The organism is Mesorhizobium sp. M7A.F.Ca.MR.148.00.0.0, assembly GCF_003997735.1.
Classification (GTDB): domain Bacteria; phylum Pseudomonadota; class Alphaproteobacteria; order Rhizobiales; family Rhizobiaceae; genus Mesorhizobium.
Genome location: NZ_RZTB01000001.1, coordinates 110,039 through 167,032, shown reverse-complemented (window position 1 = coordinate 167,032; position 56,994 = coordinate 110,039). Strand labels below are relative to the sequence as shown.

Annotated in this window: 52 protein-coding genes and 1 riboswitch (2 of these 53 only partly in view); of the genes, 24 read left to right on the top strand and 28 right to left on the bottom strand. The window is 62.7% G+C overall.

The genetic code is table 11. The features are described from left to right. From rnr to EOB49_RS00860, 8 genes are all read left to right on the top strand, one after another. Nucleotides 1–997 carry the end of a ribonuclease R gene (gene rnr / locus EOB49_RS00895; protein ID WP_127379869.1) on the top strand. 1,322 nt of this gene lie to the left of the window's left edge, so 997 of the gene's 2,319 nt are visible here — the last part of the coding sequence; its start codon lies off the left edge, out of view; it ends in the stop codon at nt 995–997. An 11-nt stretch (nt 998–1,008) separates the two neighbouring features. After that, the gene (locus EOB49_RS00890) at nt 1,009–1,443 is read left to right on the top strand and encodes a DUF983 domain-containing protein (protein ID WP_206526076.1); all 435 of its coding nucleotides are present in this window, start codon (nt 1,009–1,011) and stop codon (nt 1,441–1,443) included. A gap of 86 nt (nt 1,444–1,529) precedes the next feature. Continuing rightward, nucleotides 1,530–2,270 carry an NUDIX domain-containing protein gene (locus EOB49_RS00885; RefSeq protein ID WP_127379867.1) on the top strand — a complete coding sequence of 247 codons (741 nt, stop codon included), beginning with the start codon at nt 1,530–1,532 and terminating at the stop codon, nt 2,268–2,270. Between the two features lie 89 nt (nt 2,271–2,359). Further along, complete coding sequence (locus EOB49_RS00880; protein ID WP_023810543.1) at nt 2,360–3,538, top strand: MFS transporter; 1,179 nt, start codon at nt 2,360–2,362, stop codon at nt 3,536–3,538. A gap of 110 nt (nt 3,539–3,648) precedes the next feature. After that, nucleotides 3,649–4,107 (top strand): hypothetical protein, encoded by a 459-nt coding sequence (locus EOB49_RS00875; RefSeq protein ID WP_127379866.1) that lies wholly within the window; start codon nt 3,649–3,651, stop codon nt 4,105–4,107. A gap of 153 nt (nt 4,108–4,260) precedes the next feature. Beyond that, nucleotides 4,261–4,428: a 50S ribosomal protein L33 gene (gene rpmG / locus EOB49_RS00870; RefSeq protein WP_006201775.1), complete on the top strand. Its 168-nt coding sequence runs from the start codon at nt 4,261–4,263 to the stop codon at nt 4,426–4,428. Between the two features lie 170 nt (nt 4,429–4,598). Beyond that, a complete protein-coding gene (locus tag EOB49_RS00865; protein WP_127379865.1) occupies nt 4,599–4,856 on the top strand; it encodes a hypothetical protein in 258 nt (85 codons plus the stop codon). Nucleotides 4,857–5,012: 156 nt separating this feature from the next. Continuing rightward, the gene (locus EOB49_RS00860) at nt 5,013–5,222 is read left to right on the top strand and encodes a hypothetical protein (RefSeq protein ID WP_127271560.1); all 210 of its coding nucleotides are present in this window, start codon (nt 5,013–5,015) and stop codon (nt 5,220–5,222) included. Nucleotides 5,223–5,534: 312 nt separating this feature from the next. Here the strand turns inward: EOB49_RS00860 and ugpC are convergent, their stop codons facing one another. From ugpC to EOB49_RS00810, 9 genes are all read right to left on the bottom strand, one after another. Then, nucleotides 5,535–6,596, bottom strand: coding sequence for a sn-glycerol-3-phosphate ABC transporter ATP-binding protein UgpC (gene ugpC / locus EOB49_RS00855; protein ID WP_127320355.1), 1,062 nt, complete (start codon nt 6,594–6,596; stop codon nt 5,535–5,537). A 4-nt stretch (nt 6,597–6,600) separates the two neighbouring features. Continuing rightward, on the bottom strand, nt 6,601–7,449 hold the full coding sequence (locus EOB49_RS00850; protein ID WP_127320353.1) for a carbohydrate ABC transporter permease: 849 nt from the start codon (nt 7,447–7,449) through the stop codon (nt 6,601–6,603). Next, the gene (locus EOB49_RS00845) at nt 7,449–8,372 is read right to left on the bottom strand and encodes a sugar ABC transporter permease (RefSeq protein WP_127320351.1); all 924 of its coding nucleotides are present in this window, start codon (nt 8,370–8,372) and stop codon (nt 7,449–7,451) included. Before EOB49_RS00845 ends, EOB49_RS00850 begins: the two co-directional genes overlap by 1 nt. 183 nt (nt 8,373–8,555) lie before the next feature. Then, nucleotides 8,556–9,833, bottom strand: a complete 1,278-nt coding sequence (locus EOB49_RS00840) for a sugar ABC transporter substrate-binding protein (protein ID WP_127270754.1) — start codon at nt 9,831–9,833, stop codon at nt 8,556–8,558. 29 nt (nt 9,834–9,862) lie between these two features. Beyond that, the gene (locus EOB49_RS00835; protein WP_127320349.1) at nt 9,863–11,050 is read right to left on the bottom strand and encodes a PLP-dependent transferase; all 1,188 of its coding nucleotides are present in this window, start codon (nt 11,048–11,050) and stop codon (nt 9,863–9,865) included. Next, on the bottom strand, nt 11,047–11,781 hold the full coding sequence (locus tag EOB49_RS00830) for a FadR/GntR family transcriptional regulator (RefSeq protein WP_127320347.1): 735 nt from the start codon (nt 11,779–11,781) through the stop codon (nt 11,047–11,049). Before EOB49_RS00830 ends, EOB49_RS00835 begins: the two co-directional genes overlap by 4 nt. Before the next feature lie 139 nt (nt 11,782–11,920). Then, nucleotides 11,921–13,393 (bottom strand): FAD-dependent monooxygenase, encoded by a 1,473-nt coding sequence (locus EOB49_RS00825; RefSeq protein ID WP_127379864.1) that lies wholly within the window; start codon nt 13,391–13,393, stop codon nt 11,921–11,923. A 522-nt stretch (nt 13,394–13,915) separates the two neighbouring features. Then, nucleotides 13,916–15,289 carry a PleD family two-component system response regulator gene (locus tag EOB49_RS00815; RefSeq protein ID WP_127379863.1) on the bottom strand — a complete coding sequence of 458 codons (1,374 nt, stop codon included), beginning with the start codon at nt 15,287–15,289 and terminating at the stop codon, nt 13,916–13,918. Nucleotides 15,290–15,322: 33 nt separating this feature from the next. Then, a complete protein-coding gene (locus EOB49_RS00810) occupies nt 15,323–15,694 on the bottom strand; it encodes a response regulator (protein WP_013531932.1) in 372 nt (123 codons plus the stop codon). Between the two features lie 246 nt (nt 15,695–15,940). Here EOB49_RS00810 and EOB49_RS00805 point away from each other — a divergent pair, with 246 nt between their 5' ends. Both EOB49_RS00805 and EOB49_RS00800 read left to right on the top strand, forming a co-directional pair. Beyond that, on the top strand, nt 15,941–16,240 hold the full coding sequence (locus EOB49_RS00805) for a DUF3572 domain-containing protein (protein WP_024503583.1): 300 nt from the start codon (nt 15,941–15,943) through the stop codon (nt 16,238–16,240). Further along, nucleotides 16,237–16,890, top strand: coding sequence for a hypothetical protein (locus tag EOB49_RS00800; RefSeq protein WP_127379862.1), 654 nt, complete (start codon nt 16,237–16,239; stop codon nt 16,888–16,890). The genes EOB49_RS00805 and EOB49_RS00800 overlap by 4 nt, the downstream gene beginning before the upstream one ends. Nucleotides 16,891–16,906: 16 nt before the next feature. Here the strand turns inward: EOB49_RS00800 and EOB49_RS00795 are convergent, their stop codons facing one another. Beyond that, nucleotides 16,907–18,430, bottom strand: a complete 1,524-nt coding sequence (locus EOB49_RS00795) for a hypothetical protein (protein ID WP_127379861.1) — start codon at nt 18,428–18,430, stop codon at nt 16,907–16,909. A 171-nt stretch (nt 18,431–18,601) separates the two neighbouring features. Beyond that, nucleotides 18,602–19,177, bottom strand: a complete 576-nt coding sequence (locus tag EOB49_RS00790; protein WP_127379860.1) for a GNAT family N-acetyltransferase — start codon at nt 19,175–19,177, stop codon at nt 18,602–18,604. Between the two features lie 65 nt (nt 19,178–19,242). Between EOB49_RS00790 and EOB49_RS00785 the strand changes: the two genes are divergently transcribed. Further along, nucleotides 19,243–20,571, top strand: coding sequence for a DNA polymerase IV (locus EOB49_RS00785; RefSeq protein ID WP_127379859.1), 1,329 nt, complete (start codon nt 19,243–19,245; stop codon nt 20,569–20,571). Here EOB49_RS00785 and EOB49_RS00780 read toward each other — a convergent pair. After that, on the bottom strand, nt 20,568–21,074 hold the full coding sequence (locus tag EOB49_RS00780; RefSeq protein WP_127379858.1) for a hypothetical protein: 507 nt from the start codon (nt 21,072–21,074) through the stop codon (nt 20,568–20,570). The two genes, EOB49_RS00785 and EOB49_RS00780, sit on opposite strands and share 4 nt — an antisense overlap. 197 nt (nt 21,075–21,271) lie before the next feature. Between EOB49_RS00780 and EOB49_RS00775 the strand changes: the two genes are divergently transcribed. Further along, nucleotides 21,272–22,153, top strand: coding sequence for a DMT family transporter (locus tag EOB49_RS00775; protein WP_127269138.1), 882 nt, complete (start codon nt 21,272–21,274; stop codon nt 22,151–22,153). 11 nt (nt 22,154–22,164) lie between these two features. On the opposite strand, the gene EOB49_RS00770 is transcribed toward EOB49_RS00775, so the two are convergent. From EOB49_RS00770 to EOB49_RS00760, 3 genes are all read right to left on the bottom strand, one after another. Then, nucleotides 22,165–22,968, bottom strand: coding sequence for a potassium channel family protein (locus tag EOB49_RS00770; protein ID WP_127270750.1), 804 nt, complete (start codon nt 22,966–22,968; stop codon nt 22,165–22,167). A 67-nt stretch (nt 22,969–23,035) separates the two neighbouring features. Next, nucleotides 23,036–26,563 (bottom strand): DNA polymerase III subunit alpha, encoded by a 3,528-nt coding sequence (gene dnaE, locus EOB49_RS00765; RefSeq protein ID WP_127379857.1) that lies wholly within the window; start codon nt 26,561–26,563, stop codon nt 23,036–23,038. Between the two features lie 108 nt (nt 26,564–26,671). Continuing rightward, nucleotides 26,672–28,684, bottom strand: coding sequence for an acetyl/propionyl/methylcrotonyl-CoA carboxylase subunit alpha (locus EOB49_RS00760; RefSeq protein WP_127379856.1), 2,013 nt, complete (start codon nt 28,682–28,684; stop codon nt 26,672–26,674). A gap of 197 nt (nt 28,685–28,881) precedes the next feature. Between EOB49_RS00760 and EOB49_RS00755 the strand changes: the two genes are divergently transcribed. The 5 genes from EOB49_RS00755 to EOB49_RS00735 all read left to right on the top strand — a co-directional run bounded on the left by EOB49_RS00755 (nt 28,882) and on the right by EOB49_RS00735 (nt 33,028). After that, nucleotides 28,882–30,009 carry an S-(hydroxymethyl)glutathione dehydrogenase/class III alcohol dehydrogenase gene (locus EOB49_RS00755; RefSeq protein ID WP_127270241.1) on the top strand — a complete coding sequence of 376 codons (1,128 nt, stop codon included), beginning with the start codon at nt 28,882–28,884 and terminating at the stop codon, nt 30,007–30,009. A gap of 70 nt (nt 30,010–30,079) precedes the next feature. Beyond that, the gene (locus tag EOB49_RS00750) at nt 30,080–30,550 is read left to right on the top strand and encodes a YaiI/YqxD family protein (protein ID WP_127322761.1); all 471 of its coding nucleotides are present in this window, start codon (nt 30,080–30,082) and stop codon (nt 30,548–30,550) included. 31 nt (nt 30,551–30,581) lie between these two features. Beyond that, a complete protein-coding gene (locus EOB49_RS00745) occupies nt 30,582–31,259 on the top strand; it encodes a DUF1345 domain-containing protein (RefSeq protein WP_023810520.1) in 678 nt (225 codons plus the stop codon). A gap of 97 nt (nt 31,260–31,356) precedes the next feature. Continuing rightward, a complete protein-coding gene (locus EOB49_RS00740; protein ID WP_127379855.1) occupies nt 31,357–32,235 on the top strand; it encodes a cytochrome b/b6 domain-containing protein in 879 nt (292 codons plus the stop codon). Nucleotide 32,236: 1 nt separating this feature from the next. Beyond that, nucleotides 32,237–33,028 (top strand): molybdopterin-binding protein, encoded by a 792-nt coding sequence (locus tag EOB49_RS00735; protein WP_127379854.1) that lies wholly within the window; start codon nt 32,237–32,239, stop codon nt 33,026–33,028. A gap of 40 nt (nt 33,029–33,068) precedes the next feature. Here the strand turns inward: EOB49_RS00735 and EOB49_RS00730 are convergent, their stop codons facing one another. Further along, complete coding sequence (locus EOB49_RS00730) at nt 33,069–33,857, bottom strand: aspartate/glutamate racemase family protein (protein ID WP_127379853.1); 789 nt, start codon at nt 33,855–33,857, stop codon at nt 33,069–33,071. 221 nt (nt 33,858–34,078) lie between these two features. On the opposite strand from EOB49_RS00730, the gene EOB49_RS00725 reads away from it, so the two are divergent. Beyond that, the gene (locus tag EOB49_RS00725; RefSeq protein WP_127379852.1) at nt 34,079–35,359 is read left to right on the top strand and encodes a D-amino acid dehydrogenase; all 1,281 of its coding nucleotides are present in this window, start codon (nt 34,079–34,081) and stop codon (nt 35,357–35,359) included. A gap of 52 nt (nt 35,360–35,411) precedes the next feature. Next, nucleotides 35,412–36,095, top strand: coding sequence for a GntR family transcriptional regulator (locus tag EOB49_RS00720; RefSeq protein WP_245472382.1), 684 nt, complete (start codon nt 35,412–35,414; stop codon nt 36,093–36,095). 56 nt (nt 36,096–36,151) lie between these two features. On the opposite strand, the gene EOB49_RS00715 is transcribed toward EOB49_RS00720, so the two are convergent. After that, a complete protein-coding gene (locus EOB49_RS00715) occupies nt 36,152–37,153 on the bottom strand; it encodes a hypothetical protein (RefSeq protein ID WP_127379850.1) in 1,002 nt (333 codons plus the stop codon). A gap of 243 nt (nt 37,154–37,396) precedes the next feature. Further along, nucleotides 37,397–37,483: riboswitch (glycine riboswitch) on the top strand. Between the two features lie 149 nt (nt 37,484–37,632). On the opposite strand from EOB49_RS00715, the gene gcvT reads away from it, so the two are divergent. From gcvT to gcvP, 3 genes are read left to right on the top strand one after another with little or no spacing between them, the layout of a single operon-like run. Then, on the top strand, nt 37,633–38,733 hold the full coding sequence (gene gcvT / locus EOB49_RS00710; RefSeq protein WP_127379849.1) for a glycine cleavage system aminomethyltransferase GcvT: 1,101 nt from the start codon (nt 37,633–37,635) through the stop codon (nt 38,731–38,733). Between the two features lie 5 nt (nt 38,734–38,738). Continuing rightward, entirely contained in the window at nt 38,739–39,107 is a 369-nt protein-coding gene (gcvH, locus tag EOB49_RS00705; protein WP_127379848.1) for a glycine cleavage system protein GcvH, read from the top strand. A gap of 17 nt (nt 39,108–39,124) precedes the next feature. Beyond that, nucleotides 39,125–41,935: an aminomethyl-transferring glycine dehydrogenase gene (gene gcvP, locus EOB49_RS00700; protein WP_127379847.1), complete on the top strand. Its 2,811-nt coding sequence runs from the start codon at nt 39,125–39,127 to the stop codon at nt 41,933–41,935. Here gcvP and EOB49_RS00695 read toward each other — a convergent pair whose 3' ends face one another. The 10 genes from EOB49_RS00695 to cpaB all read right to left on the bottom strand — a co-directional run bounded on the left by EOB49_RS00695 (nt 41,936) and on the right by cpaB (nt 52,174). Continuing rightward, a complete protein-coding gene (locus EOB49_RS00695; protein WP_127267795.1) occupies nt 41,936–43,111 on the bottom strand; it encodes a GGDEF domain-containing protein in 1,176 nt (391 codons plus the stop codon). Nucleotides 43,112–43,271: 160 nt separating this feature from the next. Then, nucleotides 43,272–43,742, bottom strand: a complete 471-nt coding sequence (locus EOB49_RS00690) for a hypothetical protein (RefSeq protein WP_127320645.1) — start codon at nt 43,740–43,742, stop codon at nt 43,272–43,274. 183 nt (nt 43,743–43,925) lie between these two features. Further along, complete coding sequence (locus EOB49_RS00685) at nt 43,926–44,747, bottom strand: hypothetical protein (RefSeq protein ID WP_127379846.1); 822 nt, start codon at nt 44,745–44,747, stop codon at nt 43,926–43,928. 134 nt (nt 44,748–44,881) lie between these two features. Next, nucleotides 44,882–45,844: a type II secretion system F family protein gene (locus EOB49_RS00680; protein ID WP_127379845.1), complete on the bottom strand. Its 963-nt coding sequence runs from the start codon at nt 45,842–45,844 to the stop codon at nt 44,882–44,884. A gap of 1 nt (nt 45,845) precedes the next feature. Continuing rightward, nucleotides 45,846–46,811, bottom strand: coding sequence for a type II secretion system F family protein (locus tag EOB49_RS00675; protein WP_127322802.1), 966 nt, complete (start codon nt 46,809–46,811; stop codon nt 45,846–45,848). Between the two features lie 4 nt (nt 46,812–46,815). After that, nucleotides 46,816–48,237 carry a CpaF family protein gene (locus EOB49_RS00670; RefSeq protein ID WP_127327446.1) on the bottom strand — a complete coding sequence of 474 codons (1,422 nt, stop codon included), beginning with the start codon at nt 48,235–48,237 and terminating at the stop codon, nt 46,816–46,818. Continuing rightward, nucleotides 48,234–49,448, bottom strand: a complete 1,215-nt coding sequence (locus EOB49_RS00665) for a CpaE family protein (protein ID WP_127379844.1) — start codon at nt 49,446–49,448, stop codon at nt 48,234–48,236. The genes EOB49_RS00670 and EOB49_RS00665 overlap by 4 nt, the downstream gene beginning before the upstream one ends. A 49-nt stretch (nt 49,449–49,497) precedes the next feature. Then, a complete protein-coding gene (locus EOB49_RS00660) occupies nt 49,498–49,767 on the bottom strand; it encodes a hypothetical protein (protein WP_127379843.1) in 270 nt (89 codons plus the stop codon). 4 nt (nt 49,768–49,771) lie between these two features. Continuing rightward, nucleotides 49,772–51,217, bottom strand: coding sequence for a type II and III secretion system protein family protein (locus EOB49_RS00655; protein WP_127327448.1), 1,446 nt, complete (start codon nt 51,215–51,217; stop codon nt 49,772–49,774). Between the two features lie 30 nt (nt 51,218–51,247). Continuing rightward, nucleotides 51,248–52,174 (bottom strand): Flp pilus assembly protein CpaB, encoded by a 927-nt coding sequence (cpaB, locus tag EOB49_RS00650; protein WP_245472379.1) that lies wholly within the window; start codon nt 52,172–52,174, stop codon nt 51,248–51,250. A 237-nt stretch (nt 52,175–52,411) separates the two neighbouring features. On the opposite strand from cpaB, the gene parE reads away from it, so the two are divergent. Continuing rightward, a complete protein-coding gene (gene parE, locus EOB49_RS00645) occupies nt 52,412–54,466 on the top strand; it encodes a DNA topoisomerase IV subunit B (RefSeq protein ID WP_127270722.1) in 2,055 nt (684 codons plus the stop codon). 44 nt (nt 54,467–54,510) lie between these two features. After that, complete coding sequence (locus EOB49_RS00640) at nt 54,511–56,577, top strand: FUSC family protein (protein WP_127379842.1); 2,067 nt, start codon at nt 54,511–54,513, stop codon at nt 56,575–56,577. On the opposite strand, the gene EOB49_RS00635 is transcribed toward EOB49_RS00640, so the two are convergent. Continuing rightward, nucleotides 56,574–56,994: the 3' portion of a DUF2336 domain-containing protein gene (locus EOB49_RS00635; RefSeq protein ID WP_127379841.1), read on the bottom strand. Its footprint extends 704 nt past the window's final position; 421 of the gene's 1,125 nt are visible here — the last part of the coding sequence; its start codon lies off the right edge, out of view; it ends in the stop codon at nt 56,574–56,576. The genes EOB49_RS00640 and EOB49_RS00635 overlap by 4 nt on opposite strands.

Here is a 56,994-nt window from a genome sequence, read left to right as displayed (position 1 = left end):
CCGCGACGGCCGCCAGCCGCTCGAACTCGACCTGCCCGAGCGCAAGATCGTGCTCAAGCCGGACGGCACCGTCGATTGCGTCATCGTGCCGGACCGGCTCGATGCCCACAAGCTCATCGAAGAATTCATGATCCAGGCCAATGTCGCAGCGGCCGAAACGCTCGAGGCGAAGAAACAGGAATTGGTCTATCGCGTCCATGACGCGCCATCACTGGCCAAACAGGAATCGCTGCGCGAGTTCCTGCAGACATTGGGCCTGTCACTCGCGCGCGGCGCGCAGATGCAGCCAAGCCAGTTCAACGGCATTTTGGAGCGCGTGCGCGGCGCCGACAATGAAGGCCTGGTCAACGAAGTGGTTCTGCGCTCGCAGAGCCAAGCCGAATACTCGCCAAAGAACATCGGCCATTTCGGTCTCAACCTCCGCCGCTACGCGCATTTCACCTCGCCGATCCGCCGCTATGCCGATTTAATCGTGCATCGCGGACTTATTGCCGCACTCGGATTGGGTCCCGGCGGGCTGACGCAGGACGAAGCGGTACGGCTCGAAGATGTCGCCGTGCTGATCTCCGGCACGGAACGCCGCGCAATGGCGGCCGAGCGGGACACGGTCGACCGTCTGATCGCCGCCTACCTTGCCGAACGCGTCGACGACCGGTTCGATGCCCGCATCTCCGGCGTCACCAAGTCAGGACTATTTGTCCAATTGCCGCAGTACGGCGCGGATGGTTTCATCCCGGTGTCAACTCTGGGCGGCGATTACTATATATACGATGAAACGGCCCGCTCCCTGTTCGGAGAACGCTCGGGCAAAGGTTATCAGCTCGCGGACCGTGTCGAGGTCCGACTCATCGAGGTGGCGCCGATGGCCGGGGCGATGCGCTTCGAGATGTTGACCGACCCAAAGCCTCTGCCGGGCTCCAAGCGGTCGTTTCACAAGGCCAAGGGCCGCGCCCGCGCGTCGCAATCGCGACCGGGTTCGCGCGGCAGGAGACGATGATGACAACAGCCATGGAAGAACAGGTTTTCGGCGGAGAACATCACTCGGGCCGGACCGCGCGCCCGCTGTGGACGGCGATGAAGCGCGGCCTGCTCGGCCGCTGCCCGCATTGCGGCGAAGGCAAGCTGTTTCGCGCTTTCACCAAGACCGTCGACACATGCAGTGTCTGCGGCGAGGAATTGCATCACCACCGGGCCGACGACCTGCCCGCCTATCTGGTCATCGTCATCGTCGGCCATGTCGTGCTGGGCGCCTTCATGGGCGTTGAGGCCACGTCGACGCTGTCCACATGGCAGCACATCGCCATCTGGGTTCCGCTGACCATCCTTTTGTCGGTTGCGTTGCTGCAGCCGATCAAGGGTGCCGTCATCGGACTGCAATGGGCCTTCTATATGCACGGCTTCGGCGGCGAGCACGACCTGATCGAGCCGCATCCCGGAGCCTAGGCCGCAGCCAAGAATGCTGCCTGGCGCAACATATCGACTGTGAAAGGCCACTTTCGCTTGCCAGAAGTTTCCGCTAGGTCCTGCGCATGGACGGTATGACCAAGGCGGAAGTCGACAGGATCGAGCGGAGCATGATCGCTCGTAGCGACCGACCAATTCGCCCGCGCGACGCGGCAACCCTCATCCTGCTCGACCGCAAGGACGATAACGTGCTGGTTCTGATGGGTCGCCGTCATGCAGGCCACGCCTTCATGCCGGGCAAGTTCGTCTTTCCCGGCGGCCGCACCGATCCGGCCGATAGCCGCATACCGGTCGTCGCCGCATTGCACCCGGAGCAGGAAGCCAGGCTGATCGCCGGACCGGGCCGCACAAGCGCCGGACGAGCCCGCGCCATCGCCCTGTCCGCCATCCGCGAAACCTATGAGGAAGCCGGGCTGCTGATCGGCCGCAAGGGTGCTTTCGCAACCCCCAGGCCCGATTGGCAAGGCTTTGCCGAACACGGCGTGCAACCCTCTCTCGACATGCTGCGCTTCGTTGCGCGCGCCATCACGCCGCCCAACCGGGTGCGCCGCTTCGACACCCGCTTTTTCAGCGCCTGGCGTGACGACGTCGCCGTCGAACTGCCCGGTGGCGGTCCCACCAACGAGCTCGAAGAGCTGGTCTGGCTGCCGCTCGCCAAGGCCAGGGAAGCCGACATACCCGACATCACCCGAATGATCCTGGACGAGCTGGAAAAGCGCCTCGCCCATGATCCACTGTTGCGTCCAGGCGGACCCGTGCCCTTCTACCGGCTTGTCCGCAGCCGCTTCACCCGCGAACTTCTCTAGAGCAATTCCAGGAAAAGTGTGACGCGGTTTTCCCGGGAAAAGCGCTCAGCACTTTCCTTAGATCAAACAGGCAGAGTATTCAGCATCCCATGACGGTCGATACCCAACCACAGGGCGACGAACGCGTACACTGGCTGCCGATGGTGGCGGCGATCTCGTCGATCAGCGTCGTCGGCATCGCCATCGGCCTCGGCATGCCGCTGCTCAGCGTCATCCTTGAAACGCGCGGCCATTCGGCTTCGATGATCGGCCTCAACACCGCCGTTGCCGGCCTCGCCTCGATCGCCGGTGCGCCGCTGGCTACTCCGCTCGCCATGCGGTTCGGCGTTGCCTGGACCATGATCGCCATGATCGCCGCCGGCGCGCTGGCCTTTGTCGGCTTTCATTTCGCACCCGATTTCTGGATGTGGTTTCCACTGCGCATCGTGCTGCACATCGCGCTGACGGTGCTGTTCATCCTGTCCGAATTCTGGATCAGCACCTCGGCGCCGCCGCACCGACGCGGCCTTGTGCTGGGCATTTACGCCACTGTCCTGTCGCTCGGCTTTGCCGCCGGACCGTGGCTGTTCGCCCATCTCGGCAGTTCCGGCTTCAGGCCGTTCGGCGTCATCATCGCCTTGGTGACGCTGGCGGCGATACCCGTGCTGGCAGCACGCAACGAGAGCCCCTCGATCGCCTCGGATGGCGAAACGAGCAATTTCCTGCGCTACATCTGGCTGGTGCCGTCGGCGACCGCAGCCGTGCTGGTGTTCGGCGCGGTGGAAACCGGCGGCTTTGCGCTGTTCCCGATCTATGGCAGCCGCATCGGCTATTCCGAGGCCGATGCGGCCCTTCTGCTGACCATGATCGGCCTCGGCAATGTGTTGTTGCAGATCCCGATCGGCATGATCAGCGACCGCGTCAGCGATCGCCGCTACCTGCTGATTGCCTGCGCCACGGTCGGTCTTATCGGCACCGTCTTCATGCCCTTCTTCGCCCAGAATTGGCATTTGATGGCCGCGCTTCTGTTCGTCTGGGGCGGCGTCGTCGCTGCCATGTACACGATCGGCCTTGCCCATCTCGGCTCGCAGCTTTCCGGCCATGAACTGGCGTCGGCCAACGCCGCCTTCGTGCTGTGCTACGGTGTCGGCATGGTGCTCGGCCCGCAGGCGATCGGCATCGGCATGGATGCGTTCGGCCCGTCCGGCTTCGGCTGGTCGCTCGGCCTGTTCTTCGCCGCCTATATCGCTTTGGTCGCCGTCAGGTTGGTTCGCAAGATCCTGCTGTAGCGCAACTGCCGCCAGCCCTGCATTTGGCGCGCACGGTGGCAGGCTGCTGACAGAACCGTGTCAGGAGCACAGGGCTAAAAGAGTGTCCCAAAACACTTGAGGACACTTCCATGATCGACAGCGGCTTTGAAACCACATCGCTACGAATGACACTGCTTCTGCTCGTGACCTTCCAGGCTCCGGCCGCCGACGTCGACCGCATCATGGATGCTGTGGTGGCGATTGCGCCGCTGGCCATGGGCAAATATGACCGCAATGCCTATCAGTCGGCGCACGGCATCGAACGCTACAGGCCGCTTGACGGTGCGGCCGCCGGTGCCGAAACCGAATTGCGGCGGCGGCCCGGCACGGTCGAGGTTTCCTTCGAACTGCCGGACGATCAGGTGCTGGCCGCCCGCGTCGTCGAGGCGATTTTCCAGGCCCATTCCTACCAGGAACCGGTGATCCGCATTCAACCGATTCTCGCCAGCCGTTCCAAGGGACTGGACGACCGCGCCAATCCGAATCGCTGGTGGAACACGACCGGAGACTGGAAGAAGGTTGCGTCACCGGCGACAGCAACCGCATGATTTCCGTTCACCAGCAGGCTCAGGCGGGTCGCACTAGGCTTGCCGGGCTTGACTTTCCGGGCGCGTTCTTTATGTGTCGCGCCAAGTTTCCCGCGTCCGGGTGTTTCCCCGTGCTCCAGCGGCCAAAACCCCACGAACAAACGGACTGATATCATGGCCAAAGCCGCAAACATCAAGATCAAGCTTCTGTCGACCGCCGACACCGGTTTCTTCTACGTGACCAGCAAGAACAGCCGCACCAAGACCGACAAGCTGTCGTTCCGCAAGTACGACCCGGTCGCCAAGAAGCACGTCGAATTCAAGGAAACCAAGATCAAGTAATCTGGTTTCCCGCTGCAATGCCGAAACGCCGCCCAATGGGCGGCGTTTTTCGTTTGTAACCAGTTGATTTCGTTGCACGTGAGCAGAGACTGCAGCCAAAAGGATTGACCTTCGCCAAGGTTGCGGCACCCTTCGCCGTGGGTTGGGTGTCATGAACAAGGCGCCTATGGATGTCGAAGAAGGTGAAAGCTGCAATCATTGCAGCCCTTGTCGCTCTGGTTGCTGGCTTCGCCGTCAGCAACGGGCTGATAAGCCAGCAGACGGCCGATGAGATCAAGGCCAGGACTGACCAGGTTCTGAGTGAGGAAGAGGCCGCACCGCCTGCACCTCAGCCTGACAGTCCCGCCGCGCCTTCCACAGAACCCCCACCGCAGGCTCCGACCCCTCCCGCCGCCGTACCCGCGCAAGGATCACAACAGGGTCAATGAAGGAGCCCCGCCAGTATTGGCTCCTCTCGTGCGATCGTGCCACCTTGAGTGTATCGTTTTAATACAATCGGCGATTGGTAGACTTGCACCACGGATAGGCAGTTAGTTTCAGCGTCAGGCAAAAAGGGGGGAAATGCCTCGCACTGGGAGAAAACGATGTCCGTACAAAAAGGCGACTTTCGAACCAACAGAGCCGACTACGTGATTGCCGCGATGCATGGCGGAGTGACCGCCGACGACAGCGTTCGAGACGAGAACCTGGCAAGGAGAAAGAAGTCCCTGTGGCTGAAGGAGCGGCGATCGGCCAAGTCGGCTGAGAACCCGTTGGACAGTTCGCCGCTGTCCAAAAGAAGCCCTCGCGGTTAGCGGTCTACAATCCTCTTCCGCGATCACACCATATCCGCACACAACCCACTCGCCCATATTGCAGCCGCCGCCGTCGGTGTTGACTAACTCCGACGGCGGCCTAATTCGCGGCGAAACGACCTCCGTTCTTTTGAGAAGACGGCGGGACTAAGGTCTTGCGCTGTAGACGCAAAGGTCCGAGTGGTCCTGTTAGGTTCCGGAAATGTCTGTTGGACGTTCCGCTATTTTATCCAATTGAAATGTAGCGTTACCTGTATTTCCCGCCCGACATCGGCGCCTCATACGGCTGCCCGCCGCCCGGCTGAGTCCCCCTCAGCCGATGCGATCACCGCTTTTCAGATCGAACAGATGCAATTGGTCTGGTTCGACAACCAACCTCACCTCGTCGCCGGGCTTCACGCCGGCACGGCCCATGGCAAAGACGCAAAGCTGCTGGCTGGCCAGCTTGACGTAGAACTGCGTCGAAAGGCCGAGAGGCTCGACCACACCCACCTCCCCCTTCAACGCGCCCTCATCCGCCAACTTGATATGCTCGGGCCGCAGACCGACGGTGATGGCGTCACCGTCCGTCAGCGGCAGGCCTTCCGGCAAGCGCAGCACCTGGCCATCGGCCAGTACGGCCTCACCACCGTTGCGAACCATCGCCGGCAGGAAATTCATGCCGGGGGAACCGATGAAACCGGCGACGAACATGTTGGCCGGCCGATCATAGAGATCGAGCGGTGCGCCGACCTGCTGGATCAACCCGTCATGCATGACGACGATCCGGTCGGCCATGGTCATCGCCTCGATCTGGTCATGCGTGACATAAACCGATGTCGTCTTCAGCTGCTGATGCAGCGCCTTGATCTCGGCGCGCATATGGACGCGCAGCTTGGCGTCGAGGTTCGACAGCGGCTCGTCGAACAGGAAAACCTTGGGATCGCGCACTATGGCACGCCCCATGGCGACGCGCTGGCGCTGACCGCCGGACAATTGCCGCGGCAGGCGCTGCAGGAAAGTGTCGAGCCCGAGCCGCTTGGCGGCGCCGTCCACCCTGGCGTCGATCGTCGTTTTCTCCGCCTTCTTCAGGAGCAGGCTGAAGCCCATGTTCTTCGACACGTCCATATGCGGATAGAGCGCGTAGGACTGGAACACCATGGCGATGTCGCGGTCCTTGGGTGCCACGTCGTTGACCAGCCGCTCGCCGATGCGGATCTCGCCGCCGGAAGCCTCCTCCAGCCCGGCGATCATGCGCAAAAGCGTGGACTTGCCGCAGCCTGACGGCCCGACCAGGACGACGAACTCGCCGTCGGCGATTTCAAGGTCGACCGCGTGCAGGACGCGGACGGCGCCATAGTCCTTGCGGACCTTTTCGAGCGTAACAGAGGCCATCGATCTATCCTTTGACGGCGCCGGCGGTCAGGCCGGTGACGAGATAGCGTTGCAGGAAGGCGAAGAAGATACAGACCGGGATCAGCGCCAGGATGGACGCCGCCATCATCTGTCCCCAGTCGACGGCGAACTTGCCGATGAAGGTGAGCAAGCCGACGGCAAAGGTCTTCTGGTCGTCGCTGGAAATCAGCATCAGCGCAAACAGAAGCTCGCTCCAGGCGGCGGTGAAGACGAAGCCGAGCGTGGCGCCCATGCCGGGCAGCGTCAGCGGCACGATCACCTTGCGCATGGCCTGCGCGCGGGTGCAGCCGTCGATCATCGCGGCCTCTTCCAAATCCTTGGGGATGCCGTCGAAGAACGACTGCATCAGGAAGGTGGCAAAGGCCGTGTTGAAGGCGGTGTAGATGATGATCAGCCCGGTCAGGCTGTTGATAAGGCCGATCTGCCCCATCACGCGGTAGATCGGCGGAATGACCATCACCAGCGGAAAAGTCTGGGTGAGCAGCAACATCAGCGCCAGGGCTGCCTTGCCGCGAAAGGTGAAGCGCGACATGGCATAGCCGGCGAGCGTGGCGATGATCGTCACCAGTGCCGCCGTCGAGACCGAGACGATGACGCTGTTGAGGAAATAGCGCGGAAAATCGGTCGTCTCGAGCACGGTGACGAAGTTCTGCAGCGTCATGTGCGACGGCCAGAAGGTGATGCCTTCGGAATAGAGCAGCCGCTCCGGCGTGACCGAGATCTTCAGCGTCCAGTAGATCGGGAACAGGGCAAAGATCACATAGGCCGCGATTGCCGCGTAGAGGCCGATGCCGCCGAAGAAGCGCTGCGAGGCTGTGCGTCCTGCGATCATCAGACGTGCCTCACCAGCGTGCGGCGGATGCCGATCAGGGCGATCGCATAGGCGATGAGCAGGATCAGCAACAGCACTGCCACCGCCGAGGCATAGCCCTTGTCCAGCGATTTGAAGGCGCTGACATAGATGTAGACCGGCACCGTGTTGGTCGAGCCGGCCGGTCCGCCCTCCGTCATGACGAAGATCAGGTCGGCGAAGGTGGCGATCCAGATGGTGCGCAACATCACGGTGATGGCGATGGTCGGCGCCAGGAACGGCAGCGTCACCTTGGTGAAGCGCTGCCAGGGCGAGGCTCCATCGATAGCCGCTGCCTCATGCAGTTCCGATGGAATGGATTTCAGTGCCGCCAAGAGGGTGATGGCAAAGAACGGAATGCCGAACCAGATATTGGCGACGATCGGTCCCCACATGGCGGTAGAGGGATCGGACAGCACATTGGTCGGCTCGGCTTTCAGCCCCAACGCAAACAGCCAGTGCGGCAGCGGGCCGATGATCGGATTGAACAGCCAGGCCCAGGTCAGGCCTGACAGGAAGGACGGCACCGCCCAAGGCAGGAAGACCAGGGCTTGTACTGCCTTGCGGCCGGGAAACGGCTTGTCGAGCAGGAGCGCCAGGCCAAGGCCGAGGAAGAACTGGAAGAAAAGGCTGGCGACGGTCCACCACAACGTGTTGACCAGCGCCTGCCCCAGCACCTGATCCGACAGCATCGCCTGATACTGCCCGAGCCCGACATATTCGGACTTGAACGCTGAGAACTTGCGGAAGGAGTAGCTGATGCCGATGACCAGCGGCACCAAAAGCACCACGACCAGCAGGATGATCGCCGGGCTGAGATAGAGCCATGGCTCGATGGCGGCGTGGGATAGCCGCTTGCGACGCGGCTTGCCGGCGGATCGTATTTCGGACACGGCGTAGGTCATTGGCTGAGGATCGGCTCCCTGGAGCGGCGTCTGGAACAGCGTCCTTCTCCCCGTTCACGGGGAGGAGATGCCGGCAGGCAGATGAGGGGCAGCGCGAATCAATCGAGGCATAGCGCCGCCCCTCATCCGACCCTATCGGGCCACCTTCTCCCCGTAGAACGGGGAGAAGGAAAAAAGAGGCGCTTACTTCTTGTTCTTCGCCAGCCAGTCCTGCTGTTCCTTGGTCAGGAAGGCAGCCCATTGGTCGGCGACGTCCTTGGCCGTCTTCTGGCCAAGCAGCACTTCCTGAAAATTCTTGATCGCCACCTGGTCGACGAAATTGCCGAGGTTCTCCAGATGCGTCGGCGGGGTGACCATTTCATATTTGGAGCTGTCGCTGAGCTCCGTGAACCAGCCCTTGAACTGCTCCGTCTTGAAATGGGGATCCTGGTCCGCACCGTTGTGGATCGGGACGACGCCGACTTCCTTGGCCCATTCCAGATTGTCCTTCGGCGACAGAAGCGTCGCCATCAGCTTCCAGGCGTCGTCCTTGTGCTGCGAGTTGGCAAACATCGCCCAGCCGGCATAGCCCAGCGTCGGATAGGATTTGCCGCTCGGTCCGACCGGCAAAGGCGCCACGGCGAAATCGTCCGCGCTCATCTTGTCGGCGATGCCGAGCAGCGCGTCCGGATCCTGGTTGAGCATGGCACAGGTGCCGGAATAGAAGCCGGTGACCGTTTCGTTGAAACCCCAACTCACCGCATCCTTCGGCGCCAGTCCGTCCTTGTACATGTCGGCCAGCATCTGCAGGCCCTTGACCGAGCCTTCTTCGTTGATCGTCGAAGTGCCGTCCTCGTTGAAGTAGCCGCCCTTGCCGGCGGCGATGTTCATGAACATGTGCATGCCGTTGAAGGCGCCCGGCCCGCCGCGCAGGCAGTAGCCGTACTTCCCCGGGAGCGCGGAAATCTTCTTGGAATCGGCGATGAAATCGTCGAGCGTCGCCGGCGGTCCGTCGAGGCCGGCCTCCTTGAACAGCTTCTTGTTCCAGAACAGCGCGTTCACATAGTAGCCGTAGGGGATCATGAACTGGGTGTTGTTGACGGTCGAGCCGAACTGCTTGGCGCGGTCGCCCAGCGTCTTGGCATCATCCCATTTGGCCATATACGGTCCGAGATCCTCGAGCTGGGCATTGTTGGCATAGAGGCCCATCCAGCGTTCCGGCATTTCGACGATGTCGGGCGTATCGCCGGCCTGCACCATGGTCAGAAATTTCTCGAACGCCTGGCCCCAGGGCAGCGAGATAAGCTCGACCTTGATGCCCGGATTGGCTGTTTCGAATTCGGCGATCTGCTTCTTCAGGAATTCGGTGCGCGGCGGGCTGGTGATGACTTCGACCATTTTCAGGGTCGAGTCGGCCACGGCATTTCCGGCGGAAATCGCCAGCCCCGCAACGGTGGCCAGCATGACGGTCAGTTTTTTCATGTTCAAGACTCCCATTTTGAACCCGCTTGTTATTTTCTGGCTTTTTCGAAGGCCTGGGCGACGTCAGCCCACAGGTCTTCGACACTCTCCAATCCGACATTGAAGCGGATGGTTCGGGGGCTGACGCCGAAGCGCGCCATCGAATTCAGGCCCGGCGTCTGCTCCAGCGACGCCTTGGCCGGTACGACCAGGCTTTCATGCCCGCCCCAGCTGACGCCGATGCGGAAATATTTCAGCGCGTCGACGAAGACGGGGATGTCGATATCGTCCGTCACCTCGAAGGAGAACAGACCGGCATAGCCGGCCAGCGTCGCCTTGCCCGGGTGGTTCGAATAGATGGGGTGGTTGACCCGCTCGACACTGGCATGCGCCTTCAGCCGTTCGGCGATGGTCAGGCCGCTCTTCATGTGGTGCGGCAGGCGCAGCGGCAGCGTGCGCAGGCCGCGCAGCAACAGCCACGCCTCGAACGGTGACAGCTTGCCGCCGAGATAGGAATAGGTCTGCTCGTTGATGTGCTTGATATGAGCGGCCGAACCCGCCACGACGCCCGCGACGGTGTCGCTGTGGCCGCCAAGGTATTTCGAGGCCGAATGCAGAACCAGGTCGACACCATGCGTGATCGGCTTCTGGAAGACCGGCGTCGCCCAGGAATTGTCGATGGTGGTGACGATGCCCTGTTCCTTGGCCAACCGCGCCAGATGCGCGATGTCCTGCAACTCGAACATCATCGAGGTCGGGCTTTCCAGATAAAGCAGCTTGGCGCCGGGAAGTGCCGCCGCGACCGCATCCGGGTCGGAGCCGTCGACATAGTCGACCTTGATGTTAAGCCGCGGCAACAGCCGCTCGAACAAACGATAGGCATCGCCATAGCAATTGCGCACCGCCACGATGCGCTCGCCTGCCCCAACGAATGCAAGCACCGTGGCGCTGATCGCCGCCATGCCACTGGAAAAGCCGCGCGCTGCTTCTGCGCCTTCGAGCGCGGCGACACGTGCCTCGAACTCCATCACCGTCGGATTGTCGCCACGCGAATAGATCGGCTGCTTTCGTTTGCCGGCAAAGGTATCGGCCATCTCGGCATAGCTGGCGAAGGTGAACAGCGAGGTCTGGTAGATCGGCGGCACCACCGCACCGCCGGGGAACGGTTCGTCATGCGCCAAGAGTGTCGCCGCCTCGGCGAGATAGTCGTGATCGAAACCGGATGGATGCTCGTTCATGTGTGGCTCGAAAGTTTGAGTTTGGCGGCACCGCGCTTGAGATCGTCCTCGACGGTGGCGATCAGCTTGAGCGCCTCGGCGCGAGCGCCCTGCGGGTCGCGCGCGGCAATGTATTCGTAGATGGTGCGATGGTAAGGAAAGCTGGCGTGGCCGAAATCGCGCACGCCGAGCGGATGCTCCCAGAAGCGGTGGAACAATTCGTACATGGCGGCGATGATCTGCTCGAACAGCGGATTACCCGAAGCCCGGTAGATCGCCTGGTGGAACTCCCAATCCTCTTCCGACGACATGCCGTCGCGCGTGCGGAACGCCTGCTCCATGATGTCGAGCTTGCGTGCGATCTCGGCGATGTCGGCCTGGCTGGCGCGTTCGGCGCAAAGGGCTGCGGCTTCCGCCTCCAGCGCGCGGCGGATCTCCATCGTCTGCATCAGACTGGTGAAATCATTGCCGCCCGCCAGCGTCAGCGGCATGTGCAGCATATCGTGTGAAACAGCCGCCTTGAGATAGGTGCCGCTGCCCTGCCGGCGCTCGACGAGGCCGAGCCCTTCCCAGCGTGTCAGTGCCTCGCGCACGGTGTTGCGGCTGACCTTCAGCCGCTCGGCCAGAATGCGTTCGGTTGGAAGCCGCTCGCCCGGCTGCAAGGCCTCGGCGCGAACAAAGCCCACCAACGCCTTCAGCACGGCGTCGTCGCGCGCCGTGGTCTGAATGGGTGGCAGGCTGTTCTGGTCCACAATTCCTCCCAGTGGTCCAATGGTCCAACCAATTTCTGCACACAAGGAAGCTCCTGTCAACCAACTGTCAAGAGCACTGTGGGAGGGAGGGACGCAATACTCTCAAGGCGATCGCGCGGTCGCACTTCGATCGTGTCTGCTAACCTGCGGTGGCAGGCGGCCCGAACCAGGTGGTCAGCGCGTCCACCAGGCCCTGTTGGGTTCCCGCCCCGGCCCAAGCCACATAACCATCGGGCCGGATCAAGACCGCGTCGGGCGAAACGACCGTCCCGAGAGCCGGGAGGTCCCAGATACCGGCGTAACCGGTGTCGATCTGCCGGACCCGATCAGCCCAGGGCGCGATGTCCAGCCTGCCGGGCTCACCGAGGTTGAGCAGCACGGGCCGCGCGTCGTGCAGCAAGGTGAAGACCCGCAACAGTCCGCCGGCGGTGGTCAGATCGAGATCGGGTATTCGCCGCCCAAGCAGTGGATGCCCCTCGCCAAGGTCGTAATGAACACCCAAACCAGACATCTCCGCGGCGATTTTCTTGCGAGCTTCATCCATGCCGAGCAACTCGGCAACGGTATCGGCCAAGGCCTTGCTGCGGTCATCCGTGCGGCGAAGCGCAACCTGCGCCATCGTGTTGCGCAACACGCGGGCGGCGACCGGATGACGCTCGGCGTGATAGCTGTCGAGCAGGCTTTGCGGCGATGTCCCCTTGATGATTTGGGCCAGCTTCCATCCAAGGTTCACCGCATCCTGCACGCCGATGTTGAGGCCCTGTCCGCCCATCGGCGGATGGATGTGCGCGGCATCACCCGCCAGCAGCACGCGCCTGTCGCGATATGCGGTGGCCTGGCGCGTCATGTCGGTGAAGCGGGAGAGCCAGGTCGGGCTGTGGACCCCGAAGTCGGTGCCGTAGATCACAGTCAGCGCCTCGCTGAGCTCACGCAGGGTCGGTTCGCCGCGCGCCTCCAGGCGGGGCTCCGTCAGCACGACGCCAACCTTCTTGCCGCCCTCGATCCTACCCAGGGCATGAATTCCGGAGGCGTTGCTGCGGAAGCCCCATGCCGGTTCTTCCGACATTTCGACCTCGGCAATCATCCAGCTCATCGTCGGATCCCATCCGGCAAACTCGATACCGGTCGCCTTGCGAATGGTGCTGCGGCCTCCGTCGCACCCGACCAGATATGCGGCCCTCAGGCGGTGACCGGTGGACAGTTCGACATCGACGCCGCTGTCGTCCTGGGTAAACCCCGCAACCTCGTGTTCACGATAGATCGGCACCTTCAACTCGCCGACCCAGTCGGCCAGGATGCGCTCGATGTGGTTTTGCCGCAGTGCCAGCAGATAATTGTGGCGCGTGGGAAAATCGCTGATGCCTAACCGGATCATGTGGAAGCCCACGGACGGCGATATCTGTCCCTGTGAAAGAAACCGATCCACAATTCCGCGCTGGTCGAGCACCTCAAGAGTGCGCGCATGCAGGCCGCCTGCGCGCAATCCTGCCAATTTCTGATCCGGTCGCCTTTCGAAAATGGCAACGTCCACGCCTGCCAGCGCCAGTTCGCCTGCCAGCATCAATCCCGTCGGACCACCCCCGGCGATCACAACCGCATGATCTGAAATCATTATCATAACTCCCGTTTTCCGCACCCTGGCTTGGGTCGCGGTTTTACGGGAGGAGCCGGGTCTTGCCGCAAGCCCCTTGTGCGCCATATCTATGAAATGGAAGGGGGTGCTCTTCCCCTCATCGTTGGCTGCTCTCACAGCGAAGCTGTGTTGGAACGGCTAGAACGGGCGTTCCGATTCACATGCAAAAACGCAGATTCCTCCGTGCTTTAGCACGGAGTTCTGATGTTCTTTTGGAGAGAAGGGGGCCGGTCGGCGTTTGGCAGCGGTACGAGGAGGCCACTATGTGCCAGCGCCGGCCGGCCGACCCCACGGACCCAGGAGATGCGGCGGACCTGAGCATCATGGGGTATTCCCAGGATCGGAGCCGGTTTTCTATCCTCGTGCCGGCTTCGTCTTGGCCTGCACAGTTGCGCAAGAGTTTATGAAAATCAACAGTTTCTTAACCAAGGCTCGCGAATCGCTTGGATTAAGGTAAACGGGTAACCCTGTCGGGTTGACAGGATAATCGGGGCTGGATCGCTACGCCGCCTTGGCGACGACGCGATTTCGGCCGCCGCTTTTGGCTTCGTAGAGCGCGAGATCGGCACGCTTCATCAGCGCCGCCACCGTGTCCACGCCCTTCAGCACCGACGACACGCCGACGCTGACCGTGACTTCGATCGCCTTGCCGTCCTGCCCGATGGCGAAAGCCGCCTGGGCGATTTCGGCGCGAATGCGCTCGGCTACCTTCTCGGCCACCGCGCCCTCGGTGTCCGGCATCACCACGACGAACTCCTCCCCGCCAAAGCGGCAGGCAAGGTCGATACCCCTGACATTCTTGCGCAGCCGTCGTGCGAATTCCCGCAGAACCTCGTCGCCGCCGTCATGACCGTGCGCGTCGTTGATCGCCTTGAAGCGGTCGAGGTCGGTGATCATCACCGACAGCGGCCGGCGCCGCGCCACGGCGCGATCGAACAGCGTCTGCAGGTGGCTGTCCAGATAGCGGCGGTTGTGCAGCCCGGTCAGTCCATCGGTCACCGCCATTTCGATGGTCTGGGTGACGCTGGCGCGCAGTTGGTCGTTGTAACGCTTGCGGCGCACCTGGGTGCGCAGCCTCGCCGTCAACTCCTGCTGGTCGATCGGCCGCATCAGATAATCATTGATGCCGAGTTCGAGGCCGCGGATGATGCGTTCCTCCTCGCCCTCCTCCGCCAACAGGATGATTGGCACGAAACGGGTGCGATCGAGCGAGCGCAACTGCGAACAGAGCCTCAGCGGATCGAAATCGGCGAACGCGGTCGAGATCATCACGCATTCATAGGACGTCTCGGCGGCCTGGAAGAAACCGGCATGCGGATCATGTGTGACGTCGAGATCGGCCCGGTCGCGCAGCATCTTCTGGATGCGCTCGACGGATGATTTGCGCTCGTCGATCAAAAGCACCCTGGGCGTCGTGTCCTCGGATGCGAAATTGCGGCTGAGCAACTCCTCGATGCCGATGTTGCGCGTCGTCGAGGCGCGCAGCCGCAACTCGTCGGTGAGCGACTTCAGGCGAACCAGGCTCTTGACGCGCGTCATAAGCTGCAGGTCGTTGACCGGCTTGGTCAGGAAGTCGTCGGCACCGGCCTCGAGCCCGCGGACGCGGTCGGAGACCTGATCGAGCGCGGTGATCATCACCACCGGAATGTGCGATGTCGCCGGATCGCTCTTCAGCCGCCGACAGACCTCGAAGCCGTCCATGTCCGGCATCATCACGTCGAGCAGCACGACATCGACCTTGCCGTTCTCACAGGTCTCGATCGCATCCGGCCCGTTGGTGGCGGTCAGCACTTCGAAATATTCGGCCAGCAGCCGCACTTCCAGCAGCCGCACATTGGCAGGGATATCGTCGACGACGAGGATCCGCGCAGTCATTTCATAAGGCTCCGGCTCGGCTGAAGGTGCACATCACGCATCGCCCAGATAGGATTTGATGGTTTCGATGAAACGCGGCACCGAGATCGGCTTCGAAATATAAGCCTCGCAGCCGCCCTGGCGGATACGTTCCTCGTCGCCCTTCATGGCGAAGGCGGTCACCGCAATGACCGGGATGACGTGCAGCTCGTCGTCTTCCTTCAGCCATTTGGTCACTTCAAGCCCCGACACTTCAGGCAATTGGATATCCATCAGGATCAGATCCGGCCGGTGCTGGCGCGCCAAATCGAGCGCTTCCAGACCGTTTCGGGTGCGCACGGTCTCGTAACCGCTTGCCTCGATGAGGTCCCGAAAGAGCTTCATATTGAGCTCATTGTCTTCGACGATCATAACCTTCTTCGGCATCGATTTCCCGTCCCGGCTGCCCTTCCGCTTCGAAGGCAACCGTCATGCGCCCATGTCTGAACGCATCAAACCCTGCTTCACTTTACGGCAATATGATTGACGAAACGGAAATCCGCGGCTGGAAAACAGCGCGAATTCCACCTCGTCCCCTGCGCGTCCAAAGGGCGCGCCACGCTCTAATGGCTTGCCGCAAGCAACTCTTGCCATTACTGCGGGAGAGACTCATTCCACACACCGAAGGTAGTGATGGCAAACGCAGCGTCAATGCGCGAAGAAGCGGAATCGATTGCCGTGAAGGCCCTGGGCTTCGTCGCCTCCGATCCGGAGCTTCTGCCGCGCTTTCTGGCAATCACCGGCATAGAGGTCCATTCGATCCGCAAAGCCGCCAGCGAGCCGGGTTTTCTGGCCGGTGTCCTGCAGTTCATCCTCGCCCACGAGCCGACTCTGATGCGCTTTGCCGAGGAAACCGGCACCCCGCCGGCGGCTGTCGGCAAAGCCTTGCGGTCGCTGCCGCTGGGCGACGACAACCACGAGCATTCCATATGAGCGATGATCCGGAAACCGCGCGCCAGATTGAAGAACTGGCAGCCGACGACCGACCCTTGCTTGTCCTCGATGTCGACGATGTCGTGCTCGAATTCATCCGACCGTTTCCGAATTTCCTCAAGGCGCGCGGCTATGGCCTGACGCTGGCCTCGTTCCGGCTGACCGGCAACATCGCAGAGACCGCCAGCGGCCGCCTGATCGAACAGCCCGAAGTCACGGCACTGCTGGCCGATTTCTTTGACGCGCAAGCCGATTGGCAAAACATTACTGACGGCGCGGCAGAAGCCCTGGCAGGGCTTGGCGATCGCGCGGAAATCATCTTGCTGACGGCCATGCCGCACAAACACCGTGCCGTGCGTCGCGTCCATCTCGACGCGCTTGGGCTGAGCTACCCGCTTCTGACCACTGAAATGGCCAAAGGACCGGCAGTGGCCAAGCTTCGCGGCAAGGCCGGCCGACCGGTGGTCTTCGTCGACGATCAGCCGCACAATCTGGCGTCGGTACGGGAATCGGTCGCCGACGCCGAACTGTTCCACCTGATGGCCGACAATTCGCTGCGCGCATTCCTGCCGCCGGTGACGGACGATGTGGTCGTCGTCCAGGACTGGCACGAGGCAGCGCCCAAGATCGCAAGCGCGCTGGGGCTCTGAACTCCAGCTTCAGGGTTCAGTTCGCACCTGCGCCGCCGCTGTCGTCTCCGCTGTCATCGGCGCCGTCACCATCATCCATGCTGTCGTCCACGGCCGGATCGGCGGGCTTCAGCATGACGCCATTGACGGTGACCGAGCCATCGGCCTTGGCATTGACGATCCATTCCAGCCGGCCATCGGGCAGCGTCTTGCCAAAGCCCTTCGCCATGAGAGCGACTGGCACGTATTGGCCAACCTCCGGTTCCGACTTTGCCGCTTCCTGCAGGCCTTCGACAAGCTTGTCGAAGCCGGCGACATCGACGGTTACGCTTCCTTCGGGCTTTTCGCCTGGGAATGTCATCTCGCCTTCCAGCGCGATCTCCGTGTCCTTGTTCTTCACGGTGCTGTGGCCAAGCACGACCTTCGGCATCTTGGCCAAGAAGTCGACTTTAAGCTGCTCGCCGAATTCGGCCGACAGAGGGGGATTCTTATTGAGATCAAAGGCTTCGATCGCCTTCTTCGCCATGCTGTCGAGATCGATATTGGCGCCGCCAAAGTTCAAATCGACATCGGTGGGCAACAACCCCACGCTCCAGCTCGGCAGAAGCTGGGTCGGCACGGTCAGCCCCGATGCCTTGATGCCGTACGTGATCGTGCCGTTCTGGGCGACGCCATCGGTGCCGAACACGGTGCTGAGCTGGGTGGCGCCGAAATTGCCGACCGGGCTTTCCACCGCAAAATCCTTGAAACCGTAGGTCCCGTCGATACGCTGCCAAAGCGGCAAGGCGGCGAGCAGAAGCGATTTGAGCTGCGCCTGGTTGGCCTTCAGCGTCGCCTCGTCCTCGTTGGCCACCGCAAATGCCAGGAGATCGAGCAATGGCTTGGTCCGCACGCCCTTGCCGCTGGCTTCGACCGACAGTTCCGGCGACCTGACGGTGACCGGGAATTTCAACCCGCTCTCCGGATCGTCGAAATTGATCGCTTCGACAAAACTCGACACCTTCTGCGAGGTTGTGAAATCGACGCCCCCGGCCGCCGACTTGGTCGCGGCAACGGTCGCGATGCCGGCGCCCGTGCTGGCTTCCATGTGCTGCTTGGCATCCTTCGATGCCATCGTCATGCCGGCCATCGAGCTGGTGCCGCTGGTGAAGGCCGCCAGATTTGGATCGTAGACGCCCGAACCCTTGCCGTCCTTGATCGAAAACTGAGTGCTTTGCAGCCCCTCGGGTCCGTTGAACTCGAAGGAGGCAGTTTGGGAGAAATCCATGGAGACATCCCAGGACCCGTCGCTGCGCGGCTTGACCATCAGGGCATAGGGCGCGAAGTCGAACTTCAGCAGTTTCTGGTCCGGAAACGATGCGGCAAGTGCCTTGAAATCGAACAGGATCCTGTAAGCGCCACCTTCAAGCGAAACCTTCAAAATGCCTTTGTCGATGGCCTGCTTGCCGACATAGCGGGACAAGTCGTCGGATAATTGCTTCGCACCCTGACTATCGACGGTCTGACCGAACGCAGGCGCGCTCAACGCAAGGAGGAAAACGAATGGCAGGGCACGGTTCACGCGAATTCTCCGTTTGACCTAATGCATGTCGCCCAAAAGTGGTCCCCGTTTGGGAGAACGACATGCATAAACAAAACCCCAAAGCGCATGCGCTTTAGAAGGGACGTCCGTCTGGTATGAAATTACTGCTGCAACCGCAAGGTGAGATCAACAAGCCACGAGCGGACCTCATCAAAGCACCAGCCGCATCAGCGGGCGGCCGGCCTTGCGTTCTACCAGCCGCTCGAAACCCGCCTTCTCGAAGACCCGTGACGAACCGACGAACAGGCCGATCGAGCGCGAATCGCGAGATAGATCCATCGGGCACGCCTCGAGCAGCCGGGCTCCATTCTGGCGGGCGAAATCGATGCCGCCTTCGACGAGGCGATGCGTGATGCCCCTGCCGCGCGCCTTGGCGCGGATGAAGAAGCAGGAGATCGCCCAGACGCCCGGATCCGCGGCGTCGGCAGGATCGACCGGTGCCGAGCCCCTGCCCTGATTGTTCCATTCGGGTACGTCGGCGCGCGGTCCGATCTGCATCCAGCCGACCGCCTGGCCATCGTCGAATGCCAGCAGTCCGGGCGGCGGGCCGGCCTCGATACGCGCCTTGATGTGGTCCTTGTTGCGTTCCCGGCTGCTCTCGCGGCGCATCGCCGGCGCCAGCCGGAAATGCGTGCACCAGCAGCCGTAGCAGGCGCCTTGCTTGCCGAAGAGGTCCTCGAATTCAGCCCAAAGCTCGGGTGCAAGCGGCGCTATGGTCGTGCTCATGCGTTCTCCCCAGGCCAGCCTTGTCGCTGGCCTTGCACTGTCGTACCATTGCTTCTGTTCTCTTTATGTTCGCAGCGATGGCGGCCCCTGTCAACAATCCCGATCACGGCTTTTGCCGCGACTGCCTGACGTTTCAGCGCAGCCAGGCGCGCCGCTGCGAGCGCTGCGGTAGTCCTCGGCTTGTGCGTCATCCAGAGCTTTACCGGCTGCATCTGGCCCATATCGATTGCGACGCCTTCTATGCGGCGATCGAAAAGCGCGACAATCCGGCGCTCAAGGACAAGCCGCTGATCATCGGCGGCGGCAAGCGCGGCGTCGTCTCCACCGCATGCTATATCGCCCGCATCCAAGGCGTGCGCTCGGCCATGCCGATGTTCAAGGCGCTCGAAGCCTGCCCGGAGGCGGTGGTCATCAGCCCCAACATGGAAAAATACGTGCGCGTCGGCCGCGAAGTGCGCGCCATGATGCAAGCGCTGACACCGCTGGTCGAGCCGCTGTCGATCGACGAGGCGTTTCTCGACCTCGCCGGCACCGAACGGCTGCACGGCCTGCCGCCCGCTGTGGTGCTGGCGCGCTTCGCGCAGGCCGTCGAGAAGGAGATCGGCATCACCGTTTCGGCCGGCCTGTCCTATTGCAAGTTCCTCGCCAAGATTGCGTCTGACTTTCGCAAGCCGCGCGGTTTCTCGGTCATCGGCGAAGCCGAGGCAGTCGGCTTCCTCTCGGCGCAGCCGGTGACCATGATCTGGGGTGTCGGAAAGGCATTCAACGCCACGCTGGAGCGTGACGGCATCCGCACCATCGGCCAGTTGCAGCAGATGGATCGCGGCGACCTGATGCGCCGCTACGGCACGATGGGCGACCGGCTCTACCACCTTTCGCGCGGCGAGGACGTCCGCCGCGTCGACCCCGACCAGGATGCCAAGAGCGTATCGGCCGAAACCACCTTCGACACCGATATCGCGTCGCTGGAGGAACTGGTCGCGGTTCTCAGGGGCCTTTCGGAAAAGGTCTCGGCACGGCTGAAAAAGTCAGGCATTGCCGGGCGCACCGTGGTGCTGAAGCTGAAGACCCAGGATTTCAAGCTGCGCACGCGCAATCGCCAGCTCGGCGATCCGACCCGGCTCGCCGACCGCATCTTTCAGACCGGGGTGGAGCTTCTGCGCAAGGAAACCGACGGCACGAAGTATCGGCTGCTTGGCATCGGCGTCAGCGACCTCTCGGACGACGACAAAGCCGACCCGCCCGATCTGGTCGACATCCAATCGCGCAAGCGCGCCATGGCCGAAGGCGCCATCGACGCCCTGCGCGACAAGTTCGGCCGCAAGGCGGTGGAAACCGGCTACACATTCGGCAAGGGCCGCGACGCCCATCCGCCGGAGCCGCTGGAGGATTAGGTGCGTTGCAGATCAATCCTGCTCGTCACCACGCTCTTGCCGGTTTTCGGGTCGGTGTCGATGACGGTCAGCCGCATGCCGTCCTCGCCGCGTTTCTCGACCTTCATCTGCGCCCTTCGGTCGCCATTGACCTCCTTGGCCCAGCGAATGCCCAGGTTGATCGCGTTGCCCGAACGGCTGCCGTTAAGCTGCGCCGGTCCCGTGCGAGAGCCGACATAGGTGCCGCTGTATTTGGCACCGCTGGCCTTCAGGTCCGCGCTGATGGCGCGCGTGACCACGACAAGTCCCCGGCAATTGCCGTCGAGCGACAGGGAGGTCGATGTCGCGTTCGAGCTGAACGTGCAGGACACGTTCACGGTCGGCGCATCGGTGGTGACCTTGACGATACCCTTGCCGGCGAAATTGCCCTTGAACGCCTGGAGAAATTGGGCCTCGTCGGCATGTGCCGCGCCTGCCGCAACCAATAAGCCGCCGGTAAGCGCGAATTGCGCGAAGGATCTCATTGAAGCTCTCCTTGTCGATCTAGAAAAAGGCGGGACGGTCCGCGAGCACGGCTGACCACCGGAACTCAACGCCACTTGCCGTTTCAGGTTCCGCCCGCCACACGACTGTTTTACAACATCCAGCCAGTCGCGACTGGCCCAGAAGAATGCCTTGTGTAGCGATTGCGGCAGAAGCCCTCGCCTGCAACATAGCGCGAATGGCACCCACCCCCTCGATCCCCAAGGCCGCGTTCTGGATGGCACTGTCGATCGCTTCCTTCCTTGGGATGACGGTCGCCGGCCGGGCCACGACAGCGGAGCTCAACGTCTTCCAGGTGCTTGAGTTGCGCTCTGTGATCGGCTTCTTCATCCTTCTGCCGCTGGTGATGATGAGTGGCGGTTTTCGAGCCATGCGCACGCAGCGCCCCATTGCCCATATCGCCCGCAACGTCATCCATTACACGGGCCAAGCGGCCTGGCTCTACGCCCTCACTTTGATCCCGCTGGCGGTGCTGATCTCGATCGAATTCACCACGCCGATCTGGACAGCTATCCTGGCGGTGATTTTTCTTGGCGAAAGGCTCAACCGGCCCAAGCTGGCAGCGATCGGGCTGGGGCTGATCGGCGTGGTGATCATCGTGCGCCCCGGTGTCGGCTCGGTCGACCCTGGACATCTCGTCGTGCTGGGTGCCGCGGCCTGCTTCGGCATCTCGGTGGTCACGATCAAATCGCTGACCCGGACGGACAGCGTCGTGCGCATCATCTGCTGGATGCTGATTATCCAGTCGATGGTCGGTCTCATCCCGGCGCTCTATACGTGGCGCAATCCGCCACTGGAGCTATGGCCGTGGATCGTGCTGATCGCTTTCACCGGCATGTCGTCGCATTTCTGCATGGCCCGCGCGCTTGGCTATGCCGATGCGACCATCGTCTCGCCGATGGATTTTCTGCGCGTGCCGCTATCGGCGCTGATTGGCTGGCTGCTCTATAGCGAGCAGATCGATGCCTTCACCGCCGGCGGCGCGCTGCTGATCCTGATGGGCAATCTGCTCAATCTTCAGCGCAGGGCTATAAAGCCGGCCGAAGTGGCGGCGTCGTAGTACGCCGGCCGTCAGTTCCCTTCGTCGGGTATGTTGAGAAGATGACCGCAGGCTTTGCAATGCACGGCGTCCGGCTCGTGCCGCCGCAAGCCGCACTGCGGACAGGGAAACAAAACCTTGGCTGGCCGGAAGATCGCCTGAGCCAGTCTGACAAACAGCGATATGCCGATGATCATGGTGACGATTGCGGTCAGCTTGCCGGCTATGCCCGGCAGCACGATGTCGCCGAAGCCGGTCGTCGTCACCGTGGCGACGGTGAAATAAAGCGCGTCGACATAGTTTTCCAGACCGGCGCCAGTGCGGAAGAAGAACGTGTAGACGAAGCCGGTGATGACGAACAGGAAGGTCAAAAGGTTGATGACCGCGTGGCTGGCCTCGCGCCACGGCCTCAGGCCGCGCATCTCCAGATGCCGCCAGAGCGAACCGCTGCGCGACAGCGACCACAGCCGCAGGATGCGCAGGAAGGCGAGATTGGCGAACGCCGTCGGCATCAGCAGCGTCAAAAGGATGAAGACATCGACCCACGACGTCGGCTGCTTCATCAGCCGCAGCATGTTTTTGGAGGCAAGCAGCCGGGCGACCAGATCCGCGGCGACAAGCGCGGCCGCCGAATAGTCGAGCCAGAGGAAGGACGGCTTGTCCTGAAGAACCGGCGTCGCGATGAAGAAGGCGATGATGGCGAGGTCGATGACGACGGCCACCAGTTGGAACCGGAAAGCGGCCGGCGTGCGCCCATGATAGAGCCTGCGCAGCCTGTCACGCAGCCGCGCCAAGGCTGAAACCGCCTGCGACCCGTTCCTCTGCGCCGGCTTCATACTGACTGCGCTGGCGTTCGCGGCAGCGACCGCCCGGCTGACCGCCGCGCGCGAGAAAGAGCGGGGGTCACACCAGCTCCACTTCGACCACACCCGGCACCGCGCGCATCGCCGAAGCGATCTGCGGCGAAATCCGGTAGCGGTTCGGCAGCTCGATCTCGATTTCGCCCTCGCCTTCGTCCTTGATCAGCACGAAGCTGACCTGCCCCTCGCCCCTGACAGTCAGTTGGCCGGCCAGCGTGTTGATCGGCGAGGCGTTGCGCACGAAGATGCGAAGTGCCTTCTGGATACGGCTTGCCTCGTCCTCCAGCGACTGCACCGAGTTGATGCGCAGATTGACGCCTTCCGGCCTGTCCTCGGCGGCAACGGTGATGACCACGGAGCGGCCGGCCTCGAGCAGATCGCGATATTGCGCCAGTCCTTCGGAAAACAGCACGGCTTCGTACTGGCCGGATGTGTCGGAAAAGGCGATAACGCCCATCTTGTTGCCGGTGCGCGTCTTGCGCTCCTGCTTGGACGTCACCGTGCCGGCCAGACGGCCGGCGGCGGCACCGCGTTTGACGGCCGCCGAAAACTCGGCCCACGTCTGAACCCGCATCTTCTGCAGGGCTGCCTTGTACTCGTCGAGCGGGTGCGCCGAGAGATAGAAGCCGACCACCTGGAATTCACGGTGCAGCCGGTCGGCGGCGAGCCATGGCTCCGTCGCCGGCAGATTGAGTGCCTGCGACTGGGCGCCGAGCGAAGCGCCGAAGATGTCGTGCTGGCCGGAAACCGCGTTCTGCTGCGCCAGCGACGCCAGTCCCATCATGCGTTCCACGCCCGCCATCATCGATGAGCGTTCGTGGCCGAAGCAATCGAGCGCGCCGGCCATGATCAGGCTTTCGAAGACGCGCTTGCCGACGATCTTGGGATCGACCCGCTCGCAGAAATCGGCGAGGTTCTTGAACGGCTTTTCGCCACGCTGGGCAACGATGTGCTCGACCGCCGCATCGCCGACGCCCTTGAGCGCTGCCAGCGAATAGTAGATGCGGTTCTCACCGACCTCGAAGGGGCGAAAGCTCGACATCACCGAAGGCGCCAAAACTTCGATACCAAGGCGCAGCGCGTCCTGGCGGAAATCGGCGAGCTTATCGGTGTTGCCCATGTCGAGCGTCATCGACGCCGCCAGGAACTCGACCGGATAATGCGCCTTGAGATAGGCGGTCTGGTACGAAACCACCGCATAGGCGGCGGCGTGCGATTTGTTGAAACCATAGTCGGCGAACTTGGCCAGCAGGTCGAAAATGAAGTCGGCTTGCGGCTTGCCGACGCCACGCTCGACCGCGCCGGAGACGAAGCGCTCGCGCTGCTTGTCCATCTCGGCGCGAATCTTCTTGCCCATGGCGCGGCGCAGCAGATCGGCTTCGCCGAGCGAGTAGCCGGACAGCTCCTGCGCGATCTGCATCACCTGTTCCTGGTAGACGATGACGCCTTGCGTCTCCTTCACCAGATGGTCGATCTTGGGATGGATCGACGCCATCTCCTCCTCGCCATGCTTTCTGGCGTTGTAGGTCGGAATGTTCTCCATCGGACCGGGGCGGTAGAGCGCAACCAGCGCGATGATGTCCTCGATGCAGTCGGGCCGCATGCCGATCAGCGCCTTGCGCATGCCGGCGCTTTCCACCTGGAACACGCCGACCACTTCGCCGCGCGACAGCATGGCGTAGGTCTCGGGATCGTCGAGCGGGATCGTTGCCAGGTCGATCTCGATGCCGCGCCGGCGGATCAGCTTGACCGCCGTCTCCAGCACGGTCAGCGTCTTCAGGCCGAGGAAGTCGAACTTCACCAGCCCGGCCTGCTCAACATATTTCATGTTGAACTGCGTGACCGGCATGTCCGAGCGCGGATCGCGGTACATCGGCACCAGTTCCGACAACGGCCGGTCGCCGATGACGATGCCGGCGGCGTGCGTCGAGGCGTGGCGGTAAAGGCCCTCCAGCTTCTGCGCCATGTCGAGCAGCGTCTGGACGATCGGCTCCCTCTCGGCCTCTTCGGCAAAGCGCGGCTCGTTGGCGATGGCGTCGGCGAGCTTGACCGGGTTGGCCGGATTCTGCGGCACCATTTTGGAGAGCTTGTCGACCTGGCCATAGGGCATTTGCAGGACGCGGCCGACGTCGCGCAGCACGGCGCGCGCCTGCAGCGTACCGAAGGTGATGATCTGGCCGACCTGGTCGCGGCCGTATTTCTGCTGGACGTAGCGGATGACCTCCTCGCGCCGATCCTGGCAGAAGTCGATGTCGAAGTCGGGCATCGACACGCGGTCGGGATTGAGGAATCGCTCGAAAAGCAGCGAGAAGCGCAGCGGATCGATGTCGGTGATGGTCGTCGAATAGGCGACCAGCGAGCCTGCGCCCGAACCGCGGCCCGGCCCGACCGGAATGCCCTGCGCCTTGGCCCATTTGATGAAGTCGGCAACGATCAGGAAGTAGCCGGGAAACTTCATCTTGGTGATGATGCCAAGCTCGAAATTCAACCGCTCGCGGTATTGCTCGACCGTGTAGCCCGCAGTCGGGCCATGCATGGCGAGGCGCGCGTCGAGCCCCTCATGCGCCTGGCGGGCCAGTTCGTCGGCTTCCGCCTGCACGGCGGCGTCATTGTCAGCGACATCGCCGCCGGTGAAGCGCGGCAGGATCGGATTGCGGTTTTTGGGATAATAGGAGCAGCGCAGCGCGATCTCGACAGTGTTGTCGATCGCTTCTGGCAGATCGGCAAAGAGCCTGGCCATATCGGCCTGGCTGCGCAGGAAATTGTCCGGCGACAGCCGGCGACGATTGTCGGCGGCGACGACCGATCCTTCGGCGATGGCGATCAGCGCGTCATGTGCGTCATAATCGTCACGAGAGGAAAAGAACGCCTCGTTGGTGGCGACCAGGGGCAGTTCATGGGCGTAGGCCAGATCGATCGAGGACTTTTCAATCACGCGATCATAACCGGAAACCCGGTCCAACTCGACATAGAGCCGGTCGCCGAACATTGCCTTGAGGGTTAAAAGCCGGGCTTCGGCCAGATCGCGGCGATCTTCCTTGAGCGCGGTGCCGATCGGTCCGCGCGGCCCACCGCTGAGGCAGATCAATCCGTCACAAAAGCCTTCCATCATTTCGGTGGTCAGGTGCACGGCTTCGCCTGACGGCGTTTCGAGGTAGACGCGGCTGACCAGCCTGACCAGATTGGAATAGCCGGCTTCGGTCGCGGCGAGCAGGACGACCGGCCGCATATCCGGGCCCTGCCGCCTGCGGTCGCGCTGGCCATCGCTGTTTTCGCCGGAAAAGGCGAGCGCGGTCTGACAGCCGATGATTGGCTGGATGCCGTCCTTCACCGCCTTCTGCGCGAATTCCAGGGCGCCGAACAGATTGTTGGTGTCGGTGACGGCGATGGCCGGGGCTTCGTCCTTGACCGCATGAGCCACCACCTTGCCGATCTGCAAGGCGCCTTCCAGCAGGGAATAGGCCGAATGCACGCGCAAATGGACGAAGGGCCGCGCCGGGGCCTCCGGCCGCGCCGCAGCAATCGCTGCTTCGCGCTTCAGGGGATCGCGGGGAAGTTTTTCGTCGGCCATGGTGCTGTGTGAAGGTCCTTGAGTCGATGGAGATGTATTGTCCGGGACCGCGCGATGCCAGTCCAGCACAAACCGCTGCTGATCACAGGCTGCCTGCCCCGCCAGGCCTTACGCAAACTCCATGATCACCGCGTCGACAGCCAGGCTGTCACCCGGTTTGGCGTTGAGCTTGGAGACGACAAGGTCACGTTCGGCACGCAGCACGTTTTCCATCTTCATCGCTTCGACCACCGCCAAGGTCTCGCCGGCCTTGACCTCCTGGCCTTCGGCAACGGCAATCGACACGACAAGGCCAGGCATCGGGCAAAGCAGCAGGTTCGACGTGTCCGGCGCCACCTTTTCGGGCATCAGCCTTTCCAGCTCGGCGGTGCGCGGCAGCATGGCGCGCGCGGTCACCGACATGCCTTTCCAGGCTATGCGAAAGCCGTTGGCAACCGGCCTGACCTGAGCCGTAACCTTGCGCTTGCCGACCGTGCCGCGCCAGACCAGGTCGCCCGGCCGCCAGTCTGATGCAACGGTCAACGCCCTGCCGGCCTCGATCGACAGATCGATTTCCATCGGAATGGAAATCATGCCCTCGATAATCGAGGCCGACAGATAGTCATCGCCGATCTTTACCACCCAGTCGCGCTTCAGAGCTCCCGAATGCGGCGCCAGCCGCCCGCCCAGCCGGTCGAGCCGGTCACGGCGCAGCAGTTCCACCGCCGTCGCAATCGACGCCAACACGGCCTTCTCATCGTCGTTCGGTACGACCGGCGCGAAGCCGTCGGGATATTCCTCCGATATGAAAGCGGTCGATATCCGCCCTTCCCGCCAACGCGGATGCTGCATCAAGGCAGCCAGGAACGGAATGTTGTGCTCGATACCGTCGACGACGAAGCTGTCGAGCGCTTCCGACATGGCATCGATGGCCTCCAGACGCGTCGGCGCCCAGGTGCACAGCTTGGCGAGCATCGGATCGTAGAACATCGAGATTTCGGAGCCCTCGGTGACGCCGGTGTCGTTGCGGATGACGACATCGCCGAATTGTCCTTCCTCAGGCGGCCGGTAGCGTGTCAGCCGGCCGATCGACGGCAGGAAGTTGCGGTAGGGATCTTCGGCATAGAGCCGGCTTTCCACCGCCCAGCCGTTCAGCTTGACGTCGCTTTGCTTGATGGCAAGCTTGGCGCCGGCGGCGACGCGGATCATCTGCTCGACCAGATCGATGCCGGTGACGAGCTCCGTCACCGGATGCTCGACCTGCAATCGTGTATTCATTTCAAGGAAATAGAAGTTCTTGTCCTTGTCGACGATGAATTCGACCGTGCCGGCGCTCTGGTAGTCGACGGCCTTGGCCAGCGCCACCGACTGCTCACCCATAGCCTTGCGCGTCTCGGCATCGAGGAACGGCGACGGCGCCTCTTCGGCGACCTTCTGGTTGCGTCGCTGGATCGAGCATTCGCGCTCGCCGAGATAGAGCGCATTGCCATGCGCGTCGGCCAGCACCTGAATTTCGATATGGCGCGGATCGACGACGAATTTCTCGATGAAGACACGATCGTCGCCGAACGAACTCTTGGCTTCCGAGCGCGCGCGGTCGAAGCCGTCGCGCACTTCGGCCTCGCTCCAGGCGATGCGCATGCCCTTGCCGCCGCCGCCGGCCGAAGCCTTGATCATCACGGGGTAGCCGATTTCGCCGGCAATCTTTTCGGCATGGTCGGCATTCTCGATGACGCCGAGCCAGCCGGGCACGGTGGAAACCTTTGCGGCGTTGGCGAACTTCTTCGATTCGATCTTGTCGCCCATCGCCTTTATGGCCTTGGGCTTCGGGCCGATGAAAATGATGCCTTCCGCTTCCAGCGCTTCGCAGAAGGCCGCCCGCTCGGACAGGAATCCGTAGCCGGGATGCACGGCCTGGGCCCCCGTTTCCTTGCAGGCGGCGATGATCTTTTCCGGGACGAGATAGCTCAGCGCGGCTGGTGAAGGCCCGATATGCACCGCCTCGTCGGCCATCTCGACATGCACGGCATCGCGATCGGCATCGGAATAGACGGCAACCGTGGCGATGCCCATCTTGCGCGCCGTCTTGATGACGCGGCAGGCAATTTCGCCGCGATTGGCGATCAGGATCTTGGTGAACATGCGAAATGTCATCCCTCGGGTCGGCCGTTCCTTTTATGGCCTGTGCTTGCAGGGTCAAGCCGACCATGCAATTCACTGCCTTTCAATCGACTTGCGATTCCAATTCATCGCCGTGGCCCAGTCAGGGAGCCAGCCGCTAGTTGATCGTGTCGGCAAAACCTGAAACCTTGGAAAAAACTCGCATTGGAGGACGTCTGATGAAAACCCGCGCCGCTGTTGCTGTCGCCGCCGGAAAGCCGCTGGAGATCATGGAGGTCGATCTCGACGGCCCACGTGAGGGCGAGGTGCTGGTCGAGATCAAGGCGACCGGCATCTGCCACACCGACGAATTCACGCTGTCGGGCGCCGATCCGGAAGGTCTGTTTCCGGCCATCCTCGGCCATGAGGGCGCCGGCGTCGTCGTCGATATCGGCAAGGGCGTCACCTCGCTCAAGAAGGGCGATCACGTCATCCCGCTCTACACGCCCGAATGCCGCCAGTGCCATTCCTGCCTGTCGCGAAAAACCAATCTGTGCACGGCCATCCGCGCCACCCAGGGCCAGGGCCTGATGCCCGATGGTTCATCGCGCTTCTCGATCGGCAAGGACAAGATCTTTCACTATATGGGCTGCTCGACCTTCTCCAACTTCACCGTGCTGCCCGAGATCGCGCTGGCCAAGGTCAACCCCGACGCGCCCTTCGACAAGATCTGCTACATCGGCTGCGGCGTCACCACCGGCATCGGTGCTGTGATCAACACCGCCAAGGTCGAGATCGGCGCCACCGCCGTCGTCTTCGGCCTCGGCGGAATCGGCCTCAACGTGATCCAAGGCCTGAAACTTGCCGGCGCCGACATGATCATCGGCGTCGATTTGAACAACGACAAGAAGGAGTGGGGCGAGCGCTTCGGCATGACGCATTTCGTCAATCCGAAGGAGATCGACGGCGATGTCGTGCCCCACCTCGTCAACATGACCAAGCGTGGCGCCGACCAGATCGGCGGCGCCGACTACACATTCGACTGCACCGGCAGCACCAAGGTGATGCGCCAGGCGCTGGAAGCCTCGCATCGCGGCTGGGGCAAGTCGGTCGTCATCGGCGTCGCCGGTGCCGGCCAGGAGATCTCGACGCGGCCGTTCCAGCTGGTCACCGGCCGCACCTGGATGGGAACCGCCTTCGGTGGCGCGCGCGGCCGCACCGACGTGCCCAAGATCGTCGACTGGTACATGGACGGCAAGATCCAGATCGACCCGATGATCACTCACACGCTGAAGCTCGAGGACATCAACAAGGGTTTCGATCTCATGCATGAGGGCAAATCGATCAGAAGCGTCGTGGTTTACTGAGGAAGATACCAGGCCGCCGCCCAATCGGCCCGCGACCTCTGTGGTTCACAAGTGGGAGGAGAAAAGAAACATGAGCGAACTCCCCGCCATTCTCGTCGATGCAGACGCCTGCCCGGTCAAGGCCGAGGTCGAAAAAGTGGCCGACCGGCATGGCGTCGTTGTCACCTACGTCTCCAATGGCGGCCTGCGGCCATCGCGCGATCCGATGGTCCGCAATGTGGTGGTCTCCAAGGGCGCTGATGCCGCCGACGACTGGATCGTGGACAATGCACGCACCAACGACATTGTGATCACCGCCGACATTCCGCTGGCCGCCCGCGCGGTGGCACTCGGCGCCCATGTGCTTGGGCCAACGGGGCGCCCCTTCACGCCGGAAACGATCGGCATGGCGGTGGCGATGCGTGACCTGAAGCAGCATCTGCGCGAGACCGGCGAAAGCAAGGGCTACAATGCCAGCTTCGCGCCGCAAGACCGGTCGCGGTTTCTCGGCGAACTCGACCGCATCTTGCGGCGGGCGCTCAAATCCGCCACACCAGACTAGAAACCGAGCGCCATCCAAGGTTGGAACCGACATGGCTGCCGAAACCCCGGTGAAGTCTCCCATTCAGCGCCACATGTTGTTCGCTGTGTCGGCCTGCGTTGGCGTTTTTGCGCTTCTCGTGGCGTTGCTGCTGCACGCCCCGCTCGCCTATTCGATCGGCGCCAACGCGTTCTTTGCCGCCTATGTCATTCTCGTCGTCGCCCAGATGCCGAAGTTCACCGGCAGGTATCTGAGCAGGAATGCGCGTGCCACGGACCAGCCGGTGCTGGTCATCTTCGCTGTGACGCTTGTCGTCGTCGGCGTTGCCGTTATCTCATTGTTCCTATTGATCAATCAGAAGGACAGAAGCCATCCCGTCGAGCTCACCTTCGCGCTGCTGTCGATCCCGCTCGGCTGGTTCACCATTCATGCCATGGCAGCGCTCCATTATGCTCATGTCTACTGGATGGACGGCGATGCTGTGGATGCCGAGACCAGGAAGAAAATCCCTGTCGGCGGACTGCTGTTCCCGGGTGACAAACGGCCGGAGGGCTGGGATTTCCTGTACTTCTCGACGGTGATCGGCATGACGGCACAGACCGCCGATACCAACATCTCGACCACGCATATGCGTCGTGTCGTGCTTGTCCATTCCATCCTGTCGTTTTTCTTCAACACGGTCATCGTCGCCGCCGCCGTCAATCTCGCCGTCAGCCTGGGCGGTCCGTAATAAATCCGTGATCGGATGAAACATCGGTTTGGATCGCGACGTATCAGGAGGACAATGAACGCGCAGGCCATGCCGCGAGGCCGGGAGACGAAAGACGATGGAATCCGTTGCCAGAAGCCAATCCGCCGCCGATCCAGGCGCTTCGGCGTCGAACGACAAAACGCTGATCTACCGGCAGTCGCGCTGGACACGGCTGACGCATTGGCTTTGGGCCATCTCCCTGTTCTTCATGCTGCTGTCAGGCCTGCAGATCTTCAATGCCCGTCCGCAGCTCTATATCGGCAAAGAATCGGGCTTCGACTACAACAACACCATCTTCGCCATCGGCGCCGAGAATTCCGATGCGGGTCCGCGCGGCTACACGGAAATCTTCGGGCATCGCTTGGACACCACTGGCGTGCTCGGCTGGTCGGGTCCGGCCGGCCAGGAGACGTCCCGCGCCTTTCCATCCTGGGCGACCATCCCGTCCTACTATGACCTCGGCACCGCGCGCGTCATCCATTTCTTCTTTGCCTGGATACTGGCCACAACGTTGATCGTCTGGTTTGTCGCCAGCACCGTGAACGGCCATCTGCGGCGCGATCTCGCGCCACGCCTCGACGATTTGAAGCGATTGCCGCAAGACATCGTCGACCACGCCAAGCTCAAATTCCACCACAGGCGCGAATACAACACGCTGCAGAAGATGGCCTATGGCGGGGTGCTGTTCGTGCTGTTGCCGCTGATGATCATCACCGGCCTGGCCATGTCGCCGAGCATGAATTCGGTGCTGCCGTTCCTCAACGATCTGCTCGGTGGCCGGCAGACGGCACGCACCATCCATTTCACCGTCATGGTGCTATTGGTCGCCTTCTTCGTCGTCCATATCCTGATGATCCTGGCCGCCGGCCCGATCAACGAACTGCGCTCGATCATCACCGGCTGGTATCGGACAGATCCTCCCGCACAGGACGATACAGCCGAGAGGAGTGCCTGACATGGCAAAATTCCAGATCAGCCGCCGCAAATTCCTGACCGGTGCCAGTCTTGGCGTCTCCGGCATCATGCTGTCGGGCTGCGACGCCTTCGACAGTCAGCTAGGTGTTGGCAGCGGCCTGCGCAGTTTACTCGAAAACGCCAATGGCCTGACCTACCGCGCACAGCGGCTGCTTGCCGGAAGTGACGCGCTCGCCCCGGAATTCACCGAGGCCGACATCCGCCAGCCGCAGCGGCCGAATGGTGTCACCGCTCCCGATGACGATGTCTACAAGGGCTTGCTCGCCAACAACTTTGCCGACTGGCGACTGGAGGTTTCAGGCCTTGTCGAGAAGCCGCTGTCGCTCAGCCGCGAGCAACTCCAGAATATGCCGAGCCGCACCCAGATCACCCGCCATGACTGCGTCGAAGGCTGGAGCTGCATCGCCAAATGGACCGGCACGCCGCTGTCGCTGGTGCTGGACCAGGCGATGGTCAAACCGCAGGCGCGTTACGTCATGTTCCATTGCCTCGACACGATCGACCGCAGCCTGTCGGGCGACATCAAATATTACGGCAGCATCGACCTGGTCGATGCCCGCCACCCACAGACGATCCTCGCCTATGGCCTGAACGGCAAGCCGCTGCCGGTCGAGAACGGCGCTCCGCTGCGGGTTCGCGTCGAGCGCCAACTCGGCTACAAGATGCCGAAATATCTCTACAAGATCGAGCTGGTCGACGGCTTCGCCACTGTCGGCGGCGGTCGCGGCGGCTATTGGGAAGACAATGGTTATGACTGGTACGGCGGAATCTGAATCGCACACCGCAAACGCTGCGGCCCCAAAGATGGCCAACCTATAGCGAGCGGCGAAACAGTTCGCCCTTTCCGGCAATCTGCTCGCCAATGCCGCCGAGCCGCAGCATGTGCCAGGCAAGTGCATGGTTGCTCGAGGTTACCGGTTTCCCCAGTTCCTTCTCGACGTCCTCGATGATGCGGGCAACGCGCATGCTGGTGCAGGAAACGAACACCGCCTCACAGTCGCTCGACGCACCGATTTCCAAGATGGCCTGCTTGACCGATGCCGGCGTGATGCGCGCAACGACATTGTCATCCGCCTCGTTGAAGGAGCCCATGACCGGAATGTCCATCCCCCGCGCCATCAGCGATGCACGTAGCGAATGATTGATTTTCGCCAGATAAGGGGTGAGCAGCGCGATCCGCGAGACGCCCAGTGCCTTCAGCGCCGCCCGTGCCGCCGTCACCGGGTTGGTCACCTGCACGCCCGGCAGCACCTCGTGAACGCGTTCGGCGACCTTGTCCTCGCCTATAACTAACGCTCCTGACGTGCAGGCAAAGCCGATCACATCGAACTTGACGTCCGGCAAGAGCCCGACAGTTCCCGGGATGACGGCCGACATCTTCATCAGGTTCTCCGGCGTGATCTCGACATCGCTGTAGAGCCGCGCCTCGTACAGCGCGATGTCGCGCGCGGGCAGCGCATAGCGGAATTCATCCTCGATGGTCTGGTCGGTCCGAAGGACGAGCAGGCCGAGATTGGCGCGGGTGCCGATGCCGTCGTCGATCTTGAAGGGAATGTGTTCCTTGTCGGCGACAAGCGCGGCGCGGCTAAGCGGGGCGTCCATGGCGCAGTCCCCTTCCTGATGCCAATCAGAATTGTCGACAATAAAAACGACAACTTTGCCAAACGTGTCAAGAGCTCCATTCGAATTTTGGGAACCGGGAAGTGCCGGGATTTCGCCCTCTCTGAACGGTGAATCGATCGTCGACCCACGCGCCGTTGACAATGACCAGCGTCTTCCGGTTGAATTGTCGACAATAGAAACGACAACCATTCGGGTCAGCGATGCGCATATTGATCTTGGGCGGCGGCGTTGTCGGGATCACCACTGCCTATCAGTTGCAGAAGGACGGCCACACGGTCACCGTTCTCGAGCAGGCATCACAGGTGGCCGAAGGGGCTAGCTGGGCAAATGCCGGCATGATCGCGCCCGGCCATTCCTTCGTCTGGTCATCGCCGGCCGCGCCAAAAATCCTGCTGAAGTCGCTGTTCCAGAAAGACCAGGCGCTTCGTTTCAAGCTCTCCGCCGACCCGCATCTCTACAGCTGGTCGCTGCGCTTCCTCATGCAATGCACGGCCGCCAAAGCGCGTCGCAACACCCTTCTCAAACATCGGCTTGCGGTCCATTCCCAATCGGTCCTACAGGCGGTCGTCAGGGAGGAAGCGATCCAGTACGACAGGACATCGGCCGGCATTCTTTACTTCCACCGCAACCGCCAGGCGCTCGACAAGGGCATCGCCAACATGCGCCTGCTGGAGGCCGACGGCCAGGAGATCCGCATCATAGACGCGCAGGAAATCGTTGACCGCGAGCCGGCGCTGGCTTCGTCGCGCGGCAACATTGCCGGCGGCATATTGTGTCCGACCGACGAAACCGGCGACGCCGCCAAGTTCACGCGCGCGCTGGCGGCCATCGTCGAAAATAGGGGTGGCAAGATCCTGACAGGGACCAGGATCGTGGGGATCGAACGCAGAAAGGAAACGATCACCCGGATCGTCACCGACAAGGGAGAGTTTCTGGCCGACACCTACGTTCTGTGTCTCGGCGCCGAGAGCCCCGTCCTCGCCCGCAAGATCGGCCTTGGTCTGCCGATCTATCCGGTCAAGGGATATTCCATGACCATTCCCATCGTCGATCAGGCGCTGGCTCCAAAACTCCCTGTCATCGATGAGCACAATCTCGTCGCCATCACGCCGATGGGCGATCGCATCCGCGTGACCGCCACCGCGGAATTCGCGGGCTATGATCGCAGCCACAAGCCTTCGGATTTCGCCTTCATGAAGCGCGTCACGCAGGACCTGTTCCCGCGCGGCATCGCCTATGATCGCGCCGAGATGCGGGCCTGCCTGAGGCCCATGACGCCCGACAACCTGCCGATCCTCGGCCGGCGCGACATTCGAAACCTGTGGCTGAACACCGGGCACGGCCATATCGGCTGGACGATGGCGCATGGATCGGCCCGTATCGTCGCCGATCTGATCGCCGGCCGGGCAGCGCCGATCGCCCTCGACGGCATCCTTCCCACACAGGCGCGGTTCGCCGAACCAAGCGCCGCAAAGGCTTGACGACGCCATGCTCCGACCCGCCAGGCAAAGCAACCGGGACAACAGCGCAGCGTTGGCATCCAAGCCGATCAAGACCGGCCCGCGTGTCTATGAAGAAATCCGTCGCATGGCGATGGATTATCGCTTCAAGCCGAACGAGCGCATCAACGAAGTGGCGCTTGCCGCCAGGCTGAATGTCAGCCGCAGCCCAGTCCGGGAAGCGCTCCAGCGGCTGGTCACGGAGGAACTCATCACTTTCCAGACCAATCGCGGCTTCTTTTGCCGGGGCTTCGATGTCGACGAGATCGTCAATCTTTCCGACGTGCGAGCGGTGCTCGAGGAGCGCTCCGTCAGGCTGGCGATCCAGCGCGCGACTGATGAGGAACTCGCCGCGCTCGTCGACTGGTGGGCGCTCACCATGGCGCGCGCCGACTCGTTTTCCAGCACTGAGCTGACCGCCAGGGACGAGGAGTTTCACATCCGCATCGCCAGGCTGTCGGGCAATCCCGAACTGGCGCGCATGCTCGAAGGCATCAACACGCGCATCCATTTCGTTCGCAAGATCGAAGTGGAGAAGCACCGGCGATTGTCGACGACCTACACCGAACACAGCGAAATCGCCCGGGCCATGGTCGCCCGCGATGCCAACAGGGCCGCAAGGCTCATGCACGACCACATCGCCATCAGCGTCGCCGATGCCATGTCGACCGTCAGGGAAGGCTTGGCAAGGATATACATCGACGTCGGCCAGATCTAATCGGGCAACCCCAGCTTTGACCGAGGCCTCCCTACCGCTCAGGCAACCCCTACCGCTCAGGCGACCTTGTCGAGCAGCGGCCTCAGCGCCGGATGGATTTCCGGTGAGGCGTGCTTGATCAGGGTCAACAGCGCCCGTTCGTTCTCGTAAAGAGCCCTGTCGACGCCGATATGTTCGATCAGCCAGCCGGCTTCGCCGGCATCGATCGTCTCGGCGCGGCGGGCCAGAGCCTCGGCCGCCCTGTTCTTGGCTTCCCACTCGGCCTCGACGTCGCCTGGAGACCGATAGGCTTCCATGATGCCGGCAAGGCCTCCGGAGATCATGCGGCTGAAGAAGCCGCCGATTTCCGGATCGGCATGTTCGAGGAAGGCATCACGGCGCAGCGCCACATCGCGCGTCGGTGCTTCGTAGCCGGCCGAGCACATGACGAAATTGGCGATCGCCTTGACGAACAGCTCGTTCCAGGACGGATCGTTGTGCCCTTGAGCAGTGCACTCGTTGATCTTGAACAGCACCTCGGCCTCGGCGCGCGTGATGGCGATGTTGCCGTCGCCGCCATGGGCATGGAGGATCCGGCGCAGCAGCTCAACCTCCGCCTGTGCGATGAGGCCGGGAGCCAGCGTGCCGCCGAGCATCAGCGGCCCCTTGCCGTCAATGACGGCATGCGCCACCTGCTCCAGCGCATAGACGCAAAGCTGGCTCGGCGACGATTTCGCCTGTTCCAGCACATGCACCAGCAATTCGAGCTCGGTCCGGCTGTCGACCATGCCATCGCGCGAGATCGTGCGGATCAGCCAGTCGGCATTGTCTTGCGAGATATAGCCCGACGGCTTTTCCTGGTGGACGATATAGTCGGTGACCGCCTCGACGAAGAAGGGCGGCCATTCCTGGCATTTGTCCTTCGCCGTTGCATCGAGCGCAAACAGCGCCTCGGCCTCGCCGCGCGTCACGACGCCATCGCCGAACACTTCATGGCGCAACATCGCCACGTCCTCCGCGGCGATGCGGCTTTTCGAGGTCAGCCCGGCCACCGGCGCGCTCATGATCAATTCGCCCATTTGTCGTCCCCGTCCGCCGTCGCCAAGCGCCGGCCCCAAGCGTCATACAAGCCAACATATCAGCAGTGTCTTGAAAAACCGGCAAACGGCGTGGTTAGCGAAGACTTGTCGGCCAACGCATGTCGCCCAAAACGTGCCGCGGTTTTGAAGAATGGCATGCACGCGCTTTAGATGTCGCTGACAGGTGACAAGCCGTCGCGCGCGAGCTATGGATGGCGCGTCGAGGACTCAGGGTCTGAGTCCTACCTGTTTGCGGGAGAGAACAGCGAGAGCTGTCGCCGAAGGGGAAATCGCCCGAAATCTCTCAGGCAAAAGAACCGTAGACGGGAAAGACACTCTGGAAAGTCGGGGCTTGCCCCCGCGCCGAAGGTGTAAGCGCCGCTGACAGAGTTCCGGCTGCGCGAGTCTCTCAGGCTTCAGACAGAGGGGCACGGACTGGTCGCCATTCGCGACCGATTGCGTGCGACTCTGGAGACGACATGACGGGCGACGATACAAGACACCTACCCCTCGAAGACATCCATGTAACCGCCGGTGCGCGCTTTGGCGCTTTTGCCGGCTGGTCGATGCCGCTGACCTATCCGGCGGGCGTCATGAAGGAACATCTTCACACCCGCGAACAGGCCGGCCTGTTCGACATCTCGCATATGAAGCTGTTCGAAGTCAGCGGGCCGGAGGCGGTTGCGCTGCTCAACCGCGCTTGCCCCTTGGATGCAGGCGCACTCCAAATCTCACAGTCCAAACTGTCCTTTTTCCTCAACGAGGCAGGCGGCATCCTGGACGACCTCATCGTCACCAGACTTGGCGATAACAGGTTCATGGTAGTCGCCAACGCAGGCAACGCCGTCGCCGATGAAAAGCATTTGCGTGCACTTGCCGCGGATTTCGACGCCAGGGTCGAGCCGCTCGACCGCGTCTTCCTGGCCATCCAGGGTCCTGAAGCCTGGGCCGCCCTTTCCCGCGCCGGCATCGAGACCGGCTCGCTGCTTTTCATGCATGGTGTCGAACCGCGCAAAAACTGGTTCATGAGCCGGTCGGGCTATACCGGCGAGGACGGTTTCGAGATCGGCCTGCCGGAAGCCGATGCACGCGACCTCGTCGCCAAGCTGCTCGGCGACGAACGCGTGCTGTGGATCGGCCTGGCCGCCCGCGACAGCCTGCGGCTGGAGGCAGGACTGTGCCTGCATGGCCAGGACATCACGCCGGAGACCGATCCGGCCAGCGCCGCCTTGATGTGGGCAATTCCAAAGGACATCCGCGCTTCCGGCGCTTTCATCGGCGCCGATGCGCTCCGCGCCGCCGTGGAACGAGGACCCGCGCAAAAGCGGGTAGGGCTTAAGCCGGAAGGCCGCCAGCCGGTGCGTGGCGGTGCCGCGCTTTTTGACGCCGACGGCAATCCGGCCGGCCAGGTCACATCGGGCGGCTTCGGCCCCTCGGCCGGCCATCCGGTCGCCATGGGCTATGTCTCGACACCTCTGGCAAAGCCCGGAACGCGGGTCTTCGCCGATGTGCGCGGGACGAAAATTCCAGTCGATATCAGTTCCCTGCCCTTCACACCCCATCGCTACCGCAAAGGATGATCTCAATGGCAACGACCTATTTCACATCGGATCACGAGTGGCTCCGCGTCGAGGGCAGCATCGCCACGGTCGGCATCACTGATTACGCGCAGGAGCAGCTCGGCGACCTCGTCTTCGTCGAACTGCCGGAGACCGGAAAAAAATTGACCAAGGGCGACACCGCCGTCGTGGTCGAATCCGTCAAGGCGGCATCCGATGTCTATGCGCCAGTCGATGGCGAGATCACCGAGGCCAACGGCACGCTGTCGTCGGATCCGTCACTGGTCAACTCGGCCGCAACAGGGGCCGGCTGGCTGTGGAAGATGAAGCTTGCCGACGAAAGCCAGCTCGCCGGTCTCATGGATGAGGCCGCCTACAAAGCCCATATCGGTTGATATCAGGACTTATTGACATGACCGCAGCACCCTACCCCTTCTCGGCCCGCCATATCGGTCCCGGCCTCAACGACACCAGAGCGATGCTGGCCGCCATCGGCGTGCCCTCGATCGAGACGCTGATCAGCCAGTCCGTACCGAAGTCGATCCGGCTCGATCGGCCGCTTGCACTGCCAGCACCGGCGAGCGAGGCGGAAGCGCTGGCCGAACTCTCGGCTGTCATGTCCGGGAATACGGTGCTGAAAAGCTTCATCGGCGCCGGTTATCACGGCGTCCATGTCCCGCCGGTTATCCAGCGCAATCTGTTCGAGAATCCTGCCTGGTACACGGCCTACACGCCCTATCAGGCAGAGATCAGCCAAGGCCGGCTCGAAATGCTGTTCAACTTCCAGACGCTGGTCACCGAATTGACCGGCCTGCCGGTGGCCTCGGCCTCGCTGCTGGATGAGGCAACCGCCGTGGCCGAAGCCGTCGGCATCGCCTTGCGCCACCACCGCGACAAGCGCACCAAGGTCGCACTTGCCGGCACGCCGCATTCGCAAACGCTGGACGTGGTGCGCACCCGTGCCGAGCCGCTCGGCATCGAGATCGATGGCGAAACGATCGACGACAACACCGCCGCCCTGCTTGTCTCCTGGCCGGATACATTTGGCATCTATGGCGATCACAAGGCAGCGATCGACAAGGCGCGCGCGACCGGGGCTATCGTCGTCTTCATCGCCGACCCGCTCGGCCTGACGCTGACCGACGCGCCGGCCAAGCTCGGCGCCGACATCGCCGTCGGCCCGATGCAGCGTTTTGGCGTGCCGATGGGCTTTGGCGGCCCGCACGCGGCCTATTGCGCCGTCTCCGACAGGCTCACGCGGTTGATGCCCGGCCGCCTGGTTGGCCAGTCTACCGACAGCAACGGGCGACCCGGATACCGGCTTGCCTTGCAGACACGCGAACAACATATCCGCCGCGACAAGGCGACCTCCAACATCTGCACCGCGCAGGCGTTGCTCGCCAACATGGCGACTGCCTATGCCATCTGGCACGGCCCCGCCGGGCTGCAGGCGATTGCCGGGCGCATCCACACGCTGGCCAATCGTCTCGCCTCCGGGCTCAAAGCAGCAGGTATCTCCGTGCTCGGTTCAAGCCGCTTCGACACGGTGACGGCGGAGGTGAAGGGCAAGGCAGCTTCGATCGCCACTGCGGCTGAAAAGGGTGGCAGATTGCTGCGTGCCGTCGATGCCGATCATATCGGCATTGCCTTCGACGAAACTTCGACCGAGGCCGATCTCGACGCAATAGCGGCCCTGTTCGGCGCCAAGGCTGGTGTCTCCGCCGACAGCACGGTGCCCGGCAAGCCGCGCGGCAAGGAGTTCCTGACCCAGCCTGTTTTCCACGAAAACAAGTCGGAAACCGAGATGATGCGCTTCCTGCGCCGGCTGGCCGACAAGGACCTGGCGCTCGACCGCGCCATGATCCCACTGGGGTCCTGCACCATGAAGCTCAACGCCGCCGCCGAGATGATGCCGGTGAGTTGGTCGAGCATTGCCAATCTGCACCCTTTCGCCCCGGCCGCGCACTCGACAGGCTACCGTGCCATGATCGGCGAGCTGGAGGGCTGGCTGTCAGAGATCACCGGATTCGACGCCGTCACCTTGCAGCCCAATGCCGGGAGCCAGGGCGAATATGCCGGCCTGCTCGCCATCCGCGGCTATCACCGCTCACGCGGCGACAACCACCGCACCGTCTGCCTGATCCCCTCCTCGGCGCATGGTACCAATCCCGCGAGCGCTGCGATGGCCGGCATGAACGTCGTCGTCGTGCGCTGCACCGAAGACGGCAACATCGACATGGACGACATGAAGGCCAAGGCGACTGAGCATGCGCAAAATCTCGCGGCGCTGATGTTCACCTATCCCTCGACGCATGGCGTGTTCGAGGAAGGCGCACGCGATCTCTGCGCACTGATCCATGAGCATGGCGGCCAGGTGTATTTCGACGGTGCCAACCTCAACGCGCTGGTCGGGCTTGCCCGTCCCGGCGACATTGGCGCCGATGTCTGCCACATGAACCTGCACAAGACCTTCTGCATACCGCATGGCGGCGGCGGACCCGGCATCGGGCCGATCGGCGTCAAGGCGCATTTGAAGCCGTATTTGCCCGGCCATGTCACCGAAGGCTCGGCGCACGCCGTCTCCGCCGCCCCCTTCGGCAGCGCCTCGATCCTGCCGATCACCTGGATGTATATCCGCATGATGGGCGCCTCGGGCCTCAAGCAGGCGACCGAAACGGCGATCCTGTCCGCCAACTACATCGCGACGCGGCTCGGTGCGCATTTCCCGGTGCTCTACAAGGGCAGGCAGGGACGCGTCGCGCATGAATGCATCCTCGACACCCGTGTGCTCAAGGAGAGTGCAGGCATCAGTGTCGACGATATCGCCAAGCGCCTGATCGATTATGGTTTCCACGCGCCGACCATGTCGTTCCCGGTTGCCGGCACGCTGATGGTGGAGCCGACCGAGTCCGAGCCCAAGCGGGAACTCGACCGCTTCTGCGAGGCGATGATCGCCATATCGGCAGAGGCAGCAAAAGTCGCCAGGGGCGAATGGCCTTTGGCCGACAATCCGCTGGTCAACGCGCCGCACACCGCTTCCGAGGCGCTGGCCGGCCAGTGGACCCATCCCTACTCGCGCCTGGAAGCGGCCTATCCGGCCGGCGACGCCGACACGGCAGCCAAGTACTGGCCCCCGGTGTCACGCATCGACAATGTCGCCGGCGACCGCAACCTGGTCTGCTCGTGCCCGCCGCTGTCGGACTATCTGGGGGCTGCGGAGTAATTACGCTGAGCGCAAGGCCGGCTTGATCGGCTCGGCCTTGCCCATCCTCTTGCGGCTGATGACACAATTTCGCCCGGCGCGTTTGGCGGCATAGAGCGCCGCGTCCGCCTCGGCGAGCACGTTGTCCAGCCTGCTGCCGCTTGCCTCGCCAAAGCCGATGCCGCCGCTGACCGTGCTGCGCAACTTGCCGAGCTGGGTGGGGACGATTTCGGTGCCGAACGCCACGCCGATCTTGCTGGCGAGATCGTAAGCTTTTTCGTCCGTCATCCGCGACATGACGATTGCGAACTCCTCGCCGCCAAGGCGAAAAGCGTCGACGCCGGGCCGGGCATATTTCTTGATGACGGCGGCAAAACGGCACAAGACCTGATCCCCTACCGGGTGACCGTAGACATCGTTCGTCCGCTTGAAATGGTCGAGGTCGAACATGACGATGGACATGAACGGACCGAAACTCCGTTCGCCGTAGAGCGACGTCAATGCCCGGCGGTTCAGCAACCCTGTCAGCGGGTCGGTCATGGTCTCGGCCTTGAGTTCGATCTGCGCCTGCAGATGATGGAGGGAGAGCGTCAACGCTCCGAGCCCGGTCATGCAGGCGACCGCCACGACGGAATTCAATCGTTCGGCCCAGTTGTCGGGCGCAACCCCGAGCGTCCATTGCCCCTTGGTCAGCAGAACCACGCCGCAAAGCGCAAACGACATCGCGCAGGTGCCGCTCAGAAACGAAACCACCAGAAGGATGCGGCGGTCGTGACTGCCGTTGATCCAGAACATGGCACCGATCGCCGACAGCAGCGCCGTCACCGTGGTGTAGGTGACGATGAAGCCAATGCCGTCAAAGCCCATAAAGGTCACGACGGCACAAATGGCCATGGCGGCTAGCGCCGGTGCAACGGCGCGTCCGTAGCCGGGCACCCCCAGAAATTGCATGGCCGACAAGCAGATGATCAGGAACCCCAGGCTGAGCAGTGCAAGCACGATCTGGCAAAGCAGTGGATCGGGATCCTTTGTGTACCGCCAGAACAGGATCACATGCGCGACGAGCACCAGAATTCCGCACGCAACCGTCAGCACGAAACCTGCCTTGGGCGCGGTGAACCAGATGGCAAACATGGTGACGCTGAGGCATATGCCCGACAGCGCGGCTGCGAGCAGGAGCGAACTGAAGTCCAGCATATCGGGCAAGGGCCTCTTGAGCGTCGACGGTTGCGCTGCATTCTAGGTCAGCGGCAGCCCTCAGATACGGGTTTTCAGGCAATCCATCGATGCAACCTGCGGATAGGGTTTACAAAGCGTCGATGGCCCGTGTCCCGAAACCGGACCCATGGATGCGAGATCAACCCTTGTTCAAGAGAGCGAGGTTGGCGTTGACGACGGTGGGATCGGCCATGCCGGCCTTCGCTTCGAGCAGCAGCGCCTTGGCCTTCTTGCGATTGCCGCGCAGCAGTTGCGAATAGCCCATATTGTTGACGATCTGCGGCTTGCGGCCGGCGACCTTCAAAAGCTGGCCGTAGGCTCGGTCGGCGAAGTCGAAGCGGCCGAGTTCATCATAGGAAGCGGCGAGCCCCATCCAGGCCTCCGCATTGTCGGCTTTCAACTCGACGGCCTTGCGGAAGTGCTTTTCGGCGAGGCCGTAATTGGCGTCGCGAAACTGCGCCTTGCCTTGCGCCAGATCGGAGGTTTCGGTGTCTTTTGCCGCCGGTTGGATGGCGGTGGTCTTGGTGGTGTCGACGCCACTCGTCGTACAGCCAGACATCATCAAGACGGCCGCCATTGCGGCCATTGCCGTGAAATTACTGTGACGCATGCCCCTGCCTCATCGCCCGATTGCCGGGTCGTTCTTCAGGAAACACAATATATCAGCGGCGATTAAACTTCGGTGCCGAAACGCCGCCAAAATTCGGCTTCGGGCACACCAGCCATTAACCACCAGGCACCAGACGAAGACTTATTCCCAAGAGAATCCCGGCAGCAAGGTAGCGAGCGCCTTTCACGGCCCCATGACCTTGAGTACCTCGGGGACCGGATAGCGGCTGCCGTCGTAGCGCAGCCGATAGGTCCGGTTCATCGGCTTGCCGGGATGGGACTGGCACTCGCCATCCTTGTCGGGAGACGGATCATCGGTTTGCGTCCGCTCGAGCGCGACTATGTCGTGATAGCCGTGATGGCTCGTCGGGCTCATTGCCAGGCTGACCTCAGTCGAATGAAAGGATCCCGCGCAATTGGTGTCGCCCTCGCCGCCATTGCCGGCCACGACAAGGCCATCGAGCACCAGGCGCAGGGCATCGCCGGCTAGAACATAAAGCCGCAGGTCGGTTTCGCTGAAGGGGTTGGCTTGCGAATGGTTCGCGATTTCGATGCGCAGGCCGAGGGCCATGACCCCGGGCGCCAGCCTGTAGCGGCCGGTATCGAATTCGATCTTGCGGATGGCGATGGCATCATCGGCGATCAGCCCCGGCTGAAGCAGGCGCTGGCGCACCTGCAGGCTGTTCCTGTCGACGACCAGAAGCTCGATATCGCCGACATGGCCATCGTCGCTGGATTGGGCGCTGTCGATCAGCGGCACGGCTACCAACAGCAGGTCGTCATGGGCAGGCCAGATCTTGCAGCTCAACCCAAACGGCGTGTCGCCATCCGTCAGGGCGATGCTGAAATGGGGTTCGAGCGTGAACGAGGTGCCGTCGGCGCTCTTTCGAGCTTTGGGGTAGGCCTGCTGCACCAGGGCGGCGGCATCGCCGCAATCGTCGGCCACGGCCCAGGCGGGCGACAGGCTGGCTGCGGCAAGGCCGAGGAAGAGGGTGCGCAACAGCATGGACTTTTCACCTGCAAGGCCGAGTACGGTCATAACAATGGTTTGTCAGTCCCCTTGCTAGGGCTTTTGTGGGGCGCTCGCTAGAGCCGGACGATTTCAGGTCGAATCGAAGCCTCACAGTTTTCGGCATCATGCTAGTGCGCCGTCATTTTGACGATGACTGGAATGGCCGCGATCATCAGCACCACCGGCAGGATGCACACAACCACCGGCACCGACATCTTGGCCGGCAGAGCGTGCGCCTTTTCCTCGGCCAACGACATACGCTTGTGGCGCATGTCGTCGGAAAAAACGCGCAGCGCCCCCGACAGGCTGGTGCCGAGTTCCTTGGACTGCTGCAGCAGCGTGGCGAAGGAACGCACCTCGTCCAGGCTGAGGCGGTCGGCGAGCGCCTTCAGCGCATCGTCGAGGCTGCGCCCTGCCCTCAGTTCCAACGACACCAGCTGCAGGTTCTGGCTGAGCGCGGGGTAGGTCTTGGCGAGTTCCTTGGAGACGCGCTCTATGCCCGCCTCCATGCTCATGCCGGCATCCGAGCAGACAATCATAAGGTCCATGAAATCGGGAAAGCCGTTGCGGTACTCACGCCTGCGTTCCCGCACTTTCTGGCTCAACACCAGGCCGGGCAGGAAATAGCCGGCCGCTCCCGACAGGATGACGAATGTCCAGCGACTGGCCATCGTCGCGTCCGGGCTGGCCATCCATCGGTTGAGCACAAACACACCGATTGCCGTGCCGATCATCGCGCTGAACCGGATCAGGAAGAACGTGCCGACAGCGCGCGGCTCCATGTAGCCCGCCTGGATGAGCTTCATGCGCAGCCGGGCGACATTTTCCGGATCGCTCCTGGCGTAGAATTCCTGCGCCCGCTTCACCGCCTTCTCGCGCACGACGCCGGTATTCTTCTTCTGCACCGGCTCTGGTTTGGCGGCCACGGGACCGTTGTCGACCCTGAGCCGGCGCATGACCTCGTTGCGGTCGCCCTTCGCCATGACAACAGGCCAGGCAACAGCGGCAGCACCCGCCGCCAGCATCAGGATGGCCACCGGAATCAACGAGGTCGGTGCAAGCGAGGCGAGGAATTCGATGAAGCCCTGCATGTCAGAACTTGAAATTCGACATCTTGAACATCATCAGATTGCCCAGCATCAGCCAGGTGATAGACCCACCGAGCAGGTACCAGGTTTTCGCCTCGCCCCAGACGTCGCGGTAGAAGCCCGGCATCAGCGCCATAATGGCGGTGAACAGCAACGCCGGCACCGCTGTCAGGATGTAGGCCGACATCCGACCTTCTGTCGCAATGGCGCGCACCTTGCGGCGCAGCTTGCCGCGCTCGCGGATCGTCGTCGCCAGGCCGTCGAGGATCTCGCGCAGATTGCCGCCCGAACTGGTCTGGATCGAGACAGCGGTGACGAACAGCGGCAGATCCTCCTGGCCGACCCGGTCGAACAGCGAGTTCAACGCCGAAACCAGATCGGAGCCATAGGTCACCTCGTCGGCGATGACGCCGAACTCGGTGCCGATCGGGTCGGGCATCTCGCGCGCCACCATGGCGATCGCTACCGGCACCGGATGGCCGGCCTTCAGGCCACGCGTGATCAGTTCCAGCGCCTCCGGCAACTGCATGCCGAACCGCTTTACCCGGCGCTTGCGCTTGAAGCGCAGCGTGATCACTGGCAGCACCGGCACAAGCACCACAAACAGCACAAGCCCCATCAGCGGCGGCAAGCCATACCAGATGGCGACCAGGGTCATCGCCATCGCCATGCCGCAGGTGATCATCAGGAATTTCGACAGCGGCATGACCATGCCCGACTGGGTTCGCAAAGCGCGGAACCGATCCAGCGAAAACAGCGGCGTGCCCGCATCGAGGCCGCGTTCCTTGCGCAGTTGGACAAGCACCTGCTCCTGGCTGATCTTGCTTCCCTGCAGTTTCATGCGCCGGTTGATGGCGGTGCGTTTGTCGCTGCGGCCGGCGTAAAGCAGGTAGCAGGCCTCGGCGATCAGGATGCCGGTCAGCGCGGCCGCGGCATAAACGACATAGATCGCGCTCATTCCATCGAACACTTGGCTACTCCTGCGGCCGGCCGGGTTCGAAATATCGTCCAGGAAACTCGATGCCCATGGCGCGCAGATCCTCAAGGAAGCGCGGCCGGATGCCGGTCGCCTCGTAGTGCCCCAGAATCTTGCCGTCAGCCTCCATGCCGGTACGCACGAAGCGGAAGATCTCCTGCATCTGGATGACATCGCCTTCCATGCCGGTCACCTCGGCGACACTGGTCACCTTGCGCTTGCCGTCGGACAGGCGCGTCAGCTGAACGATCAGGTCGAGCGCGCTGGCGATCTGGCTGCGGATCGACTGCACCGTCATCGGCATGCCGGTCATGCCAAGCATCTGCTCGAGCCGCGAAATGGCGTCGCGAGGCGTGTTGGCATGGATGGTCGCCATCGACCCTTCGTGGCCGGTGTTCATCGCCTGCAGCATATCGAAAGCCTCCTCGCCGCGGCACTCGCCGAGAATGACGCGGTCGGGGCGCATGCGCAGTGCGTTCTTGACCAGGTCGCGCTGCTTCAGCTCGCCATGGCCTTCGATGTTGGCCGGCCGCGTTTCCATGCGCGCGACATGCGGCTGCTGCAGTTGGAGCTCGGCCGCGTCCTCGATGGTGATCAGCCGCTCGTCTTCCGGAATGAAGGCCGACAGCGCATTGAGCATGGTCGTCTTGCCGGTGCCGGTACCGCCCGAAATGATCGTCGTCTTGCGGGCATGCACGGCCGCCGCCAGCACTTCGGCCATGTTCTGGGTGATGGCGCCGAATTCGACCAGTTTGTGCAAGCCGAGCTTGTTCTTGGAAAATTTGCGAATCGACACCAGCGGCCCATCGACTGCAACCGGGCGGATGGCCGCGTTGAAACGCGAGCCGTCCAGCATGCGGGCATCGACCATCGGCTGCGATTCGTCGACGCGGCGACCGACCGCGGCGACGATCTTGTTGACGATGCGCAGGAGATGCGCCTCGTCCTTGAACGGAATGTGGACCGGCTGCAGCTTGCCCTTCTTTTCGACAAAGCAGTTCATATGGCCGTTGATCAGGATATCGTTGATGTCGGGGTCCTTGAGCAGCGGCTCGAGCGGACCGAGGCCGACCATCTCGTCGACGATGTCGTCGACCAGCGCGTCAAGCTCGACGGTGTTGATCGCCATCCGCTCCTGCTTGGTCTTTTCCGACACGAAATCATGCACTTGCCGGCGCATCTCATCCTTCGGCAAACGCTCCAGCGCGACAAGATTGATCTCTTCGAGCAGCAGCCGGTGGATACGCACGCGCGCATCGAGCACCTTGTTGGCATTCTTTGCCGGCGCTGTGTCCGGCTTTGCCGGCAAAGCCTTTCGGCTGGTCGGAATGACGACGGCATGATGGGCGACCGGCGTCGTCTCAGGCACGCGCTGCGGAAGCGCATCGCGGTTCTGCAGGGCGGAGAAGCGGCTGGTCATCCGGCTTTCCTCTTCAGCAATCCACGGCCGATGCCAAACAGCGAGCGCGATTTCGCCCGAGTTGGGACCGCTTCCTCCGGCAGGATGATCTTTTTCAGATCGTTGACGACATTGGCGTTGGGATCGATCTCGTGCAGCGGCACGCCGCGATCGACCGCTTCGCGCACCAGCCGGTAGTTGTTGGCGATGCCGCCGACGAAATGCTCGCCAAGAATTTCCTGAACGTCCGCCTGCTTGATGCCGTTGTCGAACATCTTCTGTTCGAAACGGTTGACGATGACGTTCGGCTTCACTTCCTTGCCGGCAGTCTCGTAGACCGCCTGGATCAGCCGCTGGGTGTGGCGCAGGCACGGCACCGTCATTTCCGCGACGATGTAGAGCTTGTTGGAACCGAGCAGCACGGTTTCCGTCCATGGAAACCAGGTGCGTGGCATGTCGATGACGACATTGTCGAAATACGCCGAAACGAGGTCCAGCATGCGCACCACGACATCGGTCTTGAACGAGCGCATCTCTGCTGGATGCGCCGGTGCCGCCAGCACGCACAGCCCGCTGGCATGCTTGGACAGCATCACGTCGAGCAGTTGCCGGTCGAGACGCTCGGGCTGGTTCTCGATCTCGGTGATGTCGAAACGCGGTTCGAGGTCGAGATATTCGGCACAGGCGCCCTGCTGGAAATTGAGATCGACGACGCAGGTCGACGCGCCGCGCGTCACCGAGTGATGCAGCTGGAAAGCGGTCTGCAGCGCCAGCGTGGTGGTGCCGACGCCGCCCGCGGCAGGCATGAAGGTGTAGATCTGTGATTCGGTGTTTTCCTCGCGCCCGGGTCCCTGCAGCGCCCGCACGACGGAGCGCACCAGATCGGCCGTGGTGATCGGCTTGACCAGGAAATCCGCGACCTTGAGCTGCACCAGAATGCGCACCGCGGCGGCGTTGAACTCCTGGGTGACGACGACGACCGGAACCTTGTCCTCCAGCCGGCGCATAATGCGCTGCAGCGACTCGACCTCCTCCAGCCTTGCCGCATCCATGTCGACGATGATGGCGCCGAAGTCGGCTTCCTGGATCTCGCCGCGCAACTCGGTGACGTTCTTCTCCACCGTCGAGAGCTGTATGATCTCGGAGGCGGAAAATGCGGTGCGCGTGTCCTGCGCAAATGTCCTGTCGGTCGATACGAGCAGGATCTTCCTGGTCTTGATGCCGTTTGCCATTCTGTCAGCCTGTCAGGTCGATCGACCGTTGGATCATTTGCCCGTGGGATCAATTGGTCGTGCTGGACTGCGACGCCTTGGCAGCGGCCGCCTGATCGGGTGTGACAGCCGCGGCACTGCCTCGTTGGGCCGGCACCAGGAGCCTGGTGTTCTGGACCCCGTATTTCCAGGGATCGACCATCTGCATGACGGTGTTGGCGGCCTGCGCATTTCCGGCGCCGGCCGTCGGCCCTTCGCTGCGCACATAGTCGTCGCTGGTGCAGCCGGCGGCAAAGCCGGTCAGCAGCAAGGCGACGCTCGATCCAAAGACCAGACGCATGGCTTCAATCCTTCGGCAGGTCGAGGAAATGCCCAGCCGAAGCGGCCGCTGCAGGTTGAGTGACGCGGCCGTCTGCCAGCGCCACGGTGCGACCGGCATCGGAATCCTTCACTTCCTCGGTGTTGTTGAGAAAATAGTCGGCGTTGCTGGCCGGCTGCGTGCCATCTGTCGGCTCGACGAGCTTCTTCGACGGATCGACCGGCTTGACCAGATAGGGCGTCACGATGATGACGAGGTCGGTCTCGCGCCGCTGATAGGATTTCGAGGAAAACAGCGCCCCAAGCACCGGCATCTTGCCGAGGCCGGGAATGCGCGACGTGGTGATGTCGTTTTGCGACTGCAGCAGTCCAGCGATCATGAAGCTCTGGCCGTTCTTCAGGTCGACCGACGTCCTGGCACGGCGCACGATGAAGCCGGGAACCGAGATGGTGCCGATATTGTAGGAGGCCGATGCGTCGATCGAGGAGACTTCCGGCGCAATATCAAGGCTGACCAGCCCGTCTTTCAGAACCGTAGGCGTAAAATCCAGGCTGACGCCGTATTTCTTGTAGCTGACCGAGATCTTGCCGTCGTCCTCGGAGACCGGGATCGGAAATTCGCCGCCGGCGAGAAAGCTCGCTGTCTGGCCAGAACGGGCGATCAGGTTAGGCTCGGCCAGCCGCCGCGCCAGGCCGCGCTCTTCTAGCGCCTTGATGGCGATATCGATCGACACGCCGTTCGACAAAAGCCTGCCGATGATCTCGCCGGTGCCGGCGGCCGGCACTGTACCCGGATCGATCGAGACATCGCGGCCACCGAGGCCGTAGGCAAAATTGGCGGCGTATTTGGCGCCCAGATCCTGACCCGCCTGGCGGTTGATCTCGACAAAGCGGACATTGAGCTGGACCTGCTGCGACGATGAGATGTTGACCGAGTTGATGACCTCCTCGGTGCCGGAAAAGCGCGTCGCGATCTTGTTTGCCTTTTCGGCGGCGACCGCGTCATCCGCCTCGCCCGACAGCACGACCCGGCCGTTGGCCGATCCGACCTTGATCCTGGCATCCGGCACGCTGGCCCGAATGGTGCTGGCCAGCTGGTCTGTGTCGAGCGTCACCTCGATGTCGACGGTGCCGACAAGCTGCTTCTTCTCATCGAACAGCGCAATGCCGGTAGTGCCGAGATTGTTGCCGAGCACGTAGAAGGATTTGTCGGTCAGCGGATTGACGTTGGCGATCTCCGGATCGCCGATGACGATCTGGTAGAAGGCGGCACTGGTCATGATCGTCTTCGGCTTGCCCTTGGCAACCTTGATCGACGCATTCTTGGTCGACGACACATAGACGATGTCGTTGTCAGCTCTCGCCGAGGCGCCGAAAGCCAGCATCGCGGCAGCAGCCAGCGAAGACGCGACAGCCACCGCACGCAAAATGCGCAACCGCCCCATGACCCGATATGTGAACAGCCCGAACATTGTCCCGTCCCTCACCCAGTCCCCACTGGCTTATTTCTGGTCCCGCGAAGGAACCTGGTATTCCTCGGCCTTCGTGCCGCGCGTGACGATGACCGTCTTGAACTTCGGTTTCTCCGGCTCCTTGGTGACGGCGTCGAACACCGAGCCGGCCGCGGCCTGCACATCCGAGGCGACCGATCCGCCGAAGGAGGAGATGGTGGTGACGCCGTTCTTGCCGTCACCGCCTTCGCTGGCGGATCGAAGCGACAGGGACAAGGTGCCGACGGTGCGGGCCAACGCCACTTTCTGCGCGCCGTCTGTCGTCACCTCGATAGTCACCGAATTGGAAATCTGCGGCGTCGTCTGGCGCTCGTCGGCGCCCTGCCCGACGCTCAGCACCTTGGCATCGGCGACGACGATCTCGGAGGTGATGGTCGAACCGGCGGCCCCTTGCGCATTCTTGGCCACTTCCTGAATTTCGCCGGCATCGCGCGTCAGCACCACGTCAACGCGGTCACCGGGCGTGACGAAGCCGCCGACGCCGGCTATCTCGTCGGTGCGGATGGTGACCGCCCGCATTCCGGGCGTCATCATGTTGGAAAGCGTCGCGCGGCCATTTGGCCCAGACAGCTTGGTCAGCAGCACCGGTTCGTTGACCTCGATAGGCGACAGCACCACGCGAGTGCCGTCGGCGAGCAAGGCATTGATGGTGGTGAAGGCGCCCTGCGGCACGGCCTCTTGCGACCACGGGATTTCGCTGAGCTGCGCGCGGTCGAGCGCCATGCCGTAGCGCAATGGGGCATTCGCCACCACGATGGTCTTGAACTCGACCTTCGGCACAACAAGTGCCGGGATCGACGACGTCTTCTCTTCGGAATCCGCCTTGGCCTGGCTTTTGACCCAGAAATCCGCGGCAAAGATCGAGATCGCCCCGAAAACGGCGGCGATGCCGATCATCGATATGGCCTTGCCCCTCACGCCTAAACCCCTGATATCAGCAGTTTCTTGTTTTGTTGGGCTCACGCTAGGCCGCATTGTTAAAGAATCAGGAATCTTGCGCGGCGGCATCGGACCTATTTCCGCCAGCTTGGTTATCGAATGGTTTTGGGTTAAGAGGGATCAGATCCCCGAACGGAACAGGAACCTCGGTCGCTTGGCGCTGAAAAGCGTGGCAGTATCGCGAGGTGATTCGCAGCACCGGACCCTATGGCAGGCATGGACGACAACAACGATCTCTTCGGCAATATGGACAAGCAGCCGCAGCCGGTTCGCACACCGGCGCGCCCGGCGGATCCGCTGGTGCAGGCCACCAAGCGTCCTGCCTCAATCAAGGATGGCAGCGAGGGCTATAGCGCTGCCGACATCGAGGTGCTGGAAGGGCTGGAGCCGGTGCGCCGCCGGCCAGGCATGTATATCGGCGGCACCGACGACAAGGCGATGCACCATCTGTTCGCCGAGGTCATCGACAATTCGATGGACGAGGCGGTAGCCGGCCATGCCACCTTCATCGATGTCGAGCTCTCGGCCGACGGCTATCTCGCCGTGACCGACAATGGCCGCGGCATCCCGATCGATCCGCACCCGAAGTTCAAGAAGCCGGCGCTCGAAGTGATCATGACGACGCTGCATTCGGGCGGCAAGTTCGACTCCAAGGTTTACGAGACATCAGGCGGCCTGCATGGCGTCGGCGTGTCCGTGGTCAACGCGCTGTCGGACCATCTCGAGGTCGAGGTCGCGCGGGGACGGCAACTGTATCGACAAAAATTCTCGCGCGGCGTTCCCGTGACCGGCCTGGAGCAACTGGGCGAAATCCACAACCGGCGCGGCACAAAGATCCGATTCCACCCCGACGAGCAGATTTTCGGCAAGGGCGCTGCGTTCGAACCGGCGCGGCTCTACCGCATGACGCGCTCGAAAGCCTATTTGTTCGGTGGTGTCGAGATCCGCTGGACCTGCGATCCGTCGCTGATCAAGGAAAAAGATCAGACACCGGCCAAGGCTGAATTCCATTTTCCCGGCGGCCTGAAGGATTATCTCAAGGCATCGCTCGGCGACGACTTCCAGGTGACTCGCGAAATCTTCGCCGGCAAGAGCGAGAAACAAGGCGGCCATGGCTCGCTCGAATGGGCGGTGACCTGGTTCGGCGGCGACGGCTTCATCAATTCCTACTGCAACACCATCCCGACCGGCGAAGGCGGCACCCACGAAGCCGGCTTCCGCAACGTGCTGACGCGGGGCCTGCGCGCCTATGCCGATCTCGTCGGCAACAAGCGCGCCTCGATCGTGACCTCGGAAGACGTCATGATCTCGGCGGCGGGCATGCTGTCGGTGTTCATCCGCGAGCCGGAATTCGTCGGCCAGACCAAGGACAGGCTGGCGACGATCGAGGCAATTCGAATTGTCGAGACCGCGATCCGCGATCCGTTCGACCATTGGCTGGCCGACAATCCGCAGGAAGCCTCGAAGCTGCTCGAATGGGTGATCGCGCGCGCCGACGAGAGGGTGCGCCGACGGCAGGAAAAAGAGGTGTCGCGCAAGAGCGCGGTGCGCAAACTGCGGCTGCCGGGCAAGCTCGCCGATTGCACGCAGAATGCCGCGGCCGGCGCTGAACTGTTCATCGTCGAAGGTGACTCGGCCGGCGGCTCGGCCAAGCAGGCGCGCGACCGTGCCAGCCAGGCCGTCCTGCCGCTGCGCGGAAAAATCCTCAACGTCGCCAGCGCCGGCAACGACAAGCTCGCCGGCAACCAACAGATTTCGGACCTGATCCAGGCGCTCGGCTGCGGTACGCGTTCGAAGTACCGCGATGAGGATCTGCGCTACGACCGCGTGATCATCATGACCGACGCTGATGTCGACGGCGCCCATATCGCCTCGCTGCTGATCACCTTCTTCTACCAGGAGATGCCGGCGCTGGTGCGTGGTGGCCACCTCTATCTGGCGGTGCCGCCGCTTTACTCGATCAGGCAAGGCGGCAAGGTCGCCTATGCCCGGGATGACGCGCACAAGGACGAGCTCCTGCGCACCGAATTCACCGGGCGCGGCAAGGTCGAACTCGGCCGCTTCAAGGGCCTGGGCGAGATGATGGCGGCCCAGCTCAAGGAAACCACCATGGATCCGAGGAAGCGCACGCTGCTCAGGATCGACGTGATCGACGCCGAGGCGGCGACCAAGGACGCCGTCGATGCGTTGATGGGCACCAAGCCGGAAGCCCGCTTCCGCTTCATCCAGGAACGCGCCGAATTCGCCGAGACGGAAGTGCTGGATATCTAGCCATCAGCCGGTTTAGCTTGCGCTTCTGATATGGAGACCAGCGTGTGATTGCGGCACGGCTGAAAGGCTATTTCGAAACCAGTTTGGCCGACCTGACGCAACCGACGCGGTCGGATTGGATTTTCGCGCTTCGCACCGTTTCAGCCGGGCTGATCGCACTGCTGGCCGCCTACGCCCTAAAACTCGACCACCCGCAATGGGCCATGATGACGGTGTTCATCGTCGCCCAGCCGGTTGCCGGCATGGTGCTGGCGAAGGGCTTCTACCGGCTGCTCGGCACGCTGGTCGGCGGCGTCGCGGCGATCGGCATCACCACCGTATTCGGCACCAACCCCTGGGTGCTGGTGACGGTGCTTGCCGTCTGGATCGGCATCTGCACCTTCGTCTCGTCGCTGCTGCGCAATCCGGAAGCCTATGGCGCCGCGCTCGCCGGCTACACCGCAATGATCATCGGCCTGCCCGCCTTCGGACAACCGCATCTCGTCGTCGACCTCGCGGTCGCGCGATGTGCCGAGATCGTGCTTGGCATTGTCTGCGCCGGCCTGACCAGCCGCCTGATCCTGCCAAAACTGGCCAGCGACGCCATCGTCTCGCGCCTGAAACGCTGTATCCTTGATCTTGCCACCTATGCCGGCGGTGCGTTCTCCGGCGGCGACCCGGCAACGCTGTCCACGCTGCACCGAAAGCTGATCACTGATGCCCAGACGCTCGGCGAGATGCGCGCCTATGCCAGGCTCGAGGCGCCGAGCTTCGCGCCGCGCGCCCATCCAGTCCGTCGCACCATCGGACAGCTGCTCTCGGCCCTGTCGGCGGCACGCGCGCTGCATTCGCACGCCGCCCCGAAGAATGCGGCGCTCATCCCGGTGCGCTCGGAACTGCAGTCGCTGGTCAGCGAGCTGGCGACCAAGCCCGGCGCGCTGGACGATACGGCGCTGTGGGTGGCTCGGCTCGATGCGATTTCCGGAAACGCCCGGCAAATGCCAGATGCCTCGACCGACCAGGGCGACGACAGGGTCGGCACCATCACCCGCCTGACCATCGCCGCCGATTTCGCCGAGGCGCTCAAGCAGGTGCTGCGCGGCCTCGACGCCCTGCGCGCGCCTGCCACGCGCCTGGCCAGGGGCAGCAGGCAGCCTGCGCTGGTGGTGCATCGCGATTACGCCGGCGCATCGCGTAACGCCTTGCGCGCTGCCCTTGCCACGCTGCTGGTCGCGGCCTTCTGGTTGACGACGAAATGGTCGGAAGCGGCCGGTACGGTCATCCTCGTTGCTGTCGTATCGAGCCTGTTTGCTGCTCGCCCCGACCCTGTGCAGGTCGCCTGGGGTTTCTTCAAGGGAACGCTGCTCGCTTTGCCCTTTGCCTTTCTCGTCGGCCAGATCGCGCTGCCCGCTTTGCCGGGCTTCGGCTGGTTCATGCTGTTTGTCGTGCCCATCCTTGTACCGACGGCGCTGGTCATGGCCAATCCACGCTATGTCGGCGTGGCGACGGCCTTCGCCATCAACTTCCTCGCCTTCCTGAGCCCGCACCAGGCGATGACCTACGATCCCGTACCCTTCTTCGCCGGGTCGGCGTCGATCCTGGTCGGCATCCTGCTGGCGATCGGTGTCTTCATCGTCGTGCTGCCAGCCGATCCGTGGCTCGCGGCCAACCGCATCGTGCGCGCCATGCGCGAGGATTTGGCGCGGCTTTGCCTGCATGAGCGGGTGCCGAGGCGGTCGGCCTTCGAGAGCCTCGCCTACGACCGCATCAACCAGCTGATGCCGCTAGTGCAGAATGCCGGTCAGAAGGGCGATGCGGTTCTGGGCGGCGGAGTCGCCGCCGTCACCGTCGGCCTGGAGGTCCTTCGGCTGCGCGATGCAAGCCAAAGCCATGCCATTCCATCCGAGACCGCGCTTTCGATCGCCAACTTCCTGAGGGGACTGGCGCGCGAACTGCTTTTCCGCGCCCCCGGCGATCCACAGACCTCGACCGTCGCCGTCGCCCGGCAGTACGCAGCGAACATCGCCGAGCGAAACGGCACCGGCGAATTGCTGCAAATCGCAGCATCGCTGCGCATCATCGCCGCGGCGATGGAGGATTTCCCGGACTTTTTCGCGAGGGATAAAGGCTAAGCGGCAGCGATCGCCAGCGCGTGATCCCGCGCGTTCTCGCGCAGCGCGTCGAGATGGATTGACTTGACCAGTGTGGCAAGATCGCCTTCCGCGGACTGCCCGCCCACCTCCTTGAGCATCAGCCAGCTGACCTCTTGCACACCGGCGACGCGCTTGCCGTTGGCGACCTCGCGCCAGATCTTCAGCGCACGCAGGATGATGGCATGGGTGACTGCGGCAAGTCCTGCGCTGCGGAACAGCGCCTGCAAGGCGACATCGTGCCCGCCGGCAAGCAGCGCCCTTACCCTTTGTTCGGACTGCTGGCTGAGCGCGACCAGCGCCGAGCCGAAGAAATCGACCTTGCCATGCGCGATGGTGCGGATCAGAAAGCTCGCGGTAAGGTCGCCGCGCAGCCTGAGATGCTCGATCAGCGCCGCA

What these genes read in the sequence shown, in the direction of transcription:
- EOB49_RS00685 (WP_127379846.1), bottom strand. Translation starts at nt 44,747, where the DNA reads ATGCTGTTGCGCACCCTCTTCCTCGGCCTTGCCGCAGCCAGCCTGTCG.
- gcvT (WP_127379849.1), top strand. Translation starts at nt 37,633, where the DNA reads ATGACGGGCGACGATACAAGACACCTACCCCTCGAAGACATCCATGTA.
- EOB49_RS00735 (WP_127379854.1), top strand. Translation starts at nt 32,237, where the DNA reads ATGGCAAAATTCCAGATCAGCCGCCGCAAATTCCTGACCGGTGCCAGT.
- EOB49_RS00840 (WP_127270754.1), bottom strand. Translation starts at nt 9,833, where the DNA reads ATGAAAAAACTGACCGTCATGCTGGCCACCGTTGCGGGGCTGGCGATT.
- EOB49_RS00780 (WP_127379858.1), bottom strand. Translation starts at nt 21,074, where the DNA reads ATGAGATCCTTCGCGCAATTCGCGCTTACCGGCGGCTTATTGGTTGCG.
- EOB49_RS00860 (WP_127271560.1), top strand. Translation starts at nt 5,013, where the DNA reads ATGTCCGTACAAAAAGGCGACTTTCGAACCAACAGAGCCGACTACGTG.
- EOB49_RS00815 (WP_127379863.1), bottom strand. Translation starts at nt 15,289, where the DNA reads ATGACTGCGCGGATCCTCGTCGTCGACGATATCCCTGCCAATGTGCGG.
- EOB49_RS00695 (WP_127267795.1), bottom strand. Translation starts at nt 43,111, where the DNA reads ATGCTGGACTTCAGTTCGCTCCTGCTCGCAGCCGCGCTGTCGGGCATA.
- EOB49_RS00715 (WP_127379850.1), bottom strand. Translation starts at nt 37,153, where the DNA reads ATGGGCGAATTGATCATGAGCGCGCCGGTGGCCGGGCTGACCTCGAAA.
- EOB49_RS00845 (WP_127320351.1), bottom strand. Translation starts at nt 8,372, where the DNA reads ATGACCTACGCCGTGTCCGAAATACGATCCGCCGGCAAGCCGCGTCGC.
- parE (WP_127270722.1), top strand. Translation starts at nt 52,412, where the DNA reads ATGGACGACAACAACGATCTCTTCGGCAATATGGACAAGCAGCCGCAG.
- EOB49_RS00655 (WP_127327448.1), bottom strand. Translation starts at nt 51,217, where the DNA reads ATGTTCGGGCTGTTCACATATCGGGTCATGGGGCGGTTGCGCATTTTG.
- EOB49_RS00805 (WP_024503583.1), top strand. Translation starts at nt 15,941, where the DNA reads ATGGCAAACGCAGCGTCAATGCGCGAAGAAGCGGAATCGATTGCCGTG.
- EOB49_RS00825 (WP_127379864.1), bottom strand. Translation starts at nt 13,393, where the DNA reads ATGATTTCAGATCATGCGGTTGTGATCGCCGGGGGTGGTCCGACGGGA.
- EOB49_RS00770 (WP_127270750.1), bottom strand. Translation starts at nt 22,968, where the DNA reads ATGAAGCCGGCGCAGAGGAACGGGTCGCAGGCGGTTTCAGCCTTGGCG.
- rpmG (WP_006201775.1), top strand. Translation starts at nt 4,261, where the DNA reads ATGGCCAAAGCCGCAAACATCAAGATCAAGCTTCTGTCGACCGCCGAC.
- EOB49_RS00725 (WP_127379852.1), top strand. Translation starts at nt 34,079, where the DNA reads ATGCGCATATTGATCTTGGGCGGCGGCGTTGTCGGGATCACCACTGCC.
- EOB49_RS00800 (WP_127379862.1), top strand. Translation starts at nt 16,237, where the DNA reads ATGAGCGATGATCCGGAAACCGCGCGCCAGATTGAAGAACTGGCAGCC.
- EOB49_RS00875 (WP_127379866.1), top strand. Translation starts at nt 3,649, where the DNA reads ATGATCGACAGCGGCTTTGAAACCACATCGCTACGAATGACACTGCTT.
- EOB49_RS00670 (WP_127327446.1), bottom strand. Translation starts at nt 48,237, where the DNA reads ATGACCAGCCGCTTCTCCGCCCTGCAGAACCGCGATGCGCTTCCGCAG.
- EOB49_RS00785 (WP_127379859.1), top strand. Translation starts at nt 19,243, where the DNA reads ATGTTCGCAGCGATGGCGGCCCCTGTCAACAATCCCGATCACGGCTTT.
- EOB49_RS00790 (WP_127379860.1), bottom strand. Translation starts at nt 19,177, where the DNA reads ATGAGCACGACCATAGCGCCGCTTGCACCCGAGCTTTGGGCTGAATTC.
- EOB49_RS00690 (WP_127320645.1), bottom strand. Translation starts at nt 43,742, where the DNA reads ATGCGTCACAGTAATTTCACGGCAATGGCCGCAATGGCGGCCGTCTTG.
- ugpC (WP_127320355.1), bottom strand. Translation starts at nt 6,596, where the DNA reads ATGGCCTCTGTTACGCTCGAAAAGGTCCGCAAGGACTATGGCGCCGTC.
- EOB49_RS00730 (WP_127379853.1), bottom strand. Translation starts at nt 33,857, where the DNA reads ATGGACGCCCCGCTTAGCCGCGCCGCGCTTGTCGCCGACAAGGAACAC.
- EOB49_RS00880 (WP_023810543.1), top strand. Translation starts at nt 2,360, where the DNA reads ATGACGGTCGATACCCAACCACAGGGCGACGAACGCGTACACTGGCTG.
- EOB49_RS00740 (WP_127379855.1), top strand. Translation starts at nt 31,357, where the DNA reads ATGGAATCCGTTGCCAGAAGCCAATCCGCCGCCGATCCAGGCGCTTCG.
- EOB49_RS00865 (WP_127379865.1), top strand. Translation starts at nt 4,599, where the DNA reads ATGTCGAAGAAGGTGAAAGCTGCAATCATTGCAGCCCTTGTCGCTCTG.
- dnaE (WP_127379857.1), bottom strand. Translation starts at nt 26,563, where the DNA reads ATGGCCGACGAAAAACTTCCCCGCGATCCCCTGAAGCGCGAAGCAGCG.
- EOB49_RS00680 (WP_127379845.1), bottom strand. Translation starts at nt 45,844, where the DNA reads ATGCAGGGCTTCATCGAATTCCTCGCCTCGCTTGCACCGACCTCGTTG.
- EOB49_RS00890 (WP_206526076.1), top strand. Translation starts at nt 1,009, where the DNA reads ATGGAAGAACAGGTTTTCGGCGGAGAACATCACTCGGGCCGGACCGCG.
- EOB49_RS00745 (WP_023810520.1), top strand. Translation starts at nt 30,582, where the DNA reads ATGGCTGCCGAAACCCCGGTGAAGTCTCCCATTCAGCGCCACATGTTG.
- gcvP (WP_127379847.1), top strand. Translation starts at nt 39,125, where the DNA reads ATGACCGCAGCACCCTACCCCTTCTCGGCCCGCCATATCGGTCCCGGC.
- EOB49_RS00760 (WP_127379856.1), bottom strand. Translation starts at nt 28,684, where the DNA reads ATGTTCACCAAGATCCTGATCGCCAATCGCGGCGAAATTGCCTGCCGC.
- EOB49_RS00850 (WP_127320353.1), bottom strand. Translation starts at nt 7,449, where the DNA reads ATGATCGCAGGACGCACAGCCTCGCAGCGCTTCTTCGGCGGCATCGGC.
- EOB49_RS00810 (WP_013531932.1), bottom strand. Translation starts at nt 15,694, where the DNA reads ATGCCGAAGAAGGTTATGATCGTCGAAGACAATGAGCTCAATATGAAG.
- EOB49_RS00755 (WP_127270241.1), top strand. Translation starts at nt 28,882, where the DNA reads ATGAAAACCCGCGCCGCTGTTGCTGTCGCCGCCGGAAAGCCGCTGGAG.
- EOB49_RS00885 (WP_127379867.1), top strand. Translation starts at nt 1,530, where the DNA reads ATGGACGGTATGACCAAGGCGGAAGTCGACAGGATCGAGCGGAGCATG.
- EOB49_RS00660 (WP_127379843.1), bottom strand. Translation starts at nt 49,767, where the DNA reads ATGCGTCTGGTCTTTGGATCGAGCGTCGCCTTGCTGCTGACCGGCTTT.
- EOB49_RS00835 (WP_127320349.1), bottom strand. Translation starts at nt 11,050, where the DNA reads ATGAACGAGCATCCATCCGGTTTCGATCACGACTATCTCGCCGAGGCG.
- EOB49_RS00665 (WP_127379844.1), bottom strand. Translation starts at nt 49,448, where the DNA reads ATGGCAAACGGCATCAAGACCAGGAAGATCCTGCTCGTATCGACCGAC.
- gcvH (WP_127379848.1), top strand. Translation starts at nt 38,739, where the DNA reads ATGGCAACGACCTATTTCACATCGGATCACGAGTGGCTCCGCGTCGAG.
- EOB49_RS00775 (WP_127269138.1), top strand. Translation starts at nt 21,272, where the DNA reads ATGGCACCCACCCCCTCGATCCCCAAGGCCGCGTTCTGGATGGCACTG.
- EOB49_RS00750 (WP_127322761.1), top strand. Translation starts at nt 30,080, where the DNA reads ATGAGCGAACTCCCCGCCATTCTCGTCGATGCAGACGCCTGCCCGGTC.